This window comes from Corynebacterium sp. c24Ua_83 (genome assembly GCF_039907245.1).
In the GTDB taxonomy this organism is placed as follows: domain Bacteria; phylum Actinomycetota; class Actinomycetes; order Mycobacteriales; family Mycobacteriaceae; genus Corynebacterium.
Genome location: NZ_JASBOI010000008.1, coordinates 1 through 57671 on the forward strand (window position 1 = coordinate 1; position 57671 = coordinate 57671).

Annotated in this window: 51 protein-coding genes (1 of these 51 running past the window's edge); 40 read left to right on the plus strand and 11 right to left on the minus strand. The window is 62.2% G+C overall.

Features of this window, described 5'->3' with window-relative positions; translation table 11 throughout:
- Window positions 1-187: 187 nt before the first annotated feature.
- Entirely contained in the window at window positions 188-1483 is a 1296-nt protein-coding gene (aceA, locus tag QKE30_RS06615) for an isocitrate lyase (protein WP_035002935.1), read from the minus strand.
- Between the two features lie 515 nt (window positions 1484-1998).
- Here aceA and QKE30_RS06620 point away from each other — a divergent pair.
- On the plus strand, window positions 1999-4194 hold the full coding sequence (locus QKE30_RS06620) for a malate synthase G (protein ID WP_347934403.1): 2196 nt from the start codon (window positions 1999-2001) through the stop codon (window positions 4192-4194).
- A gap of 135 nt (window positions 4195-4329) precedes the next feature.
- Here the strand turns inward: QKE30_RS06620 and QKE30_RS06625 are convergent, their stop codons facing one another.
- A complete protein-coding gene (locus QKE30_RS06625; RefSeq protein WP_035012451.1) occupies window positions 4330-4983 on the minus strand; it encodes a CGNR zinc finger domain-containing protein in 654 nt (217 codons plus the stop codon).
- 52 nt (window positions 4984-5035) lie between these two features.
- On the opposite strand from QKE30_RS06625, the gene QKE30_RS06630 reads away from it, so the two are divergent.
- From QKE30_RS06630 to deoC, 12 genes are all read left to right on the plus strand, one after another.
- A complete protein-coding gene (locus QKE30_RS06630; RefSeq protein ID WP_347934404.1) occupies window positions 5036-6214 on the plus strand; it encodes an MFS transporter in 1179 nt (392 codons plus the stop codon).
- A gap of 2 nt (window positions 6215-6216) precedes the next feature.
- A complete protein-coding gene (locus QKE30_RS06635; RefSeq protein WP_347934405.1) occupies window positions 6217-6612 on the plus strand; it encodes an acyl-CoA dehydrogenase family protein in 396 nt (131 codons plus the stop codon).
- Window positions 6613-6678: 66 nt separating this feature from the next.
- Window positions 6679-8895 carry a malate synthase G gene (locus QKE30_RS06640; protein WP_347934406.1) on the plus strand — a complete coding sequence of 739 codons (2217 nt, stop codon included), beginning with the start codon at window positions 6679-6681 and terminating at the stop codon, window positions 8893-8895.
- A 203-nt stretch (window positions 8896-9098) separates the two neighbouring features.
- Window positions 9099-9857: an HAD-IA family hydrolase gene (locus QKE30_RS06645; protein ID WP_347934407.1), complete on the plus strand. Its 759-nt coding sequence runs from the start codon at window positions 9099-9101 to the stop codon at window positions 9855-9857.
- Window positions 9858-10021: 164 nt separating this feature from the next.
- On the plus strand, window positions 10022-12700 hold the full coding sequence (locus tag QKE30_RS06650) for a glycosyl hydrolase family 65 protein (protein ID WP_347934408.1): 2679 nt from the start codon (window positions 10022-10024) through the stop codon (window positions 12698-12700).
- A gap of 333 nt (window positions 12701-13033) precedes the next feature.
- Window positions 13034-13819, plus strand: a complete 786-nt coding sequence (locus tag QKE30_RS06655; RefSeq protein WP_347934409.1) for a succinate dehydrogenase cytochrome b subunit — start codon at window positions 13034-13036, stop codon at window positions 13817-13819.
- 33 nt (window positions 13820-13852) lie between these two features.
- Window positions 13853-15886 carry a fumarate reductase/succinate dehydrogenase flavoprotein subunit gene (locus QKE30_RS06660; RefSeq protein WP_034985208.1) on the plus strand — a complete coding sequence of 678 codons (2034 nt, stop codon included), beginning with the start codon at window positions 13853-13855 and terminating at the stop codon, window positions 15884-15886.
- Window positions 15886-16635, plus strand: a complete 750-nt coding sequence (locus QKE30_RS06665) for a succinate dehydrogenase/fumarate reductase iron-sulfur subunit (protein ID WP_239198946.1) — start codon at window positions 15886-15888, stop codon at window positions 16633-16635. The genes QKE30_RS06660 and QKE30_RS06665 overlap by 1 nt, the downstream gene beginning before the upstream one ends.
- A 40-nt stretch (window positions 16636-16675) precedes the next feature.
- A complete protein-coding gene (locus QKE30_RS06670; protein ID WP_239198943.1) occupies window positions 16676-16996 on the plus strand; it encodes a hypothetical protein in 321 nt (106 codons plus the stop codon).
- 457 nt (window positions 16997-17453) lie between these two features.
- The gene (locus QKE30_RS06675; RefSeq protein WP_347934410.1) at window positions 17454-18824 is read left to right on the plus strand and encodes a DUF445 family protein; all 1371 of its coding nucleotides are present in this window, start codon (window positions 17454-17456) and stop codon (window positions 18822-18824) included.
- A gap of 41 nt (window positions 18825-18865) precedes the next feature.
- A complete protein-coding gene (locus QKE30_RS06680) occupies window positions 18866-19144 on the plus strand; it encodes a DUF2516 family protein (protein WP_347934411.1) in 279 nt (92 codons plus the stop codon).
- Window positions 19141-19890, plus strand: a complete 750-nt coding sequence (gene deoC / locus QKE30_RS06685; RefSeq protein ID WP_239198937.1) for a deoxyribose-phosphate aldolase — start codon at window positions 19141-19143, stop codon at window positions 19888-19890. Before QKE30_RS06680 ends, deoC begins: the two co-directional genes overlap by 4 nt.
- Before the next feature lie 73 nt (window positions 19891-19963).
- On the opposite strand, the gene QKE30_RS06690 is transcribed toward deoC, so the two are convergent.
- The 3 genes from QKE30_RS06690 to QKE30_RS06700 form a co-directional block, all read right to left on the minus strand.
- Window positions 19964-21160, minus strand: coding sequence for a DUF2993 domain-containing protein (locus tag QKE30_RS06690; protein ID WP_347934412.1), 1197 nt, complete (start codon window positions 21158-21160; stop codon window positions 19964-19966).
- Between the two features lie 103 nt (window positions 21161-21263).
- Complete coding sequence (locus QKE30_RS06695) at window positions 21264-22115, minus strand: class I SAM-dependent methyltransferase (protein ID WP_239198931.1); 852 nt, start codon at window positions 22113-22115, stop codon at window positions 21264-21266.
- Between the two features lie 72 nt (window positions 22116-22187).
- The gene (locus QKE30_RS06700; protein ID WP_005292171.1) at window positions 22188-22685 is read right to left on the minus strand and encodes a DUF2505 domain-containing protein; all 498 of its coding nucleotides are present in this window, start codon (window positions 22683-22685) and stop codon (window positions 22188-22190) included.
- Window positions 22686-22708: 23 nt separating this feature from the next.
- Here QKE30_RS06700 and QKE30_RS06705 point away from each other — a divergent pair, with 23 nt between their 5' ends.
- Window positions 22709-24067, plus strand: a complete 1359-nt coding sequence (locus tag QKE30_RS06705; protein ID WP_347934413.1) for a UDP-N-acetylmuramate dehydrogenase — start codon at window positions 22709-22711, stop codon at window positions 24065-24067.
- A gap of 62 nt (window positions 24068-24129) precedes the next feature.
- Here QKE30_RS06705 and QKE30_RS06710 read toward each other — a convergent pair whose 3' ends face one another.
- The 4 genes from QKE30_RS06710 to QKE30_RS06725 all read right to left on the minus strand — a co-directional run bounded on the left by QKE30_RS06710 (window position 24130) and on the right by QKE30_RS06725 (window position 27904).
- Entirely contained in the window at window positions 24130-24294 is a 165-nt protein-coding gene (locus QKE30_RS06710) for a rubredoxin (protein ID WP_347934414.1), read from the minus strand.
- A 66-nt stretch (window positions 24295-24360) separates the two neighbouring features.
- Window positions 24361-24666, minus strand: coding sequence for a hypothetical protein (locus QKE30_RS06715; protein ID WP_347934415.1), 306 nt, complete (start codon window positions 24664-24666; stop codon window positions 24361-24363).
- On the minus strand, window positions 24663-25907 hold the full coding sequence (locus tag QKE30_RS06720) for an alkane 1-monooxygenase (protein WP_347934416.1): 1245 nt from the start codon (window positions 25905-25907) through the stop codon (window positions 24663-24665). The genes QKE30_RS06715 and QKE30_RS06720 overlap by 4 nt, the downstream gene beginning before the upstream one ends.
- Before the next feature lie 263 nt (window positions 25908-26170).
- Window positions 26171-27904, minus strand: coding sequence for a long-chain-fatty-acid--CoA ligase (locus tag QKE30_RS06725; RefSeq protein ID WP_347934417.1), 1734 nt, complete (start codon window positions 27902-27904; stop codon window positions 26171-26173).
- Between the two features lie 159 nt (window positions 27905-28063).
- On the opposite strand from QKE30_RS06725, the gene mshA reads away from it, so the two are divergent.
- From mshA to QKE30_RS06750, 5 genes are all read left to right on the plus strand, one after another.
- Window positions 28064-29323, plus strand: coding sequence for a D-inositol-3-phosphate glycosyltransferase (gene mshA, locus QKE30_RS06730; RefSeq protein ID WP_347934418.1), 1260 nt, complete (start codon window positions 28064-28066; stop codon window positions 29321-29323).
- A gap of 57 nt (window positions 29324-29380) precedes the next feature.
- Window positions 29381-30037: a YbjN domain-containing protein gene (locus tag QKE30_RS06735; protein WP_239198910.1), complete on the plus strand. Its 657-nt coding sequence runs from the start codon at window positions 29381-29383 to the stop codon at window positions 30035-30037.
- A 67-nt stretch (window positions 30038-30104) separates the two neighbouring features.
- Window positions 30105-30869 carry a phosphoglyceromutase gene (locus tag QKE30_RS06740; protein ID WP_239198907.1) on the plus strand — a complete coding sequence of 255 codons (765 nt, stop codon included), beginning with the start codon at window positions 30105-30107 and terminating at the stop codon, window positions 30867-30869.
- Between the two features lie 35 nt (window positions 30870-30904).
- Window positions 30905-32203 carry an ATP-binding protein gene (locus tag QKE30_RS06745; RefSeq protein ID WP_239198904.1) on the plus strand — a complete coding sequence of 433 codons (1299 nt, stop codon included), beginning with the start codon at window positions 30905-30907 and terminating at the stop codon, window positions 32201-32203.
- A gap of 147 nt (window positions 32204-32350) precedes the next feature.
- Window positions 32351-33043 carry a response regulator transcription factor gene (locus QKE30_RS06750; protein ID WP_239198901.1) on the plus strand — a complete coding sequence of 231 codons (693 nt, stop codon included), beginning with the start codon at window positions 32351-32353 and terminating at the stop codon, window positions 33041-33043.
- Between the two features lie 6 nt (window positions 33044-33049).
- On the opposite strand, the gene QKE30_RS06755 is transcribed toward QKE30_RS06750, so the two are convergent.
- The gene (locus tag QKE30_RS06755; protein ID WP_255717094.1) at window positions 33050-33898 is read right to left on the minus strand and encodes a hypothetical protein; all 849 of its coding nucleotides are present in this window, start codon (window positions 33896-33898) and stop codon (window positions 33050-33052) included.
- Window positions 33899-34039: 141 nt separating this feature from the next.
- Between QKE30_RS06755 and QKE30_RS06760 the strand changes: the two genes are divergently transcribed.
- The 5 genes from QKE30_RS06760 (at window position 34040) to QKE30_RS06780 (ending at window position 38095) form a co-directional block, all read left to right on the plus strand.
- Window positions 34040-34975, plus strand: a complete 936-nt coding sequence (locus tag QKE30_RS06760) for a Ppx/GppA phosphatase family protein (protein ID WP_239198895.1) — start codon at window positions 34040-34042, stop codon at window positions 34973-34975.
- A 125-nt stretch (window positions 34976-35100) separates the two neighbouring features.
- Entirely contained in the window at window positions 35101-36165 is a 1065-nt protein-coding gene (locus QKE30_RS06765) for a hypothetical protein (RefSeq protein ID WP_347934422.1), read from the plus strand.
- A 152-nt stretch (window positions 36166-36317) separates the two neighbouring features.
- Entirely contained in the window at window positions 36318-37184 is an 867-nt protein-coding gene (gene proC / locus QKE30_RS06770; RefSeq protein ID WP_239198889.1) for a pyrroline-5-carboxylate reductase, read from the plus strand.
- 323 nt (window positions 37185-37507) lie between these two features.
- On the plus strand, window positions 37508-37708 hold the full coding sequence (locus QKE30_RS06775) for a helix-turn-helix domain-containing protein (protein WP_005292138.1): 201 nt from the start codon (window positions 37508-37510) through the stop codon (window positions 37706-37708).
- Between the two features lie 285 nt (window positions 37709-37993).
- Window positions 37994-38095 carry an AURKAIP1/COX24 domain-containing protein gene (locus tag QKE30_RS06780; protein ID WP_003855542.1) on the plus strand — a complete coding sequence of 34 codons (102 nt, stop codon included), beginning with the start codon at window positions 37994-37996 and terminating at the stop codon, window positions 38093-38095.
- Window positions 38096-38206: 111 nt separating this feature from the next.
- Here QKE30_RS06780 and QKE30_RS06785 read toward each other — a convergent pair whose 3' ends face one another.
- The gene (locus QKE30_RS06785; RefSeq protein ID WP_239198886.1) at window positions 38207-39463 is read right to left on the minus strand and encodes an HAD-IB family hydrolase; all 1257 of its coding nucleotides are present in this window, start codon (window positions 39461-39463) and stop codon (window positions 38207-38209) included.
- A gap of 85 nt (window positions 39464-39548) precedes the next feature.
- Between QKE30_RS06785 and QKE30_RS06790 the strand changes: the two genes are divergently transcribed.
- From QKE30_RS06790 to QKE30_RS06865, 16 genes are all read left to right on the plus strand, one after another.
- Complete coding sequence (locus tag QKE30_RS06790; RefSeq protein WP_239198883.1) at window positions 39549-39836, plus strand: glutaredoxin family protein; 288 nt, start codon at window positions 39549-39551, stop codon at window positions 39834-39836.
- A gap of 151 nt (window positions 39837-39987) precedes the next feature.
- Entirely contained in the window at window positions 39988-41451 is a 1464-nt protein-coding gene (locus tag QKE30_RS06795) for a glutamyl-tRNA reductase (RefSeq protein ID WP_239198880.1), read from the plus strand.
- A gap of 8 nt (window positions 41452-41459) precedes the next feature.
- A complete protein-coding gene (gene hemC, locus QKE30_RS06800; RefSeq protein ID WP_347934423.1) occupies window positions 41460-42545 on the plus strand; it encodes a hydroxymethylbilane synthase in 1086 nt (361 codons plus the stop codon).
- 146 nt (window positions 42546-42691) lie between these two features.
- A complete protein-coding gene (locus tag QKE30_RS06805; protein ID WP_297666630.1) occupies window positions 42692-44566 on the plus strand; it encodes a uroporphyrinogen-III synthase in 1875 nt (624 codons plus the stop codon).
- 35 nt (window positions 44567-44601) lie between these two features.
- A complete protein-coding gene (gene hemB, locus QKE30_RS06810; RefSeq protein WP_297666629.1) occupies window positions 44602-45606 on the plus strand; it encodes a porphobilinogen synthase in 1005 nt (334 codons plus the stop codon).
- A 68-nt stretch (window positions 45607-45674) separates the two neighbouring features.
- A complete protein-coding gene (locus QKE30_RS06815) occupies window positions 45675-46541 on the plus strand; it encodes a hypothetical protein (RefSeq protein WP_347934424.1) in 867 nt (288 codons plus the stop codon).
- Between the two features lie 2 nt (window positions 46542-46543).
- A complete protein-coding gene (locus QKE30_RS06820; protein ID WP_239198865.1) occupies window positions 46544-47089 on the plus strand; it encodes a hypothetical protein in 546 nt (181 codons plus the stop codon).
- Window positions 47090-47094: 5 nt separating this feature from the next.
- Window positions 47095-49866, plus strand: a complete 2772-nt coding sequence (locus tag QKE30_RS06825) for an HAD-IC family P-type ATPase (protein ID WP_239198862.1) — start codon at window positions 47095-47097, stop codon at window positions 49864-49866.
- A gap of 63 nt (window positions 49867-49929) precedes the next feature.
- The gene (gene hemL / locus QKE30_RS06830; RefSeq protein WP_239198859.1) at window positions 49930-51261 is read left to right on the plus strand and encodes a glutamate-1-semialdehyde 2,1-aminomutase; all 1332 of its coding nucleotides are present in this window, start codon (window positions 49930-49932) and stop codon (window positions 51259-51261) included.
- Window positions 51262-51370: 109 nt separating this feature from the next.
- The gene (locus QKE30_RS06835; RefSeq protein ID WP_034985255.1) at window positions 51371-51976 is read left to right on the plus strand and encodes a histidine phosphatase family protein; all 606 of its coding nucleotides are present in this window, start codon (window positions 51371-51373) and stop codon (window positions 51974-51976) included.
- Window position 51977: 1 nt separating this feature from the next.
- Entirely contained in the window at window positions 51978-52586 is a 609-nt protein-coding gene (locus QKE30_RS06840) for a TlpA disulfide reductase family protein (RefSeq protein WP_239198856.1), read from the plus strand.
- Window positions 52587-53384 carry a cytochrome c biogenesis CcdA family protein gene (locus tag QKE30_RS06845; RefSeq protein ID WP_239198853.1) on the plus strand — a complete coding sequence of 266 codons (798 nt, stop codon included), beginning with the start codon at window positions 52587-52589 and terminating at the stop codon, window positions 53382-53384.
- 92 nt (window positions 53385-53476) lie between these two features.
- Window positions 53477-55135, plus strand: a complete 1659-nt coding sequence (locus QKE30_RS06850; RefSeq protein ID WP_347934425.1) for a cytochrome c biogenesis protein ResB — start codon at window positions 53477-53479, stop codon at window positions 55133-55135.
- A 91-nt stretch (window positions 55136-55226) separates the two neighbouring features.
- Entirely contained in the window at window positions 55227-56339 is a 1113-nt protein-coding gene (gene ccsB / locus QKE30_RS06855; protein WP_347934427.1) for a c-type cytochrome biogenesis protein CcsB, read from the plus strand.
- Between the two features lie 48 nt (window positions 56340-56387).
- Complete coding sequence (locus tag QKE30_RS06860) at window positions 56388-56759, plus strand: hypothetical protein (RefSeq protein ID WP_035002972.1); 372 nt, start codon at window positions 56388-56390, stop codon at window positions 56757-56759.
- A 1-nt stretch (window position 56760) separates the two neighbouring features.
- Window positions 56761-57671 carry the 5' portion of a dTDP-glucose 4,6-dehydratase gene (locus QKE30_RS06865; protein ID WP_347934428.1) on the plus strand. The gene runs 247 nt beyond the window's last position, so the window shows 911 of its 1158 coding nt (coding positions 1-911); it begins with the start codon at window positions 56761-56763; the stop codon falls past the right edge of the window.

Genomic DNA, 57671 nt, shown 5'->3' on the forward strand with positions numbered 1-57671 from the left:
CCATGGTGCTCACCAGTATATTCGGAGGCTTTGGGGCATGGGGGAAGTTGCCATTGGCTTCATCCGTAGTAGCCGTTTGTCAGAAAAGAGAAAGGGCTCGGCCAGCACTCTCGTGCTGACCGAGCCCTAGCAGTGTGCGGGTTTTTCAGCCCGCGCAGCTAGTTCCTAGCGCTTGGAAGCAAGCGGCTTAGTGGAACTGGCCCTCCTCGGTGGAGCCCTTCAGGGCGGTGGTGGAGGAGTTCGGGTCGACGGTGGTGGCGATCTTGTCGAAGTAGCCAGCACCGACCTCGCGCTGGTGCTTCACAGCGGTGAAGCCGCGCTCCTTGGCGGACGCGAACTCGCGGTTCTGCAGCTCCACGAAAGCGGTCATCTGGTTGCGGGCGTAGCCGTAAGCCAGGTCGAACATGGAGTGGTTCAGAGCGTGGAAGCCAGCCAGGGTGATGAACTGGAACTTGAAGCCCATTGCGCCCAGCTCGTTCTGGAACTTGGCGATGGTGTCGTCGTCCAGGTGTGCAGACCAGTTGAAGGACGGGGAGCAGTTGTAAGCCAGCAGCTGGTCCGGGTACTCGGAGCGAACAGCCTCAGCGAACTTCTTAGCCAGCTCCAGGTCCGGGGTGCCGGTCTCCATCCAGATCAGGTCAGCGTACGGAGCGTATGCCTTCGCACGGGCGATGCAGGGCTCGATGCCGTTCTGCACGTTGTAGAAGCCCTCAGCGGTGCGGCCGCCGGTCAGGAACGGCTTGTCGCGGTCGTCAACGTCGGAGGTCAGCAGGGTAGCGGCCTCAGCGTCGGTACGAGCGACAACCAGGGTCGGGGTGTTGGCAACGTCAGCTGCCAGACGTGCGGAGTTCAGGGTACGGATGTGCTGCTGGGTCGGGATCAGGACCTTGCCGCCCAGGTGGCCACACTTCTTCTCGGAGGCCAGCTGGTCCTCCCAGTGGGTACCTGCAGCGCCGGCCTTGATCATGGCCTTCTGCAGCTCGTAAACGTTCAGTGCGCCACCGAAGCCAGCCTCGCCGTCGGCAACGATCGGAACCAGCCAGTTGTCAACGGAGGTGTCGCCCTCAACGCGAGCGATCTCGTCTGCGCGGGACAGCGCGTTGTTGATGCGCTGAACGACGGACGGAACGGAGTTCGCCGGGTACAGGGACTGGTCGGGGTAGGTGTGGCCGGACAGGTTAGCGTCACCTGCAACCTGCCAACCGGACAGGTAAACAGCCTTCAGGCCTGCGCGGACCTGCTGAACGGCCTGGTTACCGGTCAGGGCGCCCAGGGCGTTGATGTAGGAGTCGTCACCCTTGTTGACTGCTTCCCACAGGATCTCAGCGCCGCGGCGTGCCAGGGTGTGCTCTTCAACAACGGTGCCCTGCAGCTCAGCGACCTGCTCTGCGGTGTAATCGCGCTCGACGTGAGCCCAGCGGGGGTTCTCGTCCCAGTCCTTCTGGATTTCTTCAGCGGTACGTGCCTTGCCGACGTTCGACATGTAGGGGGTCACTTCCTTACTCATTAAGGGGAGAGTTATGTCTTGGTCCCTGCCCGGGGGTTCCTGGCGGGGGGACACCGAGCCGCATATTCGAGAACCTCGACAGCACTTTCCAGTGCAGCCTAGGTGAAGTCTGCGTTCCGTGTCTCTACCTACGAGAGTACCAACCTAAATAACCACGTCAATGCCGGTCAGGCGGATATTTCTGTGTGGGGGTGGCTCCCCTTTTTGTGAATCTTGTAAAGTTTTTCTCCACACTGTTTCTAAGCGACGCCTTAACGTGTGAACGTGATGTGGCTCTCTTACTGCGCTTATAGGTGTGGTGCGCCACGGGTTGAATCGTGGCGTCAAAAAGAAAAAGAGGAACAAGCTTGCCCGATAGTCCCCGTCGGTGGGGGTGGACAAAGTGCGATCTATGACCAACTTCATACCGATCGTGAGGGAACTCACCTAGTCTTTGAGGGTAGAGACCTTTAAATAGGTAAATCGATTGATATGTGAGGAGCCACGTCACTATGACCCAGACCGAGCGCGTAACAGCCGGCGGCCTTCAGGTTGCCAAGACTCTCTACGACTTTGTTAACACTGAGGTACTTCCCGTCATCGGCAAGGATTCCGCCGAGGAGCAGGAGAGGTTCTGGGATGGCTTCGGCAAGATCGTCGAGGGGTACACCCCGCGTAACCGCGAGCTGCTGAACACTCGCGACGAGCTGCAGAAGAAGATGGACGCCTGGTACGCCGACCACAAGGGCACCCAGGACCCGGAGGAGTACAAGGCCTTCCTGAAGGAAATCGGCTACCTGGTAGACGAGCCGGGCGACTTCGAGATTACGACCCAGAACATCGACCCGGAGGTCGGCACGACCGGCGGCCCGCAGCTGGTGGTGCCGATCCTGAACGCTCGCTTCGCGCTGAATGCAGCGAACGCTCGCTGGGGTTCCCTGTACGACGCTTTGTACGGCACCGACGCCATCTCTGAGGAAAACGGCCAGGAGAAGGGCACCGGCTACAACAAGGTCCGCGGCGACAAGGTCATCGAGTGGGGCCGCGAGTTCCTGGACCGCGTTGTACCGCTGGAGTCCGGCTCCCACAAGGACGTCACCAAGTACGCAGTCGAGTCCGGCCAGCTGACCGCCACCATCGATGGCAACGACGTGCACCTGCGCAACCCGGAGGTCTACGCGGGCTTCGGCGGTGACAAGGCCAACCCGAGTGACATCCTGCTGTACAACAACGGCCTGTACATCGACATCCAGATCGATCCGGAGTCCCCGATCGGTAAGACCGACAAGGCTGGCGTGAAGGACCTGAACCTCGAATCCGCAGTCTCCACCATCATGGACTTCGAGGACTCCGTCGCCGCCGTCGACGCAACCGACAAGACCCTGGGCTACCGCAACTGGCTCGGCCTGAACACCGGCAACCTCACCGAGGAAGTGGAGAAGGGCGGCAAGACCTTCACCCGTAAGCTCAACGAGGATCGTGTGTTTACCTCCCGTGATGGTCAGGAGCTGCGTCTGCACGGTCGTTCCCTGCTGTTTGTGCGTAACGTTGGCCACCTGATGCAGAACCCGGCGATCCTGGACCAGAATGGTGAGGAGATTTTCGAGGGCATCATGGATGCCGTTATTACTTCGGCTGCTGCGATCCCGGGTCTGGATGAGAACAACCCGCTGCGTAACTCCCGTAATGGTTCGATCTACATTGTGAAGCCGAAGCAGCACGGTCCGGAGGAGGTTGCGTTCACCAACGACCTGTTTGGTGCGGTGGAGGATCTGCTGGGTCTGGAGCGGTTCACTCTGAAGGTTGGTGTGATGGATGAGGAGCGTCGTACCACCGCTAACCTGGATGCCTGCATCGCGCAGGTTAAGGAGCGCCTGGCGTTTATTAACACCGGTTTCCTGGACCGTACTGGTGATGAGATCCACACCTCTATGCTGGCTGGTCCGATGGTGCGTAAGGCGGATTTGCAGACCGCGCCGTGGAAGCTGGCTTACGAGGACAACAATGTGGATGCTGGTCTGGCGCACGGTCTGCCGGGTAAGTCGCAGATCGGTAAGGGTATGTGGGCCAAGACCGAGTTGATGGCTGACATGCTGGCGCAGAAGATCGGCCAGCCGAAGGAGGGCGCGTCTACCGCGTGGGTTCCGTCCCCGACGGGTGCGACGCTGCACGCAACCCATTACCACGAGGTGGATGTTTTCGAGGTGCAGGACAAGCTGCGTACCGAGGGGCGTCGTGAGACTCTGGGTGACATTCTGACCATTCCGGTGGCGGAGTCCGCTGATTGGTCTGCTGAGGAGATCGCTGAGGAGATTGATAACAACTCCCAGTCCATCCTGGGTTATGTGGTTCGCTGGGTGGAGCAGGGTGTTGGTTGCTCTAAGATCCCGGATATCCACGACATTGACCTGATGGAGGATCGTGCTACGTGCCGTATTAATTCCCAGCACCTGGCTAACTGGTTGAAGCACGGTGTGGTGACTGAGGAGCAGGTTCTGGAGTCTTTGCAGCGTATGGCTGCGAAGGTGGATGAGCAGAACGCTGGTGATGCGAACTACCGCAACATGGCTCCGAACTTTGATGAGTCGGTGGCTTTCCAGGCTGCGAAGGATTTGGTGTTTAAGGGTCTGGAGCAGCCGGCTGGTTATACTGAGCCGATTCTGCACGCCCGTCGTTTGGAGTTCAAGGCTAAAAACGGCATCGCCTAATTAGCTACATTTAGGGAGGTGCTCGTTCTCACACCCCCTGCAAGTTAGATCCCGTCTCTGAGGCTGTTGACGGAGCCTTGGGGCGGGGTTTTTCTCTTTGACTGGTGCAGAATAGATGCTGGTTAAGAGCCCGGGTTACTTGTTATGAGAGTAGCGACGGGCTTTAGCCCGATTGCCACAGTCCTTCATCGAGCACCACTGCCTCCGCAGGCCGTTAGAGCGATCCTCGAAGAGAATTCCACAACGCTCGTGGCCGCATATCTTCAATCGCTGCCGGTCATTAGTTCCGAAAAGTGCAACCGCGTCGGCAGCGACAAAACCTAATGCCTGCTCCAGCTCAAGATTCTTTGCCAGTGTCTTCCTAAGATCAGACTCTTCGCTGTTAAGCGGATGCGGAGAGAAGGACTGAGCGTCCAACTGAAGTAAAGGCCGCCTGGTGGACCATTCGTTGAGTACATCGATTGTGGAATTTAATTCGAATGAGGAGAGCGTATTTATGCCGAGGCTATGCTCTGCCAAGAGTAGAACTGCCTCGCGAAGCGCCGTAACGCTTTCCTGATCAATCGGCATTGGAGTTTCCACAAGCTCAGGAAGTTCGCGGGCCCAAGACGTTGCTCGGCGAGCTTGGTTAAGCCAGCTGACGAAGTCAGAACGATCGCCGAGAAGGTCGACCGTAGGATGCAGCGGATCTTTACGGCGCCGAAGGGTATTCGCAAAGTCAAGAGCAGGCCGCTCGCCATAAAACACAAAAGAAAGCTGGCGAAGCTGGTTTGTGGATGAAGTATTCATAAAATCTACAGTACCTCTTGAACTAACCCCCTCAGGGGGTTAGTGTTGGAGTATGACACGTCGCACACTTCCTCTGGCTTTGTATGCGTTTCCGTTGGTGGCTGGATTCATGCTGCCGAACCTCGCGACCCCGCTGATGGAACTGTGGCGTTCGGATATTGGCTTCTCTGCAGGGACGCTGACGCTCATCTTCATCATGTACCTTGGGGGGCTCGCGCCAGCCTTCTTGCTGGCACCGGGGCTCAGTGATAGTTGGGGAAGGAAGCGTACGCAGCAACTGGCTGTGGTGCTCGGTATTGTTTCGTGTCTCTTTTACGTCTTAGCGGACAGTATTCCAATACTTCTACTGGCTCGGATCCTTACCGGTCTGTGCTCCGGAGCTCTCTTGGTGCTAGGGCCATCGGCTGTGCAAAGTATGGCTAGTGAGGATGAATCCTCTAAAGCTACGCTCACGGCTACGTTAGGTATCGCAATAGGGCTGGCAGGCGGACCCTTGTTTGCAGGCGTGGTTGCGCAGTTGGTTCCATGGCCGACTAAGACGGTTTTCGTTCTTATGGCTCTCCTTCTCGCAATATCGTTGGTAGTGGTCGGAACAGAGTCGGAGACGGAGTGTAAGCCCAGGAGAGACTTGTTGCCCCACAAGGGGCTGGGGAAGAAAGACAAGCGTGTTGTTCTTGCTGGTCTCGGGGCTTTTGGTCCGGGGATGACGGCTGCTGGAATTGTTTTGGCACTGTCTCCAACACTTCTCAACGGAATTAGTGAAACAAGCGGGCCCCTGGGTGCTGGCCTGATTGCAGGAGGTATGTATGCGGTTAGCCCGATCGCGCAGAGTCTAGTCCGTCGACTCCACAGCCTTGCGCACATCAGATTCTCTATGGTGCTAATCGCGTTGGCGATGTGCATCTTTGGCGCAGCAATGACGCAACAGAGCTTATGGTTCCTGATTCTAAGCGCGGTACTTATAGGTGCAGGGCAAGGGATTAGTAATTTGGGCAGCTTTGGACTGATCCATCAAGAGGTTGACGAAGATTCGGTGCCTGGAGCAACAGCACTTTTGAGTTTGGGTACGTATGCTGCTGCGAGTGTTGTTCCTCTGGCAGGTGGGTACCTCATCGATCTAACCGGATTGTCGATTGCAAGCCTATGCATGGCGTTAGGAGTGGTTCTAATGGTTGCGGTGGGGTTTGTGTTTGCCCGGCAGAGCTATATTGACCAAACCAGGAGTGCCTAAAAATGAAAATTGGCATTATGGCTGCTTTTTGCAATGGCATTGCCCTTCGTGTACTTGACTTAGCCGTTGCCTATGCAGAGTCTCGCGAGGTTTGGGGTGCTCCTATATCCACCCATCAGGCCATTTCACATCCACTCGCAGAGGCCAAAATAGATATAGAGTTGGCTCGGAATACGACTTTTCGTGCGGCTTCGGATTTCGAATCCGACGGAGACTGTGGCGCTAGTGCGAATTATGCCAAATTCGCTGCGGCTAAGGCTGCGGTAAAGAGCGTTGATCGGGCGATCCAGACCCATGGTGGCAACGGATTTGCGAAGGATTATCGCGTCTCAGAATTATTTTGGCCGGCCCGTTTGTTTCGAACGGCACCTGTCAGTGAGGAGATGATTCTGAATTAAGTAGCCAACAATATTCTTGGTATGCGCCGATCCTACTAGATAATTTCTCGAGAGGACTATTCTACAATGATTTCTAATTCCGCTATTTCTCAAGGTGCCGAGCGCGTAACGGCCGGCGGCCTTCAGGTTGCCAAGACTCTCTACGACTTCGTTAACACTGAGGTACTTCCCGTCATCGGCAAGGATTCCGCCGAGGAGCAGGAGAAGTTCTGGGATGGCTTCGGCAAGATCGTCGAGGAGTACACCCCGCGTAACCGTGAGCTGCTGAACACTCGCGACGAGCTGCAGAAGAAGATGGACGCCTGGTACGCCGACCACAAGGGTGCTCAGGATCCGGAGGAGTACAAGGCCTTCCTGAAGGAGATCGGCTACCTGGTAGACGAGCCGGGCGACTTCGAGATTACGACCCAGAACATCGATAGTGAGATCGCAGAGACCTCCGGTCCGCAGCTGGTGATCTCTGCGTTGAACGCCCGCTTCGCGCTGAACGCTGCGAACGCTCGCTGGGGTTCCCTGTACGACGCTCTGTACGGCACCGATGCGATCTCTGAGGAGAACGGCCAGGAGAAGGGCACCGGCTACAACAAGGTCCGTGGTGACAAGGTCATCGAGTGGGGCCGCGAGTTCCTGGACCGCGTTGTGCCGCTGGAGTCCGGCTCCCACAAGGACGTCACCAAGTACGCAGTCGAGTCCGGCCAGCTGACTGCCACCGTCGACGGCAACGACGTGCACCTGCGCAACCCGGAGGTCTACGCGGGCTTCGGCGGTGATAAGGCCAACCCGACCGACATCCTGCTGTACAACAACGGGCTGTACATCGACATCCAGATCGACCCGGAGTCCCCGATCGGCAAGACCGACAAGGCTGGCGTGAAGGACCTGAACCTCGAATCCGCTGTGACGACAATTATCGATTTTGAAGATTCAGTTGCAGCTGTGGATGCAGAGGATAAAACTCTGGGTTATCGCAACTGGCTTGGACTAAATATTGGTAATTTGACTAAAACTATTACTAAGTCAGGGCGAACCTTCACTCGTAAGCTCAACGAGGATCGCGTGTTCACCTCCCGTGATGGTGAGGAGCTGCGTCTGCACGGCCGTTCCCTGCTGTTCGTGCGTAACGTCGGTCACCTGATGCAGAACCCGGCGATCCTGGATCAGAACGGTGAGGAGATTTTCGAGGGCATCATGGATGCCGTTATTACTTCGGCTGCTGCGATCCCGGGTCTGGATGAGAACAACCCGCTGCGTAACTCCCGTAATGGTTCGATCTACATTGTGAAGCCGAAGCAGCACGGTCCGGAGGAGGTTGCGTTCACCAACGACCTGTTTGGTGCGGTGGAGGATCTGCTGGGTCTGGAGCGGTTCACTCTGAAGGTTGGTGTGATGGATGAGGAGCGTCGTACCACCGCTAACCTGGATGCCTGCATCGCGCAGGTTAAGGAGCGCCTGGCGTTTATTAACACCGGTTTCCTGGACCGTACTGGTGATGAGATCCACACCTCTATGCTGGCTGGTCCGATGGTGCGTAAGGCGGATTTGCAGACCGCGCCGTGGAAGCTGGCTTACGAGGACAACAATGTGGATGCTGGTCTGGCGCACGGTCTGCCGGGTAAGTCGCAGATCGGTAAGGGTATGTGGGCCAAGACCGAGTTGATGGCTGACATGCTGGCGCAGAAGATCGGCCAGCCGAAGGAGGGCGCGTCTACCGCGTGGGTTCCGTCCCCGACGGGTGCGACGCTGCACGCAACCCATTACCACGAGGTGGATGTTTTCGAGGTGCAGGACAAGCTGCGTACCGAGGGGCGTCGTGAGACTCTGGGTGACATTCTGACCATTCCGGTGGCGGAGTCCGCTGATTGGTCTGCTGAGGAGATCGCTGAGGAGATTGATAACAACTCCCAGTCCATCCTGGGTTATGTGGTTCGCTGGGTGGAGCAGGGTGTTGGTTGCTCTAAGATCCCGGATATCCACGACATTGACCTGATGGAGGATCGTGCTACGTGCCGTATTAATTCCCAGCACCTGGCTAACTGGTTGAAGCACGGTGTGGTGACTGAGGAGCAGGTTCTGGAGTCTTTGCAGCGTATGGCTGCGAAGGTGGATGAGCAGAACGCTGGTGATGCGAACTACCGCAACATGGCTCCGAACTTTGATGAGTCGGTGGCTTTCCAGGCTGCGAAGGATTTGGTGTTTAAGGGTCTGGAGCAGCCGGCTGGTTATACTGAGCCGATTCTGCACGCCCGTCGTTTGGAGTTCAAGGCCAAAAACGGCATCGCCTAAGGCCTTGCGTACAGCTAGCGTCGCTTAGCGCGATAAGGGCCTAACCGCCGGTGTGAGCCCGCCTCACCCGGCGGTTTTCCTATGTCCAATTCCGTGCAGCTTCCTTGTACGGACAGTTGTCCGACCCCTGGTTAGACTGGTGGTCACACGAACACGCACGCACGACCGCACATGCACCAAGGCGCCCCGGAAGGAGCCCGACTTTGTCCGTCACCACCTTTGGCACCCCACCTTCTCGTTCTCTCTTTGATTTTGACGCCGTACTTTTCGACCTCGACGGCGTGATCACCCCGACCGCAGAGCTCCACCGCCAGGCGTGGGCACGGATGTTTAGTGCGTTCCTGGAGGGCAAGGGGGCTGAGCCCTACACCGAACAGGATTACTTCGACTACCTGGACGGCCGCCGCCGCGACGAGGGCGTGGCTGCCCTCCTGGCCAGCCGTGGCATCGAGGTTCCGGAGGGCAACGCGGACGATAATGCGGATCAGGACACGATCCACGGCTTGGGCGCCCGCAAGAACGCGGACTTTTTGAAGTTGGTGGAAGAAGGTGTGCAGGCCTACGAGGGCTCTGTGCAGCTGCTGGATGCCATCCGGGATCGCGCTGCGGCGGGGGAGAAGGCGCCCCAGATCGCGATCGTCTCCTCCTCGAAGAACGCCCGTCCGGTGCTCAAGGCGGCGGGGTTGCTCGATCGGTTTGAGGTTGTTGTGGATGGGAAGGTGGCGTCCGAAAAGAACCTGCCGGGTAAACCCGCACCAGATACGTACCTGTATGGCGCACAGCAGCTCGGCGCCAGTGCAGAGAACGCGGTGGTGGTGGAGGATGCCACCAGTGGTGTGGCCAGTGGAAAGGCCGGCAAGTTCGGGCTGGTAATCGGCGTGGATCGCGGGGCAGGCGCGGAGGCGCTGCGCGAGTACGGCGCGGACATCGTGGTCGACGACCTGGCGGACCTGCTGGGCTAGAGTACGTGGCCGGGGGCTAACACGCAGAACCTTTACACGCTGAGCCTTTAGACGAACAACCGGCACAGAACTGCAAAGACTTACGCAGGTTTACATAGGCTTACGCAGGCTTATAAAGAAGTAGACGGAACTAGACAGAACTAGACGGAGAAACCGGAAACACTATGGGAATCAACGCGCAACGACAGACCAAGCGCAGCCCGGAAGACCAGCGGCTGAAAGACTTCCTAGCAACTCGCCGAGAGGGAGCGGAGCCAGGCTTCAAGCGGCCGATTGACGGTGGTGACTTGCGTGCGGAGGGGTTCCGTGCAGACATGAAGCACACCGCGGTGAATCCGCTGGAGTCTGTGGATCGTAATAACAACCCGGTTGACGAATGGGCTCTGATTGAAACCCGGCCGAACTCCATGGACCTGGGCGTTTCCGAAACTCTCTTCGCGCTGTCCAATGGCTACCTGGGGCTGCGTGGCAACCCGGAGGAGGGCCGCGATTCCCATACTCACGGCACATTCATCAACGGTGTGCACGAAACTTGGGACATCGAGCACGCGGAGGATGCGTACGGCCTGGCGCGCATGGGGCAGAGCATCGTCTCGGTGCCGGACGCCAAGGCCATGCGACTGTACATCGACGACGAGCCGCTACGCCTGGGCAACGCGGAGGTCATGGAATACAACCGCAGCCTGGACTTCCGCGAAGGTGTGCTGCGCCGCAGCCTGGTCTGGCGTACTCCGGGCGGCAAGCACGTGCGCGTGACCTCCGAGCGCATGGTGAGCTTCCAGGAGCGTCACCTGGCGCTGCAGTCCCTGGAGGTCGAGCTGCTGGACGCGCCGGCAGCCGTTGTGGTCTCCTCCCAGTTGCTGAACCGCGAGGATGGCCAGGGCGAGTTCCCGGATAACAACGCCCGCGTGGCCGGCGAGGAGGGCTTCGACCCGCGCAAGGGCGAGCAGTTCCAGGATCGCGTGTTCATTCCGAAGTATCAGTCCAGCACGGAGCCGGAGCGCGCCACGCTGGGCTACCAGATCAACCACTCGGGCATGACCGTGACGGTCTCCATGGACCACATCCTGGACATCGACAATCCCTCGGATGAGACGGACACGGGCGTGGATACCGGCGTGGAGGTCTCCACGGAGGTGGAAGAGGACGTCGCGCGCGTGACGTACCACCTGAACGGCAAGAAAGGGATGAAGATGCGCCTGGAAAAGTTCACGGCGTACCACTCCTCCCGCCACGTGGCCCCGCAGGAGCTCGCATTCCGCTGCGCCCGCACCATCAACCGTGCAAAGTCGGTGGGCTTTAGCAACCTGATGGACAACCAGGCCGAGTGGCTGGCCCGCTTCTGGGAGCGCTCCGACGTGCGCATCGCCGGCCAGCCCGCGCTGCAGCAGGCAGTGCGCTGGAACATCTTCCAACTGATCCAGGCCTCCGCCCGCGCAGAAACCAACGGTGTGCCGGCCAAGGGCATGACCGGCTCCGGCTATGGCGGCCACTACTTCTGGGACACGGAAATCTACGTGATGCCGTTCCTCTGCTACACCAACCCCAACCTGGCCCGGAACGCCCTACGCTTCCGCTACGACATGCTGCCCGCGGCCAAGCAGCGTGCGCTGGAGCTGTCGCACGACGGTGCCCTGTTCCCGTGGCGCACTATCAATGGCCAGGAATCCTCGGCCTACTACGCGGCGGGTACGGCGCAGTACCACATCGATGCAGACATCGCGTTTTCACTGATGAAGTACGTCTACGCCACCGGTGACACGGAGTTTTTGCTGCAGCAAGGCATCAGCCTGCTGGTGGAGACCGCCCGGTTCTGGATGTCCATCGGCTTCTTCAACAGCGAGCAGGACAAGTTCGAGATCCACTCCGTGACCGGCCCGGACGAGTACACGACCGTGGTGAACAACAACCTGTACACAAACGTGATGGCCCAGTACAACCTGGAGGTCGCGGCTGCGGTGGTAAGCCAGACGGAAAAGGAACGCCCCGAGGAATACCGCAACCTGCAGGGCCTCAAGCACATCACGCAGGCCGAGGTTGAACTCTGGCGCAAGGCCGCCGAGTGCATGTACATCCCGTACAACGAGGAGCTGAAGGTCAACCCCCAGGACGATCAGTTCTTGCATCGCCGAATCTGGGACCTGGACGATCCGGAGGTCGGTCCGAAGCGTCCGCTGCTGCTGCACTACCACCCGCTGACGATCTACCGCTACCAGATCCTGAAGCAGGCCGACGTGGTGCTGGCGCTGTTCCTGCAGGGGCAGCGCTTCTCCACCGAGGTCAAGCGCGCGGACTACGACTACTACGACATTCTGACCACGGGAGACTCCACCCTGTCGGCCGTCGTACAGTCCATCATCGCGGCGGAGCTGGGCTACAAGGAGAAGGCAGAGGAGTTCTTCTACCGCGGTCTGTTCGTGGACATGGGCGATCTGCACCACAACGCCTCTGACGGCGTGCACATCGCCTCGTGCGGTGGCGCGTGGACGGCGCTGACCAATGGCTTCGGCGGTTTCCGCGATTTCTATGGGCAGTTCACCATCGACCCGCGCCTGCCGGACGAGTGGGAGTCCCTGACCTACCACATCACCCTGTACGGCGAGCGCCTGCGCGTGGAGGTTCGCCCAGGCGAGGTAGAGCTGGTGCTGGAGGAGGGGGACCGCAAGGTCGGCCCGATCTGGGTCATGGGCGAGGAGGTTGTCGTCGGCCACGAGCCCATCGTTGTAAAGGGAGCGACGCTGCTCAGCGAACACCGCACCGACGGGGCCGATGAGATCGAAGCTGCCCGGGATGCAGATGGCGGTTCTAGGCATGGTTCCCCGGATCACTGGGTAAAGCTATAAAAATATATATTTTCTGACGCCCACCGCCAGCGCGCGCCACCACTCCCGCATTCTCTGTGAGGTGGGTGGTGGACGTGAAGGGGTTGGGGCGTGGCGTCAATAAGAAAGGAACAGGGTAACCCCCGAAAGCCGTGTGACCAGTGTGACGCCGCGCGGCGACAACCTCTTAGGGGGAATCTAACAGTACGGTCGTACCGTTATGGGTATTTTTGCAAGGTTTGTATTGCGGAAATGCTATACCCCATAACGGGGTGTAAGACCGGGAATATGCAGGTACACAAGTAGTCCGACGGGGGCTTAAGCACATACAGTATCTATGACACTGGAGGTGCCATGACTGTTAAATATGACGACCGTGAGGCAATCGCTCACGGAAAACTGAGAACTTCGAGCCTGCGCGAGAAGCCAGGCTTCCCTTCGTGGGCGATGAAGCTGACGATGGCCATCACGGGTATCATCTTCGCGCTGTTCGTCCTGGTTCACATGGTTGGAAACCTGAAGGTTTACATGGGGGCCGAATCCTTCAACACCTACGCCGACTTCCTGCGTGAGTTCGGCTACCCGCTGCTGCCGCACGAGTCCTTCCTGTGGGTTGCTCGTATCGTGCTGCTGGTGTCCCTGATCCTGCACGTATGGTGCGCATTCGCACTGACTAGCCGTGCTCACCAGTCCCGCGGCCGTTACCGCCGCAAGGGCATGGTTAGCAGCTGGAACACCTTTACTGCCCGCAGCATGATCGTCACCGGCATCGTGCTGCTGCTGTTCATCATCTTCCACATCCTGGACCTGACGATGGGCGTAAAGCCGGTCGCCTCCGAGGACTTCCAGGGCCCGACCGACGGTGCACACGCTGCCTACCAGAACCTGATTGCATCCTTCGACCGCCCGGCTGTAGCCATCTTCTACATCCTGGCGATGGTGATCCTGTTCATGCACCTGTCCCACGGCATCTGGACTGCCACCTCGGACCTGGGCATCACCGGCCACCGCACCCGCAAGGTCATGCTGTGGATCGCTTACCTGCTGCCCGCGATCGTGATGATCGGCAACATCTCCATCCCGCTGGCTGTGATGTTTGGGTTGGTTGATCAGGTCCCGTTCGTCCCGGCTGGGCAATAACGGCGAGTCTGGTTACAAGGAGAAGAGAGTTAAATGAGCGAAGTAACTAACCACCCGCACAATCAGACCGCGGACTTCGACTACGACAAGGCCGTCGCTGCTTTCACTGCGCCGGAATCCGTCGTCGAAGGCGTGACCGTCGGCAAGGTCCTGAAGGACAACGCACCCCACGTAGTCGGCCAGGATAAGCAGTGGCAGTACGCCAAGGAGCACTTCGGAATGGTGTCTCCGCTGAACCGCAACAAGTTCCGCATCCTCATCGTCGGCACCGGCCTGGCCGGTGGCGCCGCAGCTGCCGCACTCGGCGAGCTGGGCTACGACGTCAAGGTGTTCACCTACCACGACTCCCCGCGTCGCGCGCACTCCATCGCTGCGCAGGGTGGTGTGAACTCCTCCCGCGGTAAGAAGCTGGATAACGACTCCACCTACCTGCACGCCAAGGACACGGTCAAGGGCGGCGACTACCGCTGCCGCGAGAACGACTGCTGGCGCCTGGCTATGGAGTCCCCGAAGGTCATCGACCACATGAACGCTGTCGGCGCGCCGTTCTCCCGCGAGTACGGCGGCACCCTGGCAACCCGTTCCTTCGGTGGCGTTCAGGTCTCCCGCACCTACTACACCCGTGGCCAAACGGGTCAGCAGCTGCAGCTGGCCACCACCTCTGCGCTGTACCGTCAGATCGGTGCCGGTCACGTGGAGATCTTCACCCACAACGACCTGGTTGACCTGATCGTCAACGACGGGCGCTGTGAGGGCGTGATCATGCGCAACCTGCTGACCGGCGAGCTGAAGGCTCACACCGGCCACGCAACCGTGCTGGCCACCGGCGGCTACGGCAACGTGTACCACATGTCCACGCTGGCCAAGAACTCCAACGCCTCGGCCATCATGCGCGCCTACGAGCTGGGTGCCTACATGGCGTCCCCATCCTTCGTGCAGTTCCACCCGACCGGCCTGCCGGTGAACTCCACCTGGCAGTCCAAGACGATCCTGATGTCCGAGTCGCTGCGTAACGACGGCCGCATCTGGACCCCGAAGAAGAAGGGCGACGACCGCAAGCCGAACGACATCCCGGAGGACGAGCGCGACTACTTCCTGGAGCGCCGCTACCCGGCCTTCGGCAACCTGGTTCCGCGTGACATCGCTTCCCGTGCCAACGCTCAGCAGATCAACGCTGGCTACGGCGTGGGTCCGATGAAGAACTCCGTGTACTTGGATCTGGGTGACGCTATCCAGCGCCTGGGCAAGGACACGATCCGCGAGCGCTACTCCAACCTGATTCAGATGTACGAAGAGGCCATCGGTGAGTCCGCTTACGAGACCCCGATGCGCATCGCCCCGACCTGCCACTACACCATGGGTGGCCTGTGGACCGACTTCAACGAGATGACGTCCATCGACGGTCTGTTCTGCTCCGGTGAGTCCTCCTGGATGTACCACGGCGCGAACCGTCTGGGTGCTAACTCCCTGCTGTCCTCTTCCGTGGAGGGCTGGTTCACCCTGCCGTTCACCATCCCGAACTACCTGGCACCGCACCTGGGCGAGGAGATTCCGGCCGCCGATTCCCCGGCAGCTCAGGAAGCCCTGCAGCGTGCCAAGGACCGTATCGAGCGTCTGACCACCATCAAGGGCGACGACCCGCACGGCCCGGAGTACTACCACCGCCAGCTGGGCGAGATCCTGTACTTCTCCTGTGGCGTGTCCCGCAACGTGAAGGACATGAAGGACGGCATCGAGAAGATCCGCGCACTGCGCAAGGACTTCTGGGCCAACGTCCACATCCCGGGCGGTACCGAGGAAATGAACCAGACCCTAGAGTACGCAACCCGCGTTGCCGACTACCTGGATCTGGGCGAGCTGATGTGCGTGGACGCCCTGGACCGCGACGAGTCCTGTGGTGCCCACTACCGTGATGACCACCTGTCCGAAGACGGCGAGGCAGAGCGTGACGATGACAACTGGTGCTTCGTCTCCGCCTGGGAGCCGAATGGCGAGAACAAGTTCATCCGCCACTCCGAGCCCCTGTACTTCGACCGTATCCCGCTGATGACAAGGAATTACAAGTAATGAAACTGCATCTTGAAATCTGGCGTCAGGCGGGCCCGAATGCCGAAGGCCACTTCGAGTCTGTTGACGTTGACGACGCCGCAGAGCAGATGTCCATCCTGGAGCTGCTCGACCACGTAAACAACAAGTTCGTTGAGGAGGGCAAGGAGGCCTTTGCCTTCGCCTCGGACTGCCGCGAGGGTATTTGCGGTACCTGTGGCCTGATGGTTAACGACCGCCCCCACGGCCCGGATCAGAACAAGCCGGCCTGCCAGCAGCGCCTGGTCTCCTTCAACGATGGCGACACCATCAAGCTGGAGCCGCTGCGTTCCGCTGCGTACCCGGTGATCAAGGACATGGTCGTCGACCGTTCCGCACTGGACCGCGTGATGGAAAAGGGTGGCTTCGTGTCCGTCATGGCCGGCACCGCCCCGGATGCCGACTCCCTGCTGGTGAACCACTCCGACGCTGAGAAGGCGCTGGACCACGCTGCCTGCATCGGCTGTGGCGCCTGTGTTGCAGCTTGCCCGAACGGCGCAGCTCACCTGTTCACCGGCGCAAAGCTGGTGCACCTGACGCTGTCCCCGATGGGGCGTGAGGAGCGCGGCAAGCGCGCCCGCAAGATGGTTGATGAGGTCGAGGGTACTTTCGGTCCTTGCTCGCTGTACGGCGAGTGTGCTGACGTTTGCCCGGCGGGTATCCCGCTGACGGCTGTAGCAGCTATCACAAAGGAACGCACCCGTGCCGCTTTCCGCGGCAAGGATGACTAAGATCAACTCCAAGACAAGTATCAGAAAGTAGGAGAGAACCATGGCACTCAGTGAGAACCTGCACATGGAGCGTTACTACGTTGATGGCTACCAGCCGTCCAGCTTTGATGCGCCGCACTCTTCGCTGCAGCGCTCCCTCACTTGGATCGGCATGGGCTTTTGGCTGCTGCTGATGCCGGGTCTGGGTACCATCGTGTTCGGTCTGGCTACCAACATGTCCGGAACTCAGGAAAACGGCATGACGTACCTGATTATCGGCGTTGTAATGGCCGTTGTTGCAGTTGTAGCTGGCTCTGCGTGCATCCACGCAGGTCGCAAGAACTACCGCGACTACAAGGATCGTTCCGGCCGCATCATCTAGCTAGCGGTTAGTTATAGCTTCAGCTGAGGCTAGAGCTAACGGCAGGGCTTGACCTTGAGTCAGAGCTTGGGTTTGAGCCGAAGCTGAAGTCAGAGCCAAAGCGCCTCCAATTGCGCAGACCGCGCCACCACTTTCGGTGGCGCGGTTTTGCTTTGCCCGCACAGTATTGCGCCGGGGAGTGTTTCCGAAGGGTGGGATAGGGGGCTAAATGTCGGAAAAGTTGCATTTCTTTTTGCTCGACTGTCTACGGCTGGGACTGAAAACCGTCTGACCAGCGCTTTTGCATTAGTGAAAAGTGTCACTAATAACGTTTTGCAACTTTTCCGACATTTAGGTTGTTGGATAGGTTGTTGGACTTAGCGGAACACTTGCTCAGCCCTCACTGAAGCCCCGCCGAAGCCTCACCGGAGCCCTATCGAAACCCTCTTAACACCCCTTGCGGTGCCATAATTGAATAATGACTGCTAATGAGACCTCCGCCGCACGAGGCCGCTCTGCACACCAGCAGACCGGGCGGCCCCAGCAGCACCACCAGTCGGCACCGCTGTCCCAGGTTCCGGGCCCCGACCCGGCCACCGAGGCGGCCCGCCGGGCGGAACTGCGCAAACACAAGGCCATCGCCACCGGCCTGCTAGTCATCGCGACCCTCATCTACGTGGCCATGCGCTGGCTCGAATACCAGGGCAACCCAGGCGCCTGGATCGGCTACGTCCGCGCGGCCAGCGAAGCCGGCATGGTCGGTGCCCTTGCCGACTGGTTCGCCGTCACTGCCCTGTTCCGCCACCCGTTGCACATCCCCATCCCGCACACGGCCATCATCAAGCGGAAGAAGGATCAGGTCGGCCACGCGCTCAGCGAGTTCGTAGGGGAGAACTTCCTCAATGCCGCCCTCATCAGCGATAAGCTCCGCAAGGCGCGCATCCCGGAGCGTGCCAGCGACTGGGTTGTCAACGACGGCGGCGCCAAACGCGTCTCGCAAGAGGTCGGCAAGATCATCGACCTCACAGTCAATGGCATCAACCCCCAGGAAGCAGAGCAAGTCCTCCGCGCGCTGGTCATCGACAAGCTCAGCGAACACACCTGGGGCCCGCCGCTGGGCCGCGGCCTGGAGCAACTCATCGAGGAAGGGCGCACTGAACCCGCCGTCGATGCAATTGTGGTCTGGATGGACGACAAGGCCCGCACTTCCGAAGACTTCGTTGTCCGCCTCATCGACGAGCGCACCCCGGCCTGGGCGCCCCGCTTCGTCCGTGAACTCGTAGGCTCCCGCGTGTACCGCGAGCTGGTGGAATTCACCGGCGATGTTCGCCGCGACCCTAACCACGATGCCCGCCGCCAGCTGCGCTCGTTCATCTACCAGCTTTCGCAGGACCTCCAGCACGATGAAAAGATGATTGCCCGGGTGGAAGGCTTCAAGAATGACGTCATGACCTCCGGGCCTGTTACCGCGATGCCCGGCCGCTTGTGGGAGTCCACCCGCGCAACACTCACCTCCTGGTTCCGCGACCCAGATTCCCTGCTGCGCCGTCAGATTGCGCAATGGGTGGAGGCGTATGGGCGTCGTATCCAAGAAGAGCCGGAGCTGCGCGAAGAGCTTGAACGGCGCATCGTAGGGGCGGCCAGCTACCTTGCCGATAACTACGCGGGCGAGGTCACCGGCATCATCGGCGAGACAGTCGAGCGGTGGGACGCGCAGGAGGCTTCCGACAAGATCGAGCTGATGGTGGGCAAGGACCTGCAGTTCATCCGCGTGAATGGCACGATTGTGGGCGCGTTGGCTGGCCTGGCGATTTACTCCCTGACTGAGCTGATCTTTGCGTTAGGCTGAGTGGCATGTACATGGTCTTTACGACGTTGGCTAACGTATATATGGGTATCAATTTGGCGCTGGCGGTTGCTATTTTCGTGCTGGCGGCCATCGGCTTGGCGCAGCTGGCTAACACCCGCGACGATGCCTTTATGGTTATCGACCGCGAGAAGCAGAACTGGTTGATGCTGATGGGTGGTGCGGTGGCGCTGTCCATCCTGAGTTTCTTCATCGCAATCGAGCTGCTGTGGATCATTGCGGCGGTCATCGTCGGCATCTACTGGCAGGACGTGCGCCCCGCGATCCGCGACGTGCTGGATAACTCGGGTGGTTCCTGGTGACTTCTTTCGACCGTTCTAAGGTCTCCCGCGCGGCCGTCGCCGCCATCCTGGATGCCACGCTGCTGAAGCCCGAAGCGTCGCGCGATGACGTGGCGGCTCTGGTGCGCGAGGCCACGGAGTTGGGGTGTGGCGCGGTGTGCGTGTCGCCCTCGATGCTGCCCCTGGGGTCTGTGGTGCCTTCGGGTTCTTCGGGTACTGACGCCACGCTGCGCATCGCCACCGTAGCCGGGTTCCCTAGCGGCAAGCACGCCTCCTTGGTGAAGGCCACCGAGGCGCGTTATGCCGCGCAGTTGGGCGCCGAAGAGATCGATGTGGTGATCGACGTGGCGGCGGCCCTGGCGAAGGATCAGAATGCGCTTCTGGCGGAGCTAATTACCGTGCGAGAGGCTGTGCCGCACCCGCTGGTGCTGAAGGTGATCGTGGAGTCCGCACTGCTGGACGAGGAGCAGCTGCGCACTGCCGTGCGCGCGTGCGTGCAGGCGGGGGCGGACTACGTAAAAACCTCCACGGGCTTCCACCCGGCGGGTGGTGCGAGCGTGGAGGCTGTGAGCATCATGGCCGACGAGCTGCGCAAGCTGGGGAAGCTGGCGCCGTTCGGCATGGGGGAGGAAGAGCGCATTGCCGCGGGCCTGGTGGGGATCAAGGCCTCGGGTGGCATCCGCGATTGGGATGCGGCCCTGGCGATGATTGAGGCGGGAGCTACCCGCCTGGGGGTTTCCGCGGCAGCGAAGGTGCTGGGCGCCTAGAGCCGGTTTGCGGCCTGCGCCGTGCCGCCGTACTCCGTACTGGCGGGCTAGGTGACCGGAGCCGGGGGAGCGGCTAGGCGGCCATCTCGGAGGAACCGACCGGGCCGTCTTCCTTCCAGGGGCGGGTGAGGTCCGCGTCCTCGGTATTGCCCGAGTCACTGCCGCCGGAACCACCGGATCCGTTGCCACCGTCAGAGCCACTGCCGGAGCCGCTGCCGCCACTGGAGCCGCCGGTGGCGGAGCCCGTGTCCAGCTCGGCGAAGTTAACGTCCGTGCCGTGCATGTTCACTTCCAGCCCCTCGTCGGTGACGTTGATGGATTCGAAGTCCATGCCGCCTTGGACATCAGCGGGGATGGAATCCTCCAGCTGCGACTCCATCTCCTGGGTGAAGGACTCCGGAAGATCCATACCCAGCAGGGAGACGTTCTCCATCTCCATCTTCATCTGCCCGCCCTGGATAACTGGCTTGACCTCGAAGGTCGCCAGACCGCCAGTGAGGTCGAAGCTTAGGGTCTGCTTGTCCGGGTTGGGGCGGACGTCAGTAATCTGCAGTAACCCAGCCAGCGGGTTGTCCTCATCCCCACCGCCGTCGCTGGCGCTTTCGGAGGCCTGAGCCAGCAGCATCTCCTTGGTAATGACCGTCCGCAGTCGCAGGTCGCCCACCACGGCGTCATCGGGATTGTCGGTATCCATCTGCGTGTCCCGCAGCTCCAGGTGCACCGCGGGCTCGCCGGTAACCCGAGGCTTGGACTTATCCTGCCCCTCGTAGGTGATGTCCAGCGTGGATGGAATGTCGACCGTCATCTGGGGGATCTTGCCCTGCACAATTCCCAGTAGCAATGGGGAAGCGCCCAGCGAGATCTCCGCATCCACGGGCTCGGATACACCGGATTCCTGCTGCTGTTCCCTGAAGGCACTCTGAATCTGGTCCTTCATGAACCAGCGGAGGCCGAACTCGGCGAGGAGCAGCAGCAAAACAATGACAAGCAGAAATCCGATAAGGACCTTCAGCCAAAGCTTGCTCTTCTTTGGCTGCTGCTGGAACATGTTCTGGTTCGGCTGACCATACGCGCCTGCCTGGCCGTAGGCGCCCTGCTGCCCCGGCTGGCCGTATCCACCCGGCTGCCCCTGTGGAGCGCCGTAGCCAGAGCCGTACTGGTTCGGGTTGCTGCCGCCATTGTTGCCGCTGGTGTTCCAGACAGCCGTCTGGTTCTCGTTGCCACCGGCATTGGAGGACGGATTCTGTGAAGGGTTTTGTGGGTTAGTCACCCGTATCAGTGTTCCTTATCGTCGGGGCTGTGCCAACCCGTATCTTAGCCCCAGCCCACTTTTGAGCCCATAGTTAAGCCAAGAGTTGGCAGAGAACAGATAGCTAACGCACAGGCTCGTAGACTATTGACCATGGCAAGGTAATTGAATTATCCGCCAAGCGGCGGCGCGGGTTGAGCCGCGCCGCGGGAGAGTGGGCGTCACCAAGAGAACCCAAGAATTCCTGCTTAGCCGAGCGCCACCGTACCCGTGGCCCAAAGACGGCCAGGGGTGCGGCGCGTTCCCAGCTGCGGTCGAGCTCCGCGAGGACGTCGTAGATGAGGTGGCCGGGGGTGTTGCGGTGAATCAGGGTCTTCGGCAGCCGTTCGGCCAGGTCGGAGGGTTTTTCGATGTCCTGCGGGTCCCACGCGAGCGTCAGTGACTGCGGGCCGGCCTCATCCAGGAGTACCCAGCAGGAGCGGCGGCCGACCTCGTCGCAGGTGCCCTCGATAATCACTCCACCGGGGCGCAGGTTCGCACGCATCGTATCCCACGCGGCCTGCACCTGATCCACGTCGTATTGGCGCAGCACGTTAAAGGCGCGCACAACGTCCGCCTGCAGCCCCGCCAGCTCGAAGCCGCCGAGGGCGAAGTGCACGCCCTCGCGGTCGGGGAGCACGCGGGAAGGCTCGATCTCCAGGCCGGTGACCTCCACCGAGGGGGCGATGGTCCGCAGCCACCGAGCCCACTCGCAGGTGGTGGTGTGGGAGGCTCCGTAGCCGACGTCGACGGCCACGGGGTTGCGGTGTTCGTGCAGCACGGCACCCCGCAGCTGGGCCTGTACCCGCGGCTGCGCCACCAGCCAGCGGTCGGATTTGCGCAGGCGGTTGTAGCCGGTCGTTCCGCGGGTAGGGACGCCAACAGGCCCGTCCGTATTCCACGAACGGGCCTTGAGATTGTGGGCGTGGTCAGCCACGCGGGTTAACCGAGCCTTTCAGATGAGTGAGTTTGTTTCCGTTAAAGGTCCAGGCGGAGCTTATGCCGGGCTTTAGGCGTTGTCGCTGATCCACTTCTGGATCAGGGCGGCCTCGCGGGTCAAGAATTCCTCCACCCACTCGGCAACCTTCGGCTCCAGGACGGCGCCCATCATCGGGATCTTCACGTCCACGGCGCAGTCGGCCTTCAGCTCGGTGGAGTCGCCGGAGCCGTTCAGGGTGACATCTGCAGAGAAGGAAACCGGTGCGCCCTTGACCTCCGCGTTGACCTTACCGGTGGTGGTGCCGTCAGCCAGCGGGCCGAACTCGACGACGCGCTTGAGCTTCAGATCCTGGGAAACCATGCCGCGCACGGCCTCCGGCAGAGCGGACTTCGGCAGCAGCTCGAAGAGCACGGCCTCGATCGGCTCGGGGGTGAAGGAGTTTACCTCGCCTGGCTCGTCGCCGATGTTCTCGACTTCGTAGGCCCAGTAGTTTGCGGAGGAGAGTGCCTCGTAGACCTTTTCAATGGGGAAGTTAATCGTTGCAGTGTTCTCGCTGTGAGTAGTCATGCCAACAGACTACCTTTAGTGATGTGACTGATTCGACAAATAACGCACATTTCACGTCCGAAGAACGCGTACGCCGCCTTCTGGAGCGCCTCAGTGGCACCAGTGCCGACCCGGTTTCCATCCCCGGCACCCGTGTGACCAGCCGTTCCTTCGCCGAAATGACCACCCTGCGCATCGGCGCCGCACCTGCCGGGGTTGTCGAATGCTCTTCGGCGGAGGCTGTTGCCCAGGTCGTTTCTTTTCTGGACGCCCACACGCAGCCACTGCTTGTCGTCGGCGGCGGGTCGAACCTCGTGGTGGGCGAGGGGGATGCAGTATCCCAGCTGGTTGTGGTGCTGTTGAGCGCGAGCGAAGGTGACGTAGGCGATAGCGCAGACGTTGACGGTGACGGTGACGCGACAGGCGAGACAGCGGTGACGATCGACCGCGAGACCGGCGTGGTGCGAGCCTTTGCCGGAGTTGAATGGGATCAGCTGGTGGCCGCGACGGTGGAGGCTGGGCTCGGAGGGCTGGAGTGCCTGAGCGGGATCCCTGGTTCCGTGGGTGCCACGCCAGTGCAGAACGTTGGCGCGTATGGCGCGGAGGTTGCGCAGGTGCTGCGGCGCGTGCAGCTGTACGACCGCACGAGCGGGGAGCTCGAGTGGGTGGAACCGTCTGCCCTGGACTTGGGGTATCGCTACTCGAACCTGAAGTTCACCTCGCGGGCCGTGGTGACGGCCGTGGAGTTCCAGCTGACCACCGACGGGCTGAGCGTGCCGCTGCGCTTCGGCGAGCTGGCGCGGCGCTTGGGCGTGGATGCGGATGAGGCCGCCGCCGGGGAGATCCGTCGGCCCGCTGGGGACGTGCGCCAGGCCGTGCTGGAACTGCGCGCGGGCAAGGGCATGGTTCTGGATGCGGCGGACCACGATACGTGGTCGGCGGGATCCTTCTTCACAAACCCGATTGTCACCGGCGAGGAGGCGCGCGATGCGGTAGTGGCCGCTGTGCGGGAGAAGTGCGGTGAGGCCGAGGCGGAGTCGATGCCCCTGTACCCGGTGAAGGCCGGCGGTGGTGTTGGTGGCGCCGACGCTGGAACCGGCGCTGGCGCGGGTGCTGGGACTGGCACGGGCGCTGATGCTGGTGGGGCCGGTGCGGGCGAGCCGCAGTTCAAGTTCTCGGCGGCGTGGCTCATCGAGCGCGCCGGGTTTGCAAAGGGCTGGCACGTGCCGGGGAATGATCGCGCCTCCCTGTCCACCAAGCACACTCTGGCCCTGACCAACCGTGGTTCCGCGACCAGCGCGGATGTAGTGGAGCTGGCGCGCGCTGTGCGAGCCGGAGTGCGCGATGCCTTCGGAGTAGTTCTGGAGCCGGAGCCGATCTGGGTCGGCGTGAGCATCGACTAGCTGGGACTAGTCGGGGCTAGCCAGGCAGCTGGAACTAGCCGGTCTCCACTGAGTAGCTGGGACTAGCCGACCAGCCCGAAATCGACCTTGTCGCGGACGCCACAGTCCGGGCAGAACCAGTCATCCGGCACCTCGGACCACGGGGTGCCGGGGTCGAAGCCCTCTGCGGGATCGCCTACGGCCTCATCGAATCGGTAGTCACAGACGGGGCACTGGAAAACGGACATGGGGAAACTCCTTCGCTTGAGTTGAGGTGGTTGGGGTGGGGGCTAGGGGCGTCAATAAGAAGAACACTAAGAAGAAGCAGCCTTGGCCGCGCGATTCTTGTCGGTGAACTTGCGCTGCTTCGGACGAGGGATTTCGTACGTCGAAGGCTGGCCGGGGCCGCGCCACAAGCCGGCGATCCCGGGGATAAGGAAGAAGAGGCTGATTACCAGCGGCCAAGGTACGACGTTGCTCAAAGCGGGCGCGCCGAACAAACCCAAAACCGCGAGTAGGAGGAAGAAAGCGCCGACCGCCGTGCCCGCGCCACTAAGCACATAGTGGATGGTTGGATTGGGCGGGTTGATGGAGGTTCCGGTTGGGGCGGTCGTGCTCATCGCTGCCACCTCGCAGCCAGCTTCTCTTCCTTGCCAGGCAGGACATTCGCCTTGGAGACATCGTAGTTGTAGTGCTTCATTAGGCGACCGTCCATGACCTTGAACCACAGCGGCGGAATCGAAGCCATGGCGATCATCGTCGCATAGCCAGCCGGTAGCTCCGGAGCCTTCACATCCGAACGCAGCGACTGGTAGCGGCGCGTCGGGTTCGCATGGTGATCCGAGTGGCGCTGAAGCTGATAGAGGAAAATATTGGTGGTCAGATTGTCGGAGTTCCAGGAATGCTCCGGGGTGCAGCGCTCGTAGCGGCCATCCGGCTGCATCTGCCGCAAGAGGCCATAGTGCTCCAGGTAATTCACGAACTCCAGCAAGGCGATGCCCAGCACGGCCTGGATCAACATCCACGGCAGAATGTAGATGCCAAAGGCGATGAACAGCCCGCCCCAGACCAGCACGGTAACCAGCCAAGCGTTCAGCACCTCATTGCTGAGGTGGAACTGGGACTTGCCCTTGCGTGCCAGGCGCTTCTTCTCGATATTCCAGGCGCGCGGGATCTGGTGGGGGATGGAGCGAACCAGGTAGGTGTAGACGTTCTCGCCCATGCGGGAGCTCACCGGGTCCTCCGGGGTGGCGACCTTCACGTGGTGGCCCTTGTTGTGCTCGATGTAGAAGTGCCCGTAGGCGGGGACAGCCAGGGTGATCTTGCCCATCCAACGCTCGAAGCTGCCCTTCTTGTGACCCAGTTCGTGGGCGGCGACGATGCCGATGCCGGAGCTCATGCCCATAGACCAGGCGAGGCCCAGGCGGTCGATCATCGACAGATCCGAGCTGGTCCACAGGTAGCAGCAGGCAATGAGGCTGGCCAGCATGATGGGGAAATAGAGGTACGTCACCACTCGGTAGTACTTGGTTTCTTCCAGCCAGGGAACGAACTCCTCCGGTACGTTCTCGCCGTCACGGCCTAGGATGACGTCGGCCAGTGGGATCAGAATAAACACTGCAATGGGGCCGGCCCACCAGGTGATATGGATCAGCAGCTCGGGGCCGTTGATGGCCTTCAGCCAGGAGACGACGCCCCACACGATCAGCGGGATAGCCGCCGGGAAGAGGCTGAAAGTCCAGGCGTACTTCTTGGAGTCCTTCCAGCCGGGCGGGCGCTTGGCCTGGGCTGCGCCGGGGGAGGTACTAGTGGAGGCGGCAGCACCTTTGGCTGAGTGCGCTGGGGTTTGCGTGGTTGTCATCGTCGACTCACCTGCATTCCTGTGCGTATCGATGGTGTGGGGATGGTATTCAGTTCGTAACTAGTTGGCGTGCGAGTGGTGCGTGGATGGTGAAGCACCCGGACCCGCACATGTGATACAGATTACATTATTGTTTTCGGAACAATATTAATTCGGGTAATTCTGGGGCCTAAAGGTGGTTTATTGGGGTGCCAAGAAAGCCGAAACCCGAGCCCGGCGTATTTGCCGAACTCGGGAAGGTCTAGAAGAAGGGAAGCGTCCGCCTATAGCATCGTCATGATCAGGTCCTTAACCTCACGGCGGCGGATCTTGCCGATCAGGTCGGCAGGCATCTCGTCGATGACGAAGTAACGGCGTGGAACCTTGTAGCGGGTCAGGCCCTCGCGAGCCCACTCGCGGATCGCCTCCTCGTTGAAGTCGGCCTCGCTCACACCGTCCGCCAGGACAACTGCGGCGACAACCTCCTCGGAGCCGTCGTCCTGCGGCAGGCCAACCACGCCGGCCTTTTGGATCTGCTCGTGCTCCTCCAGGAACTCCTCCACCTCGGCGGGGTAGACGTTGAACCCGCCGGTAATAATCATTTCCTTGATACGGGAGACGATCTTGATGAACCCGTCCGGCTCCATCACGGCCATGTCACCAGTGCAGAACCAGTCTTCGTAGAATGGCTGATCCTCATCCGGGATGTTGATGTACCCGTGGAAAACCTGGCGGCCGCGGGCTAGTAGTTCACCTGGTTCGCCGTCCGGCATGGTCTTGCTGAAGTCGTTCGGGTCGGCCACGCGCATTTCCGTATCCGGGAACGGGATGCCGATGTAGCCCGCGCGGCGCTCCGGGGTGACAGGGTTGGCCACGAGGATGGGGCCTGACTCGGTCAGGCCGTAGCCCTCCACGATCTTACCGCCGGTCTTCTTCTCCCACTCCAGGGTGGTGTGCACCGGCAGCGGCGCTGCGCCGGATAGGGCGTTGGCGATTCCGCGCAGGTCCAGGTTGTGCTCTTCGGCGGCAGCCAGGATCTTGTCGTACAGAGTGGGCACACCCGGCATATAGGTGGGGGTCTCGCGCTTCAGCTGATCCACGATCAGCGGAATCTCCGGCTTCGGTAGTAGCAGCAACTTGCCGCCAGTGGATACGGCCAGTGCGGCGGTCAGCGTCAGGCCGTAGATGTGGAACAGGGGCAGGGCGGCTAGGAACTTCTCCTGGCCGCGCTCGCCGATGCCGCTGATCCAGGACTGTCCTTGGACAACGTTGGACATGACGTTGCCGTGCGTCAGCTGCGCACCCTTCGGCTTACCGGTGGTGCCGGAGGTGAACAAGATGAACGCAGGGGAGTCCTGGTTCGTCTCCGGGCAGTTTTCGATGTCGGATCCATCGCCGCCGAACTTGGCGCTCAGCAGCTGAGAGAACGGGATGGTGCCCGGCGCCTCGCCGTGCAGCTGCTCGCGCTTTTCCTTGATTGACTTGATCGGTAGCTTCAGAGCCAGGCGCTTCACCAGTGGCATCGCGTCAATCATGTTCACGCTGACGATCTTCTCCAGCGGAGTGGTGCGTGAAAGTTCCTGGAACATGGGAGCGATCTTGTCCCAGACCACAGCAACCTTCGCTGCATGGTCCTTGCAGGGGCCCTCTAGCTCGCGGGCGGTGTACAGCGGGTTGTGCTCTGCCACAACGCCGCCCAGCTTGTGGACTGCGAAGATGGTGATCAGGTGCTGCGGGCAGTTCGGCAGGGTTACTGCCACGCGGTCGCCGGGGCGCACGCCCAGCTCGCGCAAGCCGGCGGCAACACTCTTGACCTGCTTGAGGAAATCTCCGTAGGTCGTCGTCTGGCCAAAGAAGTCCAGGATGTCGGCGCTCGAGTGTTCGGCGACAGTACGGTCGAGAAGCTTAGCCATGGTGTCGTCTTGGTACTCCAGGCTGTGCGGAGTCCATTCCGCGTAGTACTTCAGGTAAGGCTTGTCCTTCCAGGCCGTTCCCTCTGGGCGCTCGGTGTCAGTCATGTAGATCCCTTAGGTCTTTAGAAACAGTCTTCAAAACGTGATGCACGTTACTTTGGCACCCTATCTAACTTTCTTGTTTTCTTTGGGGGAATTAAGCAAAACTTTTGTGGACGCAACCTGCGCCCCAGCCCCGCTCTAACCTGGCTAAGCTTGGGCGGTATGCGCGTCGCTATGATCTCCATGCACACCTCACCCCTCGAGCAGCCCGGCACGGGGGACGCCGGCGGGATGAACGTGTACGTTAAAAACATTGCTGAGCAGCTGGAACGTAGGGGCGTCACCGTCGATGTATTTACCCGGGCGACCCGGCCTTTACAGGGCGAGGTAGTCAACGTCCGCCCGGGGCTAAGGGTGATCAACTGTGTGGCCGGGCCGTACGAGGGGCTGTCCAAGGAAGAGCTGCCTACTCAGCTGGCGGCGTTTACGGGCTCTATCCTGGCCTTTTGTCGCGAGGAGGGGGTGAGCTACGACCTGATCCACTCGCACTATTGGCTCTCCGGACAGGTTGGGTGGCTGCTGCGCGACCTCTGGCAGGTTCCTTGGGTGCACACGGCGCACACGCTGGCGGCGGTGAAGAACAATTCCCTGGCCGATGGCGATTCGCGCGAGCCGGAATCGCGCCGCATCTGCGAACAGCAGATCGTGGACAATGCGGATCTGCTGATCGTAAACACGGACCAGGAGGTGCAGGATCTTATTGAGGGTTATGACGCCACCACGTGCGCGATCAGAGTCGTCCCACCGGGGGCAGACGTGGATCGCTTCACGCCTGGATCGGATCGTGCGACCGAGCGTTCCCGCCGTGAACTGGGCATTCCCTTCCGTACGAAGGTCATTGGTTTCGTCGGCCGGTTGCAGCGATTGAAGGGGACGCAGGTATTGCTGCGAGCAGTGGCGGAGCTGCTGAACAGGCACCCCCAACAGCAGCTGGCTGTGGTGATCTGCGGTGGATCCTCCGGGGCAGGCGGCAATGAGCTGGAGCGACTACAGCTGCTGGCCGAGGAGCTGGGGATCAGCCGCTGCGTGCGTTTCCTTGCTCCGCGCCCGCCCGAGGAACTGGTGGGCGTGTACCGGGCGGCGGACATCGTGGCCGTGCCCAGCTACAACGAGTCCTTTGGCCTAGTGGCGCTGGAGGCGCAGGCGTGTGGCACGCCTGTCGTGGCTACGCGCACCGGCGGCCTGCCGATCGCGGTGGAGGATCAGAAGTCCGGCCTGCTGGTGGACGGCCACGATGCGGGCGACTGGGCCGATGCGCTGGGCAAGCTGGTGTTGGACGACGACCTGCGCATCGCAATGGGGGAGTATGCCCCGAGCCACGCCGCTAAGTTCTCCTGGCAGGCTTCCGCGGAAGCTCTGTACAAGCTGTACGAAGAGCTGCCGCCCGCAGGCCACCGTGGGGAGCGCCAGCCCGCGGGGTAGAACCGGGGAAATCCAAGGTGACTGCGCCGGGGCAGGCGGAAATGTAGTTTGGGGCATATGGATCGCACAAGGATTTGTGAACTTCTGGACGAAGCGGAAGTCGAGTACACCCTCCCCGAGGGGCCGGCCGGGCAAGACGGCAACATCGTGGTCGTGTTGCCCGGCGAGAAGCGCCTGAAGACAAACTGCATCTTTATCCCGCAGGACGGCATGTTTCGCGTGGAGGCTTTTGTCTGCCGCGCGGTGGAGGAAGGCCAGGAAGAGGTCTACAAGTTGCTGTTGCACGCCAACCGCCGCAGCTTCGGAGTGCACTACACACTGGACCGGAACAGCGACATCTACCTGGTCGGCCAGTTCTCGGATAACACCAGCAGCGAGGACATTCAGCGGATCCTGGGGCAGGTCCTGGAGCGGGCGGATGCGGACTTCAACCGCATCCTGGAGCGCGGCTTCGCCTCCTCCATCCGCCACGAGTGGGCATGGCGCCTGTCCCGTGGCGAACCGACTATGAACCTCGCGGCCTTCACGCACCTCAAGCCTTCCGAACAGGAGGTCCAGCTGCTGGCGCCGCCACCGGGATCCAAGTTGGCGTCCGAAGCAAAGAGCCCCAGCACCCCCGACCTAGACGGCACCAGCGACGGCACGGAACGCGATGGTGCTGACGGCAGTGAGCAAGGCGAAGCGCAAGAAACAGAAGCAGATTCGGACGAATAGGCAGAATAAGCGCGGGGGCTGCCGAATCCAGGGGCGCGCGGGCGCACATCATGGCAGAATTGGGAGTATGAGCGAGCAAAATAACTCCCACGGAAATCTGATCCTGCTGCGTCACGGCCAGAGTGAATGGAACGCTTCCAACCAGTTCACCGGCTGGGTAGACGTGCGACTGACCGACAAGGGCCGCGAGGAGGCAGTTCGCGGCGGCGAGATGATCAAGGAGGCCGGCCTGGAGCCGACCATCCTGTTCACCTCCCTGCTGCGCCGCGCCATCACCACCGCCAACATCGCCCTCGACGCGGCGGACCGTCACTGGATCCCCGTCGTGCGCGACTGGCGCCTGAACGAGCGCCACTACGGCGCGCTGCAGGGGCTGAACAAGGCAGAGACCAAGGACAAGTACGGCGAAGAGCAGTTCATGGCTTGGCGCCGTTCCTACGACACTCCGCCGCCGGCCATCGACGCTGACAACGAGTACGCGCAGACCAACGACCCGCGCTACGCCGACCTGCCCGAGATCCCGGCGACCGAGTGCCTGCTGGACGTCGTCAAGCGCTTCATCCCGTACTACGAGGAAGAGATCGAGCCGCGCGTGAAGAACGGCGAGACTGTCCTGGTTGCTGCGCACGGCAACTCCCTGCGTGCGCTGGTTAAGCACCTGGACCAAATCTCCGACGAGGACATCGCGGGCCTGAACATCCCGACCGGTATCCCGCTGGTCTACCGCATCGACGCAGACGGCAAGGTTCTGAACCCTGGCGGCAGCTACCTGGACCCGGAGGCAGCCGCCGCGGGTGCCGCAGCAGTCGCTGCACAGGGCCAGGCTAAGTAAGAGCCGGGCTAAGTCTTAGCCTTGGGATTTTTGCCTTGGGATTTCTAACCTCAGGGGTTGCCCTTGGGCTGCTCTTTGGGCTGATTGTCGGTGTGTGTCTGGGCGCATTCGGCATGTGGGCCTACCGCAAGCGGGTGAAGGCTCAGCGCAACACTCACACCCAAAGGGAGCTCGAGGGCAATCGTGTTTCCACGGTGGCGCAGGTTTTGCACTTCGCTATCCAGTCTTCGCCCGACGCGGTGGCGGTTGTGGATCGCAAACGCAACGTGGTGCTTTCCAACCCACGCGCTCACGAATTGGGTTTGGTGCACGAGCGGAACCTTAACGCCGAAGCGTGGAGGATGGTGGAGCGGGTTTTCGCCGACCAGGAGCCACGTGAGCTGAACTTCCTACCCCCGCCGAGGCGCAGCAACCGTCCGGTCATTGCAGTGGCCGGGCAGGTTCAGCTGCTCTCCCTCGCGGATGACCGCTTTGCGGTGGTGTACGCCACCGACGATTCCGAATCCGTGCGCATGGAGTCCGCCCGCCGAGACTTCGTGGCCAACGTCTCCCACGAGCTCAAAACACCGGTGGGGGCGATCTCGCTGCTGGTGGAGACCCTCATGTCGGTGCGTGACGACGAAGAAGCCGTGGAATACTTCGGCTCGAAGTTGATCGTTGAAGTGCGCCGCATGAACCAGATGATTACCGAGCTGATCAGCCTGTCGAAGCTGCAGGGTGCGGAATCGCTGCCGGACCTGGAGGTCTTGAGCATCGACAAGATCGTCGAGGACGCGATTGATCGCTGCCGACTGGCAGCCGAAGCGCGCAATATCGACCTGGTGAAAGACGAACGTTCCGGGGCGATGGTGAAGGGTGACAAGGGGCTGCTGGTCACCAGCGTGTCCAACCTTCTGACCAATGCCATCAACTATTCGCCGGAGGGCTCGCCCGTTTCTATTTCCCGCGAAGCACACGGTGATACCGTGACCATCCGCGTAACGGACCGGGGCATCGGCATCTCCCAGGATGATCAGAAACGCGTGTTCGAGAGGTTCTTCCGCGTGGATAAGGCTCGCTCGCGCGACACAGGCGGCACGGGCCTGGGGTTGGCCATCGTGAAGCATGTGATGGCCAACCACGGTGGCAGTGTTTCCCTGTGGTCCCGCCTAGGGACGGGCTCCACCTTTACTTTGGAGCTCCCACGCTTCCAGGAGGGTAAGGTTAAGGAGCTGCCGAGCGGCGAAATTCCGGTTATTCCGGATGCGCGGCGCTTGGATGTCGCGCAGGGCACAGAAGGCATAACTGGTCCATTGGGCACAGAAGGTACAGGGCCAGACATAGAGGACAAATAATGACCTTCGGGTTATCTTCCGGTAATCCCCCAGTGAACTGGGTGTCTTGAGGGTTGATACTCCCTAAAGCCTGCGGGCACGTTACGATAGTGGCGGATAGTTTTCTGTAGCTTTAAAAATTTTTCTTTGAAAGGTTATTGAGCAGCTGTGACGAGCGTTTTGATTGTCGAAGACGAGCAGTCTTTGGCGGAACCTCTGGCATTCTTGCTGAAAAAAGAAGGTTTCGAGGTCTTCATGGCCCCGGACGGTCCCACTGCGCTAGATACCTTCGCTGCGGAAGACATTGACATCATCCTGTTGGATCTGATGCTGCCCGGAATGTCCGGCACCGAGGTGTGCCGCCAGCTGCGCCAGACCTCCAGCGTGCCGGTGATTATGGTGACGGCTCGTGACAGTGAGATCGATAAGGTCGTGGGCCTCGAGCTCGGCGCCGACGATTATGTGACCAAGCCCTACTTCGCCCGCGAGCTGATCGCCCGCATCCGCGCTGTTCTGCGCCGCGGCGGTGAGGTGGAGGTCGAGGCTCCCGCCGACGACGGCCTGGTGCTGCAGGAGGATCGCGTGATGATGGACGTGGAGCGCCACATCGTCACCGTCGATGGGCAGAAGGTTCCTATGCCGCTCAAGGAATTCGATCTGCTCGAGTACCTCATGCGCAACAGCGGCCGTGTGCTGACCCGCGGCCAGCTGATCGACCGTGTATGGGGCGCCGATTATGTCGGCGATACCAAGACCCTGGACGTGCACATCAAGCGACTGCGCTCCAAAATCGAGCGCAACCCCTCTCGCCCGGAGATTCTGGTGACCGTCCGCGGCCTGGGCTACAAGTTCGAGGCCTAACCCCGCCTAAATCCCGCGTCGCCGCGCTTCGGCCGTCGCCGGGTGGATCGACAGCAGAGGAAACCCGCTGGGCGAGACCTTCGCGAGTTTTTCCCGCTCCTCGCAGTGCGCAGCCAGCACTTCGTAGGCCTCCTCGCCGATCAGCTCCGTCAGCTCTTCGCGCCCGGTGCGCCACAACGCCTCGCCGCCTGCGTGGCAGTTCGGGTCCGAGGAGCAGTACCAGTCAAAGTCCTCGCCGCCGTCGCCCCATCCGCGGCGGTTGTATTCGGTGACGGTCGTCCGCAGCATCTCCACCCCGTCGGGCCGGGTTTCCCGGTCTTCGAGTCGCTGCAGCGGCACCTGCCAGCACACTTCGGGCTTCGCCACGGTCAGTTCGACGTCGTTGCGCAGCGCCCAGGCGTGCAGTGCGCACCCGCGGCCTCCGGGGAACCCTTCGCGGTTGGCGAAGATGCACGCCCCGTTTGTGGTCACGGTCTTCAACGCGGGCTCCATCTCGCCCTCGTCGTTTTCTAGCTCGTCCCATTCGAGCCACGGTTCGATATCGTCGCCGCTTTTTTCTTGTGGACGCCCCTTCGCTTCCCATTCATCCATCTCCGCGGGGCGGTTCTGCCATTCTTCCGCCGTGAGCTTCTCCGCGACATCTCGCAGGGTCGCGCGGTCGTCTTCGTCGGTGAGAAATGCGCCGTGGGTGCAACAGCCGACGTCCGGATTCGCGGCGTCAATACCTAAACAGGCTTCCGTGCCGAACCGGCAACGGTACGTGGACAGCAACCACGTGAGATCCACCTGGACGATGTGTTCGGAATCGGCGGGGTCAATGAACTCCAGCCATTCGCGGGCATGGTCAGCGGGCATTTCGTGGCCCGCGCGGATGGATAGGTCAGCGGGTGTGCCTTCCGGATAGCCGGTGGCTAGCTCGTTGTTCGAGGTGCCCGATTCGATCTCCGCAGACGTTTCATTCACGTGTTCCACCGTAGACCCATTAGGCTAGGGTGCGTGCGATTAGGTGTGCTTGACGTAGGAAGCAATACGGTTCATCTGGTGGTCGTCGACGCACAGCGCGGTGGGCCGCCGACTCCAATGAGCAATTGGAAGACTCCCATGCGCTTGGTGGAATACCTAGATAAGAAGGGGGCCATCAACGAAAAGGGGCAGGAGAAGCTGCTCAATGGGGTGGCGCTGGCCAGGGAGATGTCGGAGCAGTTCCGTTGCGAGGGCATGCTGCCTTTTGCTACCTCTGCGCTCCGCTCGGCCGAGAATTCCGAGGAAGTGCTGGACAGGGTAGAGAATGAAACTGGCGTGCGCCTGCGGATCCTATCGGGGGACGAGGAAGCGCGGCTGACGTTCCTGGCAGTACGGCGCTGGTATGGCTGGTCCGCTGGGCGCATTTGCGACCTGGATATTGGCGGCGGCTCCTTGGAGATGTCTATTGGCATGGACGAGGATCCAGATGTCGCCTGCAGCGTGAACCTGGGTGCGGGGCGCTTGACCCGCGAATGGTTCGATACCGACCCGCCATCTAAAAAGAAGGTTGCGGAGCTGGGGGAGTTCATCGACGAAGAGTTGAATGATCCGGTGGAAAAGCTGCTGGATTCTGGCGACATTGACTTGGCGGTGGGCACTTCCAAGACCTTTAGGATGCTGGCGCGCCTGACGGGTGCGGCGCCTTCTTCGGCTGGCCCGCGAGTAAAGCGCACCTTGACCCAGGCCGGCCTGCGACAGCTGATCGCTTTTATTTCCCGCATGACTGCCGCCGATCGGGCGGAGTTGGAGGGTGTGAGTGCGGAGCGTTCGCACCAGGTCGTTGCCGGCGCGCTGGTGGCCGAGGCGGCGATGCGCAAGTTGGACATTGAGGTTTTGCACATGTGCCCGTGGGCGCTGCGCGAGGGTGTGATCTTCCGCCAGCTCGACCATAATCCGGATTTGACGTAAGTAACGCCAGTTGCTTCTGCCTATATGTAGGCGAGTAAAGTAGTGTGTTTGAAGACATATGTTTAAAGTGACGCTTGGGGGCAGTTGAGACTGCGCTGCAAGTGATCAAGTGATGGGATCAATGGATGAGTGAGAAGCTGACAGTCGCCGAACTTCTCGCCCGCAACGGGCGCGAACTAGGTTCTGCTGACACTGGCCGACGTCGACGCCGTCACCGCAACTTGGAGGAGGGCGGCGTTTCCGTTGCCGAGCTGACGGGTTCCATACCGGTAGTCCAGACCGAGGACGACGCAGCTTCGGATGAGTCCGTGGCCAAGGCCGCAGATAAGCCTGCGGCCAAGGTTGCAGATAAACCTGCGGATAAGTCCGCTCCGAAGGCTGCCGCCAAGGACACTGTGGCGGCACAGCCCGAGAAACAGGGCAAGAAGCCCCAGCCGGATCAGCGTTCCGTAAGCCGCATTCTGGAGCGCCCGGAGGAACAGACCGGCCAGCTTGCTGCTGCCAAGGAAGTCGAGGGCTCCAAGGATGTCAAGGACGTCAAGGATGCTGAGGCTGAAAAGCTGACCTTCGGCGAAGTTGCGCGTGGCAAGGTAGCCGAAAAGCCGAAGGCGGAGCCGGAGGCCAAGAAGGAGCCGTCGGTAAAACCAGAGGCTGAGAAGGCTGAGGCAAAGAAAACTGAGGCAAAGAAGACCGAGACCCAAGCCAAGAAGACAACCAAGGCAGACAAGCCAGGCAAGGCCGGGGTCGCCGCGGCAGCGGCAGCGGGCGGAGCCGGAGCAGTCGGCGCCGCTGGGGTTGCTAAGTCGACTGAGGCGGACGATGCTGACAAGGTAGACGTCAAGTCGGAGTCGCAGGCAACCAGTGACGAGCGGGCACAATTCGCGCAGCTCGAGGAATCCCTCGAGGACGGAGAGGTTGTCGAGTACGAAGACGATACGATCTCCTGGCCCATGATGATCCTGCAAGCGATCCTGGCGATCGCCGTGGGTGTGGGCGTGTTCTTCGGCTTCAGCCTGGTGTGGGCCAAGGCCCCGGCGGTTCTGGCGCTGGTGCTGGCCATCGCAGTGACACTGCTGTTGGTCGGGTTGGTGCACGCGCTGCTGCGGCACCGCGACAAGCTGCTGATGATCCTGGCCGCCGTCGTTGGTTTGGTGCTGACGATCGGGCCACGACTAATCCAGGGGCTGTAAGAAGTCTCCTGTGACGTGAGCGGGGCGCTGGTTGGGGAACCAGCGTCCTTTGGGTTTTGTGGGGAACTAGCGAAAGTTCGGGGGAACTAGAACCTGGGGGCTAGGAACGGGCGGGGTAGCAGGAAGCCGCCAATCCTGGCACGCTGGTTTATATGACTCAAATTGGAATTATTGGCGGAGGAAACATCGGCGAAGCCCTGCTCGCCGGAATCGTTGCGGACACCGAAGGTGCCGCAGACGCAAAGAAGATCATCGTCGCGGATCCGTCGCAGGAGCGGCTGGACGAGCTGAAGGATAAGTACGGCATGGTCACCGCCCGCGAGGGACGCGAGGCCGCCGAAGGCACCGACATCCTGTTCATCTGCGTGAAGCCCAACATCGTCCCCATCGTGCTGGACGAGGTGGCCGAGGTGCTGGACAGCAACTCTCAGGACACGATTGTGGTTTCCCTGGCGGCGGGCGTGACCATCAACACCATGGAGTCCGCGCTGCCCGCAGGTACCACCGTTGTGCGCACCATGCCGAACACCCCGATGCTGGTTGGCAAGGGTGCAATCGGCATCGCCGGTGGTCGCTTTGCCGAAGAGGATCAGCTGAATACGGTGCAGGACATCATGTCCAAGGTCGGCGAGGCCGTCATCGTTAAGGAAAAGGAGCTGGACGCAGTCACGGCCGTCTCCGGTTCCGGCCCGGCATACATCTTCCTGGTCGTGGAAGCCATGATCGAATCTGCCGTACAGCTGGGGCTCGCCCGTCCGCTGGCGGAGAAGCTGGCCATCGCCAACGTGCAAGGCGCGGCCACCATGATGTCCCGAAGCCTAGCAGAGGGCGGGGATACGCCGTCCGTTCTGCGCACCAAGGTCACCAGCCCCGGAGGAACCACTGCGGCGGCTCTGCGCGAGTTGGAGGAGTCCGGCATCCGTGGAGCGTTCTTCCGTGCCATGGAGGCATGTAAGGACCGCTCCGAGGAACTGGGTGCGCCGAAGCCTGGTGCGAATGGAGCTAACGGCGATAACTAAGCGCGCCTGCGTCCGGCACGTGGACGCGCGCTCCGCCCAAATGGGGTTAATTTCTGCCCCTCTCTGAGCGACCACAGTGATCTTTTTAGACACAACGGTTTAACACAAATCACGCCTGTTCAATCCGGTCACGCTCGGTAACAGGCGTGGGCTTGTGGCACCTCGAGTTGCGTAGGCCACAAGGAGCAATCTGCCCTCAATAGTCACCCTTGTTGCACATTATTCACATGGTTCACGTTATGATGGTTCGCGAGCGATCACGTGTGAAGTCCTGCAGGAGGGGAAGCCTGCAGCGCATGAGAGCGCAAAGAAAGTGATGATCTATGGCTAACACCGAAAATGGAACATTTCTGACCGTCGCAGAGGTCGCCGATCTGATGCGCGTGTCGAAGATGACTGTTTACCGTCTCATCCACTCGGAGGAGCTGCCCGCCGTACAGGTCGGCCGCAACTTCCGCGTTCGTGGATCCGCTGTTGAGGCGTACCTCGGAGCTTCCGAGTACAACCCCGGCCAGACCGGCTAATCAGCGAGACGCAACAGTCCCCCATTTTCGGAGCCAGGTGGCCTGAGCCACCCGCCCGGTGATGGGGGATTTTTGTTTCTCCAGGGTGCTGGGGGCTAAACTGTGGAACATTCGTGTCTACGGATGTGAAGCAACTCTTGCGCGGCAGCCCATAACGGCAGCCCCTTGTGGCAGGCAGCGTGCATCCGAGGACACATCTTCTCTACCGCCGTATAAGGTCCGGCGGTGGGGGAGCAGACCTTTAACCTGAAGAGATAACTAACCGAGAGAAACGAGGCTTACCCCATGGGTTCTGTCATCAAGAAGCGCCGCAAGCGCATGTCCAAGAAGAAGCACCGCAAGATGCTGCGCCGGACCCGCGTTCAGCGTAGGAAGCTCGGTAAGTAGCCTTCCGCTGCCGCATATAGAAAGAAACCCACCGCAGGCGCCCTTCAAAAAGGGGCGTGGCCACGGTGGGTTTTTGCGTTCCCGGCGAGCTTTATCGCCGCCTGGCGAACCCTAGCGCCGCTTCAGCACCCACGTGCCCGCTCCGCCGGCCAGTCCCAGCAGGCCAGCCCCCGCCGCCAGCCGCGCCCCGCCGATGCGGCGGAGCGCGCGGCGCACCCGCCGGTAGTCGCGGATCTCCCAGCCGCGTTCCAGTGCTGCCTTGCGCAGTTTGGAATCCGGATTGATCGCCACGGCCGTGCCCACGGTGGAAAGCATCGGCAGGTCGTTCACGGAATCCGAGTATGCGGTGCAGCGCTGCAGATCCAGCCCCTCGTAGTTGGCCAGGGCGATAACGGCGTGCTTCTTCTCCTCACCGTGCAGCATGTGGCCGACCATCCGCCCGGTGAAGCGCCCGTCCTTCACCTCCGCCACGGTGCCGAGCGCGCCGGTGAATCCCAGCTCCTTGGCGATGATCTGCGCTAGTTGCACCGGCGAGGCAGTCACCAGCCACACCTGCTGGCCTGCCTGAATGTGCATGTCGGCCAGCTCCTTGGTGTCCGGGAAGATGCGCTCCGCGATCGTCGCCGCCCAGATCTCCTGGGCCATGTCGATGACCTCGGATTCCTTGCGGCCCTTCACCAGCGCCAGCGCCTGCTCCCGGCCGCTGGAAATGTCGTCCGCGCTTTCTTTGCCCAGTACCCGGAACTTCATCTGCACCCAGATAAAGCCCAGCAGCTGTCGGGCGGTGAAGAAGCGCCGTTTCGCCAGTCCGCGGGCGAAGAGCAGGATCGAGGCGCCCTTGATCAGCGTGTTATCCACGTCGAAGAACGCGCCGACTCCGGCATCCTGTGGGATCGAGGGGTCGGGGTGGTCCAGATGCCGCGGCTTTTCTGCCGACAGCCCCGCGCCCTCCAGGTTGGCCAGCCCGGTGCGCAGCTGGTCGCCCTCGATCTCGTAGCTGTGCGCCAGCTGATCCAGCTGCGCCTCGCTGAGCTCCCAGAGAGCTTGTGGAGCGCCGGTGCCGTACCCGACCTGCAGGTTTTGTGTCGTTTGGGTGGGGTGCTCGTGTTTCTTGGGTTGGGACGCCACTTTCTCCGCCGCCACACGTTCAGCATCTTTTGAGTTCTTTTTGCGCCGGGATTTGCCGAAGCGTTCCTCCCGGAACTCGCGGAGGAAGGACTGCGTCGTCAGGGACAGTGCGCGCAGGTAGCCGCGCCACTCGCTGATAATATCGCGCCATTCTGCCAGTAGACCCGCGTGCTCACCCGCATTCCGGCCAGGAGCCGGGGTGGGGTGGTTCGAAGGTTCTAGATCAGGCGCTGCATTCACACACATTAAGTTACCCCGAAAGTGCGACCAGGGCGCTGCCGAGAGCTATTAGTCCGAAGTTGTGCGGCGGGTAGCATGGAAGGCCGTGAACTCTGACAGTAATTCGCCAGCCCGGCCCGCACGAGTGCAGCTGATCAGCCGCTCGACATGTGGCTCCTGCGCCCGCGTGCACCAGCAAATACTGCCTATCGCACAGCGCTTCGGCACGACGGTGGAAGTGATCGAGCTGGATCGTGGTGGCGTCACCAAAGAAAAAGAGGAATTGGCACAAGAGTTCGGCGACCGCGTGCCCGTAGTGCTCGTCGACGACGAGGAGGTCGCATGCTGGGAAATCGACGATGACGAGCTGATCGCGGCGCTGGAGCAGGACTAGAGCACTGTATAGGCGCTATATAGCAGCCCCGCGAACTCGTTTTGGCAACGGGGTGGGTTAAGGGCTACCGTAGACACTCGTAACTACTTGGGGGGTTTAGCCCCGCACGCGGCCGTTCCCCAAGTGATCCCCGCAGGAGGCATGAAGACATATGAGTAGTAGCACCCGGACTGGTTCCGCGTCGGTGTTGCTGGTCGGACTGTCTTTCCGCTCGGCTCCGGTGACCATGCTGGAGCAGGCGACGGTCGCCGATGCGGACCTGCCGAAGATGCAGCTATCGCTGGTGGATAACGACTTGATCTCGGAATCGCTGGTGCTTTCCACCTGCAACCGCATGGAGTTCTACACGGTCGCCAACGCCTTCCACTCCGGCCTGGATCATGTGGTGGACACGATCGCGCAGTTCTCTGGGCTGGAGACGACCGAACTGGAGCCGCACCTGTACGTGCATTACGCAGACTCCGCGGCCGAGCACATGTTGAAGGTCGCCTCTGGCCTGGATTCGATGGTCATCGGCGAGCAGCAGATCATCGGTCAGCTGCGCAGCGCCTACCAGTCTGCCAACGAGACGGGCACGGTCGGGCGCACACTCCACGACCTGACGCAGCGCGCACTGCGGACGGGTAAGCGTGTGCACTCCGAAACCGCCATCGATTCGGCGGGTGCCTCCATGGTGTCTTTCGCCGTGGACCAGGCGCTGCGCTTCATGGAGCCCGCACGTGCTCTTTCTTCTGTTGTGGATGACGCCCCCTCGTCCCAACCCCTCGCCGGCCACCGCGCGCTGATTATTGGTGCGGGGGCTATGGCATCCCTGGCTTCCACCCACCTGGGCAGACTGGGTATCGACCACGTGACCGTAGCTAATCGCACGCTGTCGCGGGCGGAGAACCTGGTGAACCACGCGCGTGAGGCAGGGGTGGATGCTTCCGCCGTGCCACTGGACGGGGTGGCAGACTGTCTGAGTGCCGTGGACATTGTGGTTTCCGCAACCGGCGCGGTGGGCAATGTGGTTACCGAGCGGGACGTACGCGCGGCCACGGGGGCAGCTGGTACGAAGGTGCTGATTGATCTTTCCATGCCTGCGGACATCGAGCGTTCCGTGGCGGACATCGACGGCGTGAAGCTGCTGAATATCGAGGAGCTCACGACGATGGCCGGCGATCGGGTGCAGGACGAAGACCCGGCACGCGAGATCGTGGCCGACGAGCTGCAGAGTTTCCTGGAGCAACAACGCGCGCAGTCCGTGGTGCCCACCGTCAAGGCCCTGCGGCAGAAGGCCGGGGAGGTCATGGCCGAAGAGCTGATGACGCTGGAGCGGCTGACCCCCGACATGTCGGAGGCCGACCGCGCGGCTGTGGTCAAGTCGATGAAGCGCGTGGTGGATAAGCTGCTGCACACCCCAACGGTGCAGGCCAAGAAGCTTTCCGCCGGCGGCCAGCAGGTCAGCTACCCGGATGCGTTGGCTGCCTTGTTCAACCTGCCCAACGGGATGGTGGATTCGGTGACCCAGCCGGGGCAGACCGACACCAGGCCGGCCCAGACCGCGGGAACCTCTGCCCGTGCCGATCAAATTCCAAGCGCTACCCGCATTGGCCAGGTAGCGAAGGAGGCTTAAGACTTTTCATGTCCGCAACGTCTAATGGCGCTAATGCCACCAACGCCGCTAACCGAGCGGCCGATGACGGCCGCACTTTCCTGATCGGCACCCGTAGGTCCGCACTGGCTACAACGCAGACCAGCCACGTACGCGCCGGGATGCAATCCGCTGGCTACGCGGCGGAGCTGCATCTGGTGCAGACCCCGGGCGATGCCTCCCAGTCGGCGCAGACCCCGGTCGCGCAGATCGGCGTGGGTGTGTTTACCGAAACGCTGCGCAAGGCCTTGGAAGCCGGCGAGTGCGACGTGGTCGTGCACTCCTTCAAGGACCTGCCGACCGCCCCGGATCCGCGTTTCCGTACTGTCGTCCCGCGCCGGGTGGACCCGCGCGAGGTACTGGTCAGCCGGGACAACCAGCCCCTGCTGGAGCTTCCGCAGGGTGCCAAGGTGGGCACGTCCGCACCGCGCCGCGTTTCCCAGATCCGCGCGGTGCGCCCGGACCTGGAGCTTATGCCGCTGCGCGGAAACATTGATACCCGCATGGGGCGGACGGAAAAGGACCTGGACGCGGTGGTTCTGGCCCGCGCGGGCCTGGAGCGCGTCGGCCAGCTGGACCGCGCCGCGGAGTCGATCGACCCGTCCACGATCATGCCCGCGCCCGCGCAAGGTGCGTTGAGCGTGGAGGTCCGTGCGGATGACGAGGCCGCCTGGCAGGCCGTCCGCCACCTGGATCACCTGCCCAGCCACATGGCCGCTGTGGCCGAGCGGGCTGTGCTTTCCACCCTGGAGGCTGGCTGCACCGCGCCGGTTGCCGCATACTCTGAGTGGGTGGAGCAGGAAGGTACAGAAGGTACTGAAGGCACAGAAGACTCTGAGCAGCGCTACGTCCTGCGCGTATTCGGAGGAGTGTTCGCCATGAATGGCTCCCGCAAGCTGGTGCGCAGCGGCGAGGCCGTCTTCGACATTCCGGATCCGACTGCGGACGAGGGATTCCCCGCTGCCGAGGAGCCCCGCTGGCGCGAGTGCATAGACGCCGCCAGAGCCATAGGCACCGACATAGGCAGAGCATTACTCGAGGACGGTGCCGCCGAGTTAGTGGTTGAGGCCGAATAGCTTTTCTTTGGGACGCCCCCTGCGGCGCCCCTCCCCTCAAACTTCACCGGCACCGTGCACGTAGCCGCCGGGGTTACACGCGCACGGCTGTCCCAAGCAGACTTTTAAGACACAATTACAGACCCGACAAGTTAGAAAGTTCCACTATGACCGATTCCGGAAATGCCCAGGTAGGAGGCGCTGATTCCGCCGCAGTGGCGGCAGTCGCCGACCTGGCACCCACTGGATGCGGCCGGATCCTCTTCGTGGGCGCGGGCCCCGGAAACCCGGAGCTGCTGACCATCCGCGCGCGCGACATTCTGGAGACCACCGCCCATGCGTGGGTGGATCCGTCGGTATTGGAATCCGTGCAGAACATCATCGCCACCCGTCTGCCGGTGCCGCAGGAGAAGCTGGATGCCGCCGAGGCAGAGTGGGAGGCGAAGGTAAAGGCCGCCAAGGAGGCCGGCGCGCGTCGCCGACCGCCGCGCCCCACCCCGCCGACTGCTGCGGAGATCGTGCTGGCCGCCCCGGCGGCCACGGATCCTGAGATCGGTACAGAAGCCGGCACTGAAGACCACACAGATGCCGGCGCGGATGTCGGCGCAGAGACCTACGGCGAGCCGGTGCCGGATGCCGTCGCGCCGGATGTTCTGGCCGAGCAGATGGTCGCCTGCGCCAAGGCGGGCAACGACGTTGTCCGCCTCGTCGCCGGCAACCCACTGAGCAACCCGGCGGTCATGCACGAGCTGCAACACGTCGCAGCTAGCTCCGTGGAATTCCAGGTGATCCCCGGCATGACCGGATCCGTGGCCGTTCCCGCCTTCACCGGTATTGGCCTTGGCCCGGACGTCACCGAGGCTGATGTCCGCGGTGGCGCCGACTGGGACCAGCTGGCTGCCTCCGGGCTGCCGTTGATCCTCACCGCCGCCCCGGGTGACCTGGCGACCATCGCGCAGGAGCTGAAGGCCCGCGGCATTGCCGGGACCACTCCGGCGACCGTTACGCTGCACGGCACCACCCGTCGCCAGCGCAGCTACGATGCCACCCTGGACACACTGAAGTCCATCACCACCCAGTCCGGCCCCGCCGCCAAGGATGGCGAGCTGCCCGCCGAGCTGATCGTCACGCTGGGCTCCCAGGTGGGTAATCGCTCCAAGTACTCCTGGTGGGAAAACCGCGCCCTGTACGGCTGGACCGTGCTGGTGCCGCGCGCCAAGAACCAGGCCGGCCCCATGAGCGCCCGCCTGGCCTCGCACGGCGCTATCCCCGTGGAGGTGCCCACCATCTCCGTCGAGCCACCTCGTAGCCCCGTGCAGATGGAGCGCGCCATCAAGGGGCTGGTCGATGGCCGCTACTACTGGATCGTCTTCACCAGCGTCAACGCAGTGAAGGCCGTCTGGGAGAAGCTGCGTGAGTTCGGACTCGACGCCCGCGCCCTGGCGGGCGTGCGCGTGGCCGCCGTGGGACCGAAGACCTCCCAGGCAGTGAAGGATCTGGGAATCACCCCGGAACTGCTGCCGAAGGACGATGCGCGCAACGCCGCGGGCCTAGTGGACGTCTTCCCGCCGCACGACCCGGACCTGGACCTGGTTGACCGCGTGCTGCTGCCGCGCGCGGACATTGCCACCGACGTGCTGGTCGACGGCCTGATCGACCTGGGCTGGGATGTGGAGGACGTCGTGGCCTATCGCACCGTCCGCGCCGCCCCGCCCAGCCCGGAGATCCGCGACATGATCAAGACTGGTGGCTTCGACGCAGTCTGCTTCACCAGCTCCTCGACCGTGAAGAACCTGGTAGGCATCGCGGGCAAGCCGCATGCGCGCACCATCATCGCCTGTATTGGGCCGATGGCCGCACAGACCGCTCGCGAGCACGGCCTGCGTGTCGACGTCATGCCCGAGGCCGCTGGCGTGCCGGAGCTTGTGGACGCCCTCGCTGACCACGTGGCTGACCTGCGCGCCAAGGGACAACTTCCGCCTCCGCGGAAGCGGAGGCGGCGTCGTAAAAAGACGAGCGAGAAGAAGGACACCGGGGCCTAACAAGCCCGTCCGGGCGCGGGAGTAGCATCGTTGGCATGACTTCGAACTACACCCCGTTCCGCCGCCCCCGCCGACTCCGCACGTCCCCGCAGATGCGCAACTTCACTGCGGAGACGGACCTGAACCCCAACCGGCTGGTGTTGCCGATGTTTATCGCCGATGGGCTGGACGCCCCGCGGGACATCACCAGTTTGCCCGGCGTGCAGCAGCACACCGAGGATTCGCTGCTACGCGCGGTGGAGGAAGCCGCGAACGCAGGCGTGGGATCCATCGACCTGTTCGGAGTGCCGCTGGATGAGGACAAGGATGCGACCGGCAGCCAGTCGGTAGCCGAGAATGGCATTCTCAACCGCGGCCTGCGCGCCGTCCGCGAGCGCTTCGGCGACGACATCCTGGTGATGGCCGATACGTGCCTGGACGAGTTCACAGACCACGGTCACTGTGGCGTGCTCGCCACCGACCGCTACGGCCACCAGATCGTGGACAATGATGCCACCCTGCCGCAGTACGCGAAGATGGCGGTTGCGCAGGCCGAGGCTGGCGCGCATATCGTGAGCCCTTCCGGAATGATGGATGGGCAGATCCGGCACATCCGCGAAGCACTAGACGAGGCCGGCCACCAGGACGTATCGATCATGGCCTACTCCGCGAAGTACGCCTCCGCGTTCTTCGGCCCCTTCCGCGAGGCCGTGGGTTCCTCCCTGCAGGGCGACCGCCGCACCTACCAGCAGGACCCCCGCAACCTGCGGGAATCCATCCTGGAAACCCAGCTGGACATCGACGAGGGGGCGGACATGGTGATGGTCAAGCCCGCCATGCCCTACCTGGACGTGCTGCGTGAAGTGGCGAACATGTCCCCGGTGCCCGTGGCGGCCTACCAGGTATCCGGCGAGTACGCGATGATCTCCGCAGCCGCCCAGAACGGCTGGATCGACGAGGAAGCTGCGATCATAGAATCCATCTACGGCATCCGCCGCGCCGGGGCGGACATCATCCTGACCTACTGGGCAACCCGCGTGGCGCAGATGCTGCAGGGCTAAGATGCTTAATCACCAGTAATCACAGTAGGCTAGATGGCTGTATGAACAGCACCGACAGCAGCGCACATATGAGCACACAGCAACACGACCCCCGCCTCCAGGGTGGTTCCCAGGGCGGCCCTCAGCAGGGCTCGCACGGTCAGCAGCCGGGGCCACAGTGGGGCCAGCAGAACCCGCAGGGGCAGCCGGGGCCGCACGGCCCGCAGGGGCCGTATGGTTCACACGGCCCGCAGCAACCCCCGAAGCCACCGAAGCCTCCGAAGGTGGGGCGCAAGGACGGCCTCGCGCCGAACCTCAAGGAGGCACCGGAAGACGTCCGCTACGGCGTATGGGCCTGGCTGGCGGTAGCCGTGCTGCAGCTGCTGGCAAGTGTGGTGCAGTTCGTGGCCAACATTGTCGACCCGCGCGCACTGACCCAGAGCAGCCAGGGCATCCTCGATAGCCAAAGCGGCATGTTCGCCAGCGTTCTTGCAGATCAGGCTGCCTCCGAGATCGCCACGCAGGTAAACATCAGCTCACTGATGTGGGGCATTATCGCCTCGGCAGCCTGTGCCTACTTGGCCTGGCGCGCAGGCCGTGGGGCTCCGTACTCCCGCCTGTTCTTGAACGTCGCCTCCGTGTTCATGATCTTCAACGCGGTGCTCATCACGTTCGCTAGCGGGCCGGACTTCATGCCCGTAGGCTTCGTGCTGCTCATCGGCATCCTGACCATTCTGTCCGGCGTATGCGCTGCGCTGGGCCTGTGGTTTATGTCCCGCCCGGAGAACCACGATTGGCTGGGCATGCCCAGCGTCAAGGAAATGGAGAAGTACTCCAAGGAGATGGAGGAGTACAAGGCGGAAACGCGGCGTCAAAAAGAAGAGCTAAAAAAACAAAAGAACAGCAACGATAGCGACCACACCGATCACACCGACCACACCTGGGGAGGGCGCTAACCATGCCCGCGATGTTTCCCTCGATGGTCCCGAGCGGCCAGGACCCGAACCGCGATGTTAAATACTGGCAGCCCGGTGATCCCACGCCGCGCCTGGTGATCATCAGCTTCGCCATGCTGGTGGTCCTGGGGCTGCTGATGATCTTTTTCGGCGTGCTGGCTCTGACGGCCTCGTGGGATCGCGAGCCGATGAACGCAGAGGAAGCCGAGCACATGGACTTCGTGCGCAACAACGTGCGGATCCTCGGCGGCATCAACGTCGTGGTCGGCGCGGTGCTGGTCTACTTCTCCCGCGGCGTGCGCGACGGCTATCGCGGCAAGCGCCGCCTGGTGCTGTGGTTCGGCGCACTGGGCATCCTGTTCATGCTGGCGGGCTGGGTTTTCGGCTTCACCGGCCCCGGCCAGGCCATCATGGCCTTGCTGTTGGCAGTCGCGCTGCTGCTGGCCTACCGTCCTGCGGTTAACCCGTTTTTTGACGCCGGGCATCGGCTCGACGGGCCTCCCATCGAAGGCGACGGCACCCTGCCGGGCGACAGCCTGCGGAGCTAGCGGAGATGACTGAGCAGGACTCAAAGATCGTCCCGGCCAGCAGCCGGGCGGCGCGAAAAGCTGCCGTGGGTGTCGACGACGTCGACGAGGCCATTCTGAAGGCTCGAGAGGCGGCGGCGAAGGCCGGCTTCGACATGGACCGCACGCCGTCCACCGAAGAGGAAGCCGACCGTGCCGCACGGGAACACTGGGGACTTGCCAGTTTCGCCTACCGCCTGGAAGGGCTGGAATCCGCGGTGGCCGCCACCACCGTGGAGGAGGAACTCAACGATATTCCGGGCGTGCAGGCCGCGGTGGTGTACTCCACCGGCATGGCGTGGATCTCCGCTGAAGATCACGTGCTGCCCGCCCAGATCCAGGAGGTGCTGGAAAAGCACAACCTGGATAGCTGGCTGACGGATTCCTCCCTGCGCCGCCGCGCCTCGCGGCTGGAGATCGAGGAAACGCGCCGCCGCATGCGGCGCCACGCCAGCGACCACCGGCGGGCATGGGCTGCGGCGGAGAGCCGCAAACGGCGCGACCGGAATAAGGTGGAGATGGATAGGTTCCGCCGCCAGAACCCCTTCGACTCCACCGAGGGCCTGCACACCGCCCGACAGCTGATTACGCGCATGCGGTTGATCGTCGCCGTGGTGCTGGGGCTGCCGGTGGTGGTTCTGCAGCTGGTGTCTGCCTGGCAGTTCGACTATTGGCAGTGGGTCTGCCTGGCGCTGGCCACCCCAGTGGTGACGTGGTGCGCGTGGCCCTTCCACCGGGCCTTTTTCGGCGGCTTAAGGCGCGGGCAATCCGCCCTGGATGGAGCCAGCTCCGTGGCGATCCTGCTGGCCTACCTGTACTCAGCCTGTACGTTGATTTTCACTTCTGCCGGCAACGTGGGGTGGCAAACCCATTTGGTGTTGTTCGCCGGAGTGTGGTCCGCGCAGGAAATTGACGGCGCGATCTTCTTTGACGTCGCCTGCGGCGGCACTATCCTGCTGCTCTTCGGCAGGCTGCTATCCCGGCGCACGGCGCTGCGTTCGAAATCGATCCTTTCTGTGCTGACCGTGCCCGCCGCCAAGGAAGTCACGGTGGTGCGCAAGACTCGTAAGTCGAAGACGGAGAAGAAGGACATTCCGATTGCGGAGATCCGCACGGGCGACGACATCATCATTCAAACCGGAATGATGGTGCCCAGCGACGGCGAAATCATCAGCGGTAAATCCCTGGTGGACATGGGGCCGGTCGGTGGCATGCACCGCACTTTCGAAGTTTCTGTCGGCGACCGCATTTATGCTGGTGCTCGCAACCATGGCGGGACTTTGAAGATGCGCGTGCACGCTACGGGATCCTCTACGCGCTTGGCCGCGATGCACCGTTGGGTGCGCGGGTCGGCGCTGGACGAGACCCGCCTGACGCAGCTGACGAACCGCACCGCCAGCCTGCTGGTGCCGTGGGCTTTCGTACTGGCGGCCGTGGACTTTATCGCCTGGCTGGCCATCACTAAGTCCGTCGATGCGGCGATGGCCACCGTCCTATCCCTACTGGCAGTCGTTGCGCCCGTCGCCTTGGCACTGTCCGCGCCGCTGGCGCTGCGCTTGGGCCTGTGGCGCGCTGCCACCTCGGGCGCCCTGCTACGCGATACGAGCACCATCCACAAGCTCGCTGAGGTGGACGCCATCATCTTCAACCGCGTGGGCACCCTCACCGACGGGCCGATGCACGTCATCGACGTCACGCCTGTCAAGGGGGAGAACCCGGACTTGATCCTGCGCGTGGCCGGCGCTCTTTCCCTGGAATCGAACCACGCCGTCTCCCAAGCACTGGTGCGCGCCGACCGGGAGGCGCGCGATAGCGGTGCAGGAGGGGAGGGGATTCCCAACTGGCTGGACGTAGGCGAGGTGAAGATTACCAAGGACGGCACCTTCGAGGGCATGGTGGAACTGCCGATGGAGGGCGAGACGCGGCACGTCAGGGCGCGCCTGTGGCGCCCGCACGATTTGGGTGAGATTCGCGACCCGCGCCTGGCCACGGCCGCTTTGAACGGCGGATCGCCCGTGATCGTCAGCTGGAAGGGCAAGGACCGCGGCGTCATCAACCTGGCCGATAGCTTCAAGGACGATGCCCCGGCCGCGATCGACCGGCTGGAGGACATGCAGCTGGAGACCTACATGCTCTCCCGCGACATCTATCCGGTGGCTCGCCGAACGGCGAACGCACTCGGCATTTCCACCGTGCTGGCCGGTATCGCGCCGAACCGTAAGGAGGCCACGGTGCGCGGCGTGCACGCCATGGGCGTGCGTGTGGCCATGGTGGGCGATAGTGATGTGTTGGGCGCACTGCGGGTCGCGGACGTGGGCATCCTCATGGCATCTTCCAACCGCATAGACCCTACCGCGGCAGAGGAGGTGGATGTGGTGATGCAGCGCGAGGACGTTGCCGCGCTGCCGGATCTGGTGAATCTGGTCCGCCATGTCCGCAACACCACTGACTGGAACGTGTGGCTGTCCTGGACGTACAACGTAGTCGGCGCGACACTGGCGGTCGTCGGTGTGCTCAATCCCCTATTGGCTACGGTATTTATGCTGCTCAGTTCCACTTTGATCGAAAGCCGGAGCGCCCGCATCTTGCACCGTAACTATGCGCGCGGCACACTGCGCCAGACCCACTCGTGGCAGGGCTGGGTGGAGCGCCGGCGGGAGATCCGCGAGTTGCGCAAGCAGGAGAAGCAGCGCGCCGAGGCGATTTCCCTGGCCCGTGCGGAGGCCGCGGACGAGGAGTATGAGCAGTCCCAGCGTTAGCCGCGCTAGGCTGGTGGGGATTGCAAGCTAACCACTAGTGAAGTGGCAGGAAGGATTCCTTTCGTGTCTGTTAATGCCGACCCTCAGCACTCAAACAACTCTTCGCACCAGGCCAGCGAGAAAGCCTTCGATCGGGCTCGCACGCTGATCCCGGGCGGGGTGAACTCCCCGGTTCGCGCGTTCGGATCTGTGGGTGGCACCCCGCCGTTTATCACCTCCGCGCAGGGTTCTACGCTGCACGACGTCGGCGGCAACTCCTACGTGGACCTGTTTTGCTCCTGGGGGCCGATGATCCACGGGCATGCGCACCCGCAGATCGTGGAGGCAGTTCGGGAGGCCGCGGGCCACGGTCTTTCCTTCGGTGCGCCGACCACGATGGAGGTTGACCTGGTGGAGGAGATCGTCCGCCGCACTTCCGTGGAGAAGGCCCGCCTGGTGAACTCCGGCACCGAGGCCACGATGTCCGCCATCCGCCTGGCTCGCGGCTACACGGGCCGCGACAAGATCCTGAAGTTCGAGGGCTGCTACCACGGTCACGTCGATTCGCTGCTGGTGGCGGCCGGTTCCGGCGTGGCTACGTTCGGCCTGCCGGATTCCCCGGGCATCACCAAGGCCGCCGCGGGCGATACCGTCGTGGTGCCCTACCGCGACGTGCAGGCCGTGGAAGATGCGTTTGCCTCCCACGCGGGCGAGATCGCCGCAATCATCGTGGAGGGTGCCGCCGGCAACATGGGCACCGTGAACCCGCATGGCTTCAACGCGGAGCTGCAGCGCATTACCCACGAAAACGGCGCCCTGCTGATCGTCGATGAGGTCATGACCGGCTTCCGCGTCAGCGAGTCCGGCTGGTACGGCAAGGACGGCGTGGCCGGCGACCTGACGACGTTCGGCAAGGTCGTCTCCGGTGGCCTGCCTGCCGCCGCTTTCGGTGGCAAGGCGGAGATCATGGATCACCTCGCGCCGGTTGGCCCGGTTTATCAGGCAGGTACTCTGTCGGGCAATCCTGTTGCCGTCGCCTCGGGCTTGGCTTCTTTGAAGTTGGCTGACGCCGCCGCGTACCAGAAGCTCGACGCGAATGCCGACGCGCTGGCAGGGATTCTGTCCGACGCTTTGACGAAGGCCTCCGTGGCTCACCACATTCAGCGTGCGGGCAGCATGGTGAGCGTGCGCTTCGCCGAGGGGGAGGGCGCGAACTTCGCAGACATGAAGGCCGCGGATACCTTCCGCTACCCGGCCTTCTTCCACGCCTTCCTGGACCACGGAGTGTTCGCCCCGCCGAGCGTATTCGAGACCTGGTTCGTCTCCACGGCACTGACCGATGCCGACTTCGAGAAGATCGCGGCGGCTGCCACCCCGGCTGCGGAGGCTGCAGCGGCGGCCACCCCTGCGGTTTAAGTTTCGCGCTGGGGTCTAATTCAAGGAATCTAAAACCCCAGTAAGAAGCACTTAAAGCAGGGTTTGCCTTACTTGGGTTGGGGTGCCGGGCACGCTAAGCTAGGTGACTATGGCAACGATCGTTCACCTTGTACGGCACGGAGAAGTGCATAACCCGGATCGCATTCTCTATGGCCGTTTGCCCGGCTATCACCTCTCCGAGCGGGGGCGGAACATGGCGCATGCCACCGCAGCGGACCTCGCTGACCACGACGTGGTGTACCTGGCGGCGTCCCCGCTGCAGCGAGCGCAGGAAACCGCCCGGCCTTTCTCCGAGAAGCTGGGGCTGGAGGTCCACACGGACGAGCGCATCATCGAGGCGGGTAACGATCTGCAGGGTCTGCACATCAAGGGCGTGCGCAGCGCGCTGTGGAACCCGAAGCGTTGGCCCATGCTGAAGAACCCCACCATCCCCAGCTGGGGCGAGCCCTACCAGGAGATCGCCGACCGGATGTGGGAGGCCGTCGACGCCGCGCGTGAAAAGGCCCGCGGGCACGAGGCCGTGCTTGTCACTCACCAGCTGCCGATCGTGATGATCCAGCGCGACGTGCAGGGCCTGCCCCTGGCTCACAACCCGGCCGACCGCCAGTGCGAGTTGGCCTCCGTTACCTCGCTGGTATTCGATGGCGGGCAGCTGACGGACATCTTCTATTCCGAGCCGGCGCAGGAGATTTAAGGTGCGCAAAAAGTTAACGGCAGCCCTTGCGGCAACTCTGCTCGCCAGCGGGGCGGCGCTCACCGCCTGCGGTGAGGAAAACACCGCGGGCAAGGACGCTGTGGCCAGCGGCGGAACGTTTGAATTCGTCGCCCCCGGCGGGCAGACCAGCATCCACTACGAACCAGAGGAGCGCAAGGAGGTCGCCGACTTCACCGGCACCAATCTGGACGGCGGCGATGACATTAACCTCTCCGACTTCGAGGGCCAGGTCGTGGTGCTAAACGCCTGGGGCCAGTGGTGCGGCCCGTGCCGTAGCGAATCCGATGACCTGCAGCGTGTTCAGGAGAAGCTGGAGAAGGACGGCGGCGGCACCATCCTGGGCATCAACGTGCGCGACAACGTTAAGGAAAAGCCGCAGGACTTCGTCAAGGACAACGGGATCACCTACCCGTCTATCTACGATCCACCGTTTAAGACCGCCCTGGCGCTTGGCGGCGTGCCGGCCTCCGTGATTCCCACCACCATCGTGTTGGATAAGCAGCACCGCCCGGCTCACATCTTCTTGAAGGAAATCACCGACAAGGAGCTGTGGGAGCAGGTCGAGCCGCTGTTGGACGAGGAAGCGTAAATGATCCTCGCGGAGTCCATCGGAGAGACTTTCGCGGATACGGCCGCAGCCGGTCCGCTACTGCTTGCGTTGCTGGTATCTGCCGCCGCGGGCCTGGTTTCCTTCGCCTCCCCGTGCGTGATTCCGCTGGTACCGGGGTATATTTCCTACCTCGCCGGAGTAGTGGGTGCGGAGACCGAGTTCACGGAACAAGGTGCGGTGGTCAAGGCAAAGCGTGGCCGGGTGGCCACCGCAGCCCTGCTGTTCGTACTGGGCTTCACCGTGGTGTTCGTGCTGGCGACGGTCACGGTCTTCGGGGTGATCAGCGCGCTGACGCCGAACCAGGACCTGCTGATGCGCATCGGTGGCGTGGTCACCATAGCCATGGGCGTGGTGTTCATGGGCTTCATTTCCCCTCTGCAGCGCGACACGCGCCTCAGTCCGAAGCGCTGGACCACCATCGCCGGGGCACCGCTGCTGGGCGGAGTGTTCGCCCTGGGCTGGACACCCTGCCTGGGTCCCACGTTGGCCTCCATCATTTCGGTATCCACCGGCACCCAGGGGATGACCGCCGCCCGCGGTGTGATCTTGATCGTCGCTTATTGTCTGGGCCTCGGGCTACCATTCATTGTCGTGGCGCTGGGGTCCTCGAAGGCGCTGACGGGTATCGGTTGGCTGCGCAAGCACTCCCGCACCATCCAGATGATCGGCGGCGCGCTGCTGATCATTGTCGGCTTGCTGCTGGTCACCGGGCAGTGGGCGGTGTTCGTGGACTATATCCGGGAGGTATTCATCTCGGATAAGACCCTGCCGATCTAAGCCGATTCGCTGCCGTCGGCTTAAGGGAAAAGGTCGCGGCTGAGAAGTGGGCGTCAATAATAACGAGAGAGCGAAAGTACGAAAGAGCAACCATGCTGAAGAAGATCCTGAGTTGGCCGAAGAAGGGCTGGCAGTGGCTCACGAAGATGAAGACTGCCCTGGTGCTGCTTTTCCTGCTGGCGCTGGCTGCGATCCCGGGCGCGCTGCTACCACAGCGGTCGCTCAATGAGGGCAAGGTTGCCGAGTATATTGACGCCAACGGGAAGACCGCCGAGGTTTTCGACAAGCTGCAGCTTTTCGACGTCTTTGGGTCCACCTGGTTTGTGGCGATCTACGTACTGCTGTTTATCTCCCTGGTCGGCTGCATCCTGCCGCGCAGTATCGACCACTACAAAGCCCTGCGTTCCTCCCCGCCGCCAGCGCCGAAGCGTCTGGACCGCATGCCCTACCACTACTCCGGCACCGTCGATGAATCGGTGGAGGACGTGCAGAAATCCCTGCGCGAGGAGTTTAAGGGCTGGAACGTCAACGAGGTCGATAAGGAAAACGACCGCGCCGGGGCATGGTCCATGTCCGCAGAGAAGGGCTATCTGCGCGAGGCTGCGAACCTGATCTTCCACCTGTCTCTGGTGGGCATTCTCATCGCGGTGGCGACGGGCAAGATGCTCTACTACGAGGGCCAGGTCATCGTGGTGGCAGGGACGGATACCGAGCAGTCGCAGTTCTGCAACTCCGCGGTCTCCAACTTCGATTCCTTCCGCAACGGCCCGGTGTTCGACGGCACGGGGCTGACCCCCTTCTGCGTGAACGTCAAGGACTTCAAGGCCGACTACCTGCAGAACGGCCAGGCGGTGAGCTTCGAGTCCAACATCGACTACGCGGGTAAGGAGGATGCCTTCAAGCCGACGGATCAGTGGCAGCATAAAACGCTGAAGGTGAATCACCCGCTGCGTATCGAGGGCAACCGTGTGTACCTCCAGGGCCACGGCTACGCCCCGACGTTCACCATTAAGTGGCCGAACGGGGAGAAGCGCACCGAGACCGTGCAGTTCCGCCCGGACGATATGACGTACTTCCTGTCCTCCGGCGCGGTGCGCTGGGATCCGCCCGCGGGCATGTACCCGGATCTGCAGGAGCGTCGCAAGAACCAGATCTCCTTGCAGGGGCTGTTCGCACCATCGGCGGAGTGGACCGGGCCGAACGGCAAGATCCTTTCCTCCAACTTCCCGGCAATGCGCGATCCCGCGGTGGCTGTTGACATTTACCGCGGTGACACGGGACTGGACGGCGGCCGCAGCCAAAACATCTTCGCGTTGGATTCGGAGGCCCTGCACTCCGGCCAGATGCAGATGCTGGACCGCGTGAACCTGGAGAAGGGCGAATCCGTCACCCTGGACGATGGCACGGAAATCACCTTCGACGGTGCCAAGGAGTTTGTGAACCTGCAGATCTCCAAGGATCCGACGACTACCTGGGTGCTGGTGTTTGCCGTGCTGATGCTGGCCGCGCTCGTTGCTTCCCTGGCAGTGAAGCGCCGCCGCTTCTGGGTGCGCATTACTCCGGAGGGCGAGGGCACGCGGATCCAGATCGCCGGGCTGTCCCGTACTGACTCCGCCGGCTGGGGCCGCGAATTCAACCGCCGTGCCGAACGCGTGCTGGGGCTGGAGGAAGAGGCTCTGGACGAAGCCTATGACGTGGATTCCGACGACTGGGAGGACCACATCGATGATCACCTGGCGCCGCGGGGTTGATTTACCCCGAACGGGTGATTGTGGAAGCGCGTGAACAGGCGCTAAGCTGATATTTTGTAGCGATTTAAGACTTTCTTTAGAAGGATTTTCGATGCAGATCGATCCGCAGCTATCCGAATTCTCCGACTTGGCCTTCCGCTCCGCAGAGTCCCTGTACCTGCTGGCGCTTGCCATCTCCCTGGTGTTCTACGGGATGGTTCGCGTGGGTGCGGACCGCCGCCGTCAGCGCGCCGAGGAGCTGGAGAAGCTGCAGGCGGAGCACTCCGCACGCGCTAACTCCACCGCCAAGGTGACCGTCGGCGCAGGCGCTGCGGGCGATGCGGCCGACTCGGATGTCGCCGATGCCGGTGAGGTCACGGGCGACGACGTTGAGCCCGACTTCGCCTCCTTCGAGGCGCAGCTGCCGGAGCGTCTGCGTTCCGAGAGTATCTCCAAGACCCTGGATCGCGCCAACAAGCTCGGTGGCATCACCCAGTCCCTGGTCTGGCTGGCCATCGCAATCCACGCGGTGTTCGTGATCCTGCGTGGCCTGGCCGCCAACCGTTTCCCGTGGGGCAACCTCTTCGAATACGTCGGCGTGGTCACCCTGTTCGCCATGGTCGTCGCCGCGCTCATGATCCGCCGCAAGGCGATGCGCGTCATGTGGCCGTGGATCCTGACCCCGGTCGTTGGCCTGCTGTTCTACGCGGGAACTAAGCTATACGCGGAGACCGCCCCGGTTGTGCCGGCGCTGCAGTCTTACTGGTTCGTCATCCACGTATCCGTGGTCTCTATTGGTGCCGGCATTGGCTTGATCTCCGGCATGGCTTCCCTGATGTACCTGCTGCGCCACAAGTACCCCAAGGGTAAGGAGAAGGGCCCGCTGGGCAGCCTCGCCGCTCCGCTGCCGGACGCCACCAAGCTGGATGCGCTGGCCTACCGCACCGCCGTCTGGGCACTACCGATCTTCGGTTTGGGTGTCATCTTCGGCGCCATCTGGGCGGATGCCGCTTGGGGTCGCTTCTGGGGTTGGGATCCGAAGGAGACCGTCTCCTTCATCACCTGGATCCTCTACGCCGCCTACCTGCACGCCCGCGCCACCCCGGGCTGGCGTGGCTCGAAGTCCGCGTGGATCAACGTCTTCGCCTTCGCCACGATGGTCTTCAACCTCTTCTTCATCAACATGGTGGTTTCTGGCCTGCACTCCTACGCCGGCCTGAACTAGCCTGGCGTTAGATTCTTTGTCTTGCCCTAACTGCGGAAGGATCTTCCCGTGACCGAGCACAATGCCGCTCAGCACACCTTCATTTCGGACCTCACTGCCCCGAAGGACGTCGAAGGTGGTCGTGCTGTTCCACAGGTCAAGGTTGAAGCCAATGTCGATGGTGCCCGCGTGGTGCGCCTCGCCTTCCAGTCGGGAGATGTGTTTGCAGATCACAAGGCGCCGAAGCCGATTCTGGTGATGGGGCAGCAGGGGCGCATCGAATTCACTGTCTGGCCTGGTGCTGAAGCTGAAGGTACGCCTGAGATCGTGGAGCTAACCCCAGGTACCGCAATCCATGTACCTGCCCACCAACTGCACGCTCTGCGTAGCCTCGGCGATGCTCCGGCAATAGCTACGCTGATCCTGCTAACAGGGGAGTAATGTGAGCAGTTTTTCCACCGTCCTTGTCACCGGCGGGGCTGGCTTCATCGGCGCGAACTTCGTTCATCGCACGCTGGAGACCAGGCCGGGCGTCAAGGTTCTTATTTTTGACGCCCTCACGTATGCCGCGAACCCACTGAACCTACGCACTGACGACGGCATCCCGCTGGAGGTTGCCTATCCGGGACGGGTGGAGTTCATCGAAGGCGACGTGGCGGATGCCCCGGCGTTTCGTAAGGCCCTCGAGCGGGCGATTACGGTTACCGAACAGCCCGCCTCACCGCAGGGGGCGCAGCAGAGCGTCGACAAGTCCCAGCAGTCTGCCACCGACCGGGTGGCGATCGTGCACTTCGCGGCGGAGAGCCACAACGATAACTCCCTGGCTACCCCCGCGATCTTCGCCCGCAGCAACGTGGAGGGCACCCTGAATGTCGCCCAGGCGGCCGCGGACCTCGGGGTGCGCCTGCACCACATTTCCACCGATGAGGTCTTCGGTGACCTCGCCCTGGACGATCCGAATCGCTTCACGGTGGATACCCCGTACAACCCCTCCTCGCCCTACTCTGCATCCAAGGCGGCGGCGGATCACTTCGTCCGCGCTTTTGTGCGTTCGCGGGGGTTGAAGGCCACTATCTCCAACTGCTCGAACAACTACGGCCCGCGCCAGCACCCGGAGAAGTTCATTCCCCGGCAGATCACTGGCCTGATCGAGGGGCATCGTCCTCGCCTGTACGGCACGGGCGAGAACGTCCGCGACTGGATTCACGTGGATGACCACAACGATGCGGTTTGGACGATCCTGGATTCCGGCAAGCTGGGGGAGACGTACCTCATCGGTGCGGAGGGGGAGCGCTCTAACCTGCAGGTCGTGCGGGACCTGCTGGAGCTGTTCGACCGCCCGGCGGATGACTT

Coding starts and splice junctions, on each gene's coding strand:
- aceA (WP_035002935.1), bottom strand. CDS start 1,483: ATGTCGAACGTCGGCAAGGCACGTACCGCTGAAGAAATCCAGAAGGAC.
- QKE30_RS06620 (WP_347934403.1), top strand. CDS start 1,999: ATGACCCAGACCGAGCGCGTAACAGCCGGCGGCCTTCAGGTTGCCAAG.
- QKE30_RS06625 (WP_035012451.1), bottom strand. CDS start 4,983: ATGAATACTTCATCCACAAACCAGCTTCGCCAGCTTTCTTTTGTGTTT.
- QKE30_RS06630 (WP_347934404.1), top strand. CDS start 5,036: ATGACACGTCGCACACTTCCTCTGGCTTTGTATGCGTTTCCGTTGGTG.
- QKE30_RS06635 (WP_347934405.1), top strand. CDS start 6,217: ATGAAAATTGGCATTATGGCTGCTTTTTGCAATGGCATTGCCCTTCGT.
- QKE30_RS06640 (WP_347934406.1), top strand. CDS start 6,679: ATGATTTCTAATTCCGCTATTTCTCAAGGTGCCGAGCGCGTAACGGCC.
- QKE30_RS06650 (WP_347934408.1), top strand. CDS start 10,022: ATGGGAATCAACGCGCAACGACAGACCAAGCGCAGCCCGGAAGACCAG.
- QKE30_RS06655 (WP_347934409.1), top strand. CDS start 13,034: ATGACTGTTAAATATGACGACCGTGAGGCAATCGCTCACGGAAAACTG.
- QKE30_RS06660 (WP_034985208.1), top strand. CDS start 13,853: ATGAGCGAAGTAACTAACCACCCGCACAATCAGACCGCGGACTTCGAC.
- QKE30_RS06665 (WP_239198946.1), top strand. CDS start 15,886: ATGAAACTGCATCTTGAAATCTGGCGTCAGGCGGGCCCGAATGCCGAA.
- QKE30_RS06670 (WP_239198943.1), top strand. CDS start 16,676: ATGGCACTCAGTGAGAACCTGCACATGGAGCGTTACTACGTTGATGGC.
- QKE30_RS06675 (WP_347934410.1), top strand. CDS start 17,454: ATGACTGCTAATGAGACCTCCGCCGCACGAGGCCGCTCTGCACACCAG.
- QKE30_RS06680 (WP_347934411.1), top strand. CDS start 18,866: ATGGGTATCAATTTGGCGCTGGCGGTTGCTATTTTCGTGCTGGCGGCC.
- QKE30_RS06700 (WP_005292171.1), bottom strand. CDS start 22,685: ATGACTACTCACAGCGAGAACACTGCAACGATTAACTTCCCCATTGAA.
- QKE30_RS06710 (WP_347934414.1), bottom strand. CDS start 24,294: ATGTCCGTTTTCCAGTGCCCCGTCTGTGACTACCGATTCGATGAGGCC.
- QKE30_RS06715 (WP_347934415.1), bottom strand. CDS start 24,666: ATGAGCACGACCGCCCCAACCGGAACCTCCATCAACCCGCCCAATCCA.
- QKE30_RS06720 (WP_347934416.1), bottom strand. CDS start 25,907: ATGACAACCACGCAAACCCCAGCGCACTCAGCCAAAGGTGCTGCCGCC.
- QKE30_RS06725 (WP_347934417.1), bottom strand. CDS start 27,904: ATGACTGACACCGAGCGCCCAGAGGGAACGGCCTGGAAGGACAAGCCT.
- mshA (WP_347934418.1), top strand. CDS start 28,064: ATGCGCGTCGCTATGATCTCCATGCACACCTCACCCCTCGAGCAGCCC.
- QKE30_RS06735 (WP_239198910.1), top strand. CDS start 29,381: ATGGATCGCACAAGGATTTGTGAACTTCTGGACGAAGCGGAAGTCGAG.
- QKE30_RS06740 (WP_239198907.1), top strand. CDS start 30,105: ATGAGCGAGCAAAATAACTCCCACGGAAATCTGATCCTGCTGCGTCAC.
- QKE30_RS06755 (WP_255717094.1), bottom strand. CDS start 33,898: ATGCCCGCTGACCATGCCCGCGAATGGCTGGAGTTCATTGACCCCGCC.
- QKE30_RS06765 (WP_347934422.1), top strand. CDS start 35,101: ATGAGTGAGAAGCTGACAGTCGCCGAACTTCTCGCCCGCAACGGGCGC.
- proC (WP_239198889.1), top strand. CDS start 36,318: ATGACTCAAATTGGAATTATTGGCGGAGGAAACATCGGCGAAGCCCTG.
- QKE30_RS06775 (WP_005292138.1), top strand. CDS start 37,508: ATGGCTAACACCGAAAATGGAACATTTCTGACCGTCGCAGAGGTCGCC.
- QKE30_RS06780 (WP_003855542.1), top strand. CDS start 37,994: ATGGGTTCTGTCATCAAGAAGCGCCGCAAGCGCATGTCCAAGAAGAAG.
- QKE30_RS06795 (WP_239198880.1), top strand. CDS start 39,988: ATGAGTAGTAGCACCCGGACTGGTTCCGCGTCGGTGTTGCTGGTCGGA.
- hemC (WP_347934423.1), top strand. CDS start 41,460: ATGTCCGCAACGTCTAATGGCGCTAATGCCACCAACGCCGCTAACCGA.
- QKE30_RS06805 (WP_297666630.1), top strand. CDS start 42,692: ATGACCGATTCCGGAAATGCCCAGGTAGGAGGCGCTGATTCCGCCGCA.
- hemB (WP_297666629.1), top strand. CDS start 44,602: ATGACTTCGAACTACACCCCGTTCCGCCGCCCCCGCCGACTCCGCACG.
- QKE30_RS06815 (WP_347934424.1), top strand. CDS start 45,675: ATGAGCACACAGCAACACGACCCCCGCCTCCAGGGTGGTTCCCAGGGC.
- QKE30_RS06820 (WP_239198865.1), top strand. CDS start 46,544: ATGCCCGCGATGTTTCCCTCGATGGTCCCGAGCGGCCAGGACCCGAAC.
- QKE30_RS06825 (WP_239198862.1), top strand. CDS start 47,095: ATGACTGAGCAGGACTCAAAGATCGTCCCGGCCAGCAGCCGGGCGGCG.
- QKE30_RS06835 (WP_034985255.1), top strand. CDS start 51,371: ATGGCAACGATCGTTCACCTTGTACGGCACGGAGAAGTGCATAACCCG.
- QKE30_RS06845 (WP_239198853.1), top strand. CDS start 52,587: ATGATCCTCGCGGAGTCCATCGGAGAGACTTTCGCGGATACGGCCGCA.
- QKE30_RS06850 (WP_347934425.1), top strand. CDS start 53,477: ATGCTGAAGAAGATCCTGAGTTGGCCGAAGAAGGGCTGGCAGTGGCTC.
- ccsB (WP_347934427.1), top strand. CDS start 55,227: ATGCAGATCGATCCGCAGCTATCCGAATTCTCCGACTTGGCCTTCCGC.